The following is a 56,694-nucleotide window of genomic DNA, read 5'->3' as shown; positions in this document are numbered from 1 at the left end:
GGGGAGCTACGGCTCCAGTCGACGACTTCACTGCGGTAGGCCAGCTCCCAGGTACCTTCCCGGCACTCGTAGCGGTCGATATAGCGGCCGGCGAAGATCATATCGTCGAACCCCGCTTCGGAAGGCACCTTGTGATAGGCCTGGAAGTACACCTCGCCATAGCCTTCATTGCCCTCGACGTCGATCAGGGTATTGCCGATCAGGTGTTGATTGGCGACGTGGTTGGCCAGCGCCTGCAGGGCAAAATCGATTAGCTCAGTGGGGCTGGCATTCATGAAGCCGTCTTCCCAGAACTGCGCGAGCAGCAGATCGCGATCGAGCCGGTCCAGGCCGCGCATGTAGCGGCTGCTAGGTTCGCCGATCGCCTGCTTTGCGAGTAGCGTTTCCAGGCGCTTATCCATGGTTGTTGTCTCGCTGGAACAGGGCGTAGGAGGGGTCGTCCAGATCGGCACGGCCTTTGGCTAGCGCCGCGAAGGCTTCGTTGTTGCGCTCGTCGTGCACATCGCGAGTTACGCTCCAGTCCATCACCACCTGACGATGCCGGATGCGCCATTGCCTGTCTTTACGTTCAAGTGTGTCCAGATAGCGGCCGCGGAAACACATTTCCTGCTCTGCCCCCCTAAGCAGGTGCGCGGCTTCCACATAGCTCTCGCACTGGGCGAGTCCACCGTCGACCACAATGGTGACGTTGCTCACGCAGTGTCGCGTAAGCTCGTAGCTCTGGGTGAGGGCGGGCCCAATCAACTCGGTGAAATCACTCGCCGCGCCGACGAAGCTGCCGTAGTCGACGGTGGCGTCTGGCCAGTAACAGTCCCTGATCAGCGCACTGTTATTGCGGTCCAGACCGCGGCAGTGACCATGCAGTACGGCAATAATGGCCTGTTGATCTTCGAAGTCAGCGGTCATAGCGGCCTCGTTACGATGGGGTGTTTGCAAGGTTGCGGGGCTCGGCTCATAATTATAAAAACAGTCAATCCTGATTGTATTTGCATGAGTGAAGCGCGTCCAGTCATGATGGGGAAGCGAATGTCGGTACAGAAACCGGGCAGTGCCAGAGCCAGTGGTCCCACCGTGGCAGAGACCATCGCTGCAGATCGTGTTGCCCCGCCGGCGCCGTTGCTCGAAAGTGACTACGCTTTTCTCGGTGATGTCGATATCGATTGTGAACGCTACACGTCTGAGGCCTTTGCACGACGCGAAGACGAACAACTGTGGCGACGCTGTTGGCACTGGGTCTGCCGCGAAGAGCATCTACCGGACGTCGGCGATAACTACGTACACAACATTGGCCCTTGTTCGGTGATTGTGGTGCGCGACAGCGCCGACTCGATCAAGGCGTTCGTCAACAGCTGCACGCATAGGGGTACTCGCCTGATCGATGGCGAGGGCAGTGGCTACAGCATGCAATCCTCGGCGTGGGGTCAGCTTACGTCCAATGTTCAGCGCCAGTACACTATCGACTTTGACTCACCAGCAGCAGCGCATACCGGCGCAACATTAATGCCGGGAGCTAGTGGCCCAGAAGGGGAATGAGTAACTTATGACGCCGGGAATCAACGTCGCCAAGCGCGCCAGGATTGCGCACACGGTGCACGAGTATCAACACGATGCATCACATGAATCCTATGGCCTTGAGGCGGCAGAGAAAATGGGTGTTGCGCCAGAGAGGGTGTTCAAAACCCTGGTGGCCAGTCTCGACGGTCGCGAACTGGTGGTGGCCGTTATCCCGGTGGCATCGAAGCTAAGCCTGAAACACCTGGCCAAGGCCGCGCAGGGCAAGAAGGCAGCGATGGCCAACCCGGAGGATGTCGAACGGGCAACCGGTTATGTGCTGGGTGGCGTCAGCCCGTTGGGACAGAAGAAACGTCTGCGGACATTTATTGATAAAGCCGCCCAGCAATATGCGACGATCTATGTCAGCGCAGGGCGTCGCGGCCTGGAAATTGAACTCGCCCCCGATGATCTGGCAACGTTGGTGCAAGGTGGCTTCATAACACTGTGTCATTGAGCTGACTCTGGGGTGCTCAGGTGAGGCTGGCAATCTGCCGGTGCATATTTTGCACCCCGGGTTCGTTGCGCCCGATGATGACCTTGCGGGGTAGGCCGCTGTTCAGGCCGCGGTGGATCTTGTCGACCAGGGTGTAATCCTCAGTTACTGCAACATCGTTGATCAACTGAAAGTACTGTTCACGCTCGACGAGCTCCGCATCGCTGGTCGGTGCCTGGGGCAGGTACATGCTGTGATACACCACGGATTGATCGTGGCTTACCGGATAGACGCGCCAGGTCTGAAAGTGATCTTCGACCATAAAGATCACGGTGTTCGGAAAGATGTAGTTCACGAACGAGGTGTACTTGCGCGGCTCCCACTGTGCTTCCGGGATTGCATTCAGCTCGCTGATATTCAGCGTGGCCGAACCCATGGCGTGATTGCGCCCGTACTGATGGAAGGTGCCGAGATTGGAGTAGGCCATTTGGCCGATCGTCTCTGGGTGCAGGCTCTCGAAGTGGTAGAACTCCTGGAACGTGTCCATATTGAGTTTCCAGTTGAACGCCGTATCCACCTTCTTGGTACCCAGGTGGTGGTGATCGCTCAGGCCCGCCTCTGCCAGTCGGGACTCGATACCGCCCAACACCTCGTCAATGTCGAACCGCAGTTCAGGGTTGGGCATAACGAACATAAAACCGTGCTTCTCCTCTACCTGTAATTCGCGTAGCCCCAGGGTCTCGCGGTCAACGCCCGCGAAGGCGTCTTGTGAGGGTATGCCGAGCAGCCGGCCGTCAAGGTCATAGCTCCAGCCATGGTAGGGGCAGGTGAGCATGCGGCCCCTGCGCGCCTGGCCACAGGCAGATTCATGCAGTGGTGCACCGCGGTGAGAACAGGCATTCACGAAAGCCTTGAGTACACCCTCTTGGTTGCGCACCACTAGAATGGGAATGCCCGTGTCATCAAAGGCGAAGTAATCGCCCCCGCGAGGCAGCAGGCAACTGGGTCCCACAAACTGTGGGTAGTTGCGAAACAGGGCAGTTCGTTCAGTCTCGAATCGCGCGGCATCGGTATACTCGGCGACATCGATGGTCATGATATTGTCAGCCATGGCCGTCGTTTGCTGCGCCACCAGATTCAGGAGTAGGTGGGTCTCGATGACGAGGTCTGCGTGGTTCACAGCGCGGTGCCCCTAGAGGCCCAGCACCAGCTTGGAGACAATATTGCGCTGCACTTCCTGGGAGCCGCCAAAAATCGATGCGGCGCGATTGTTCAGGTAGCGGGGTAGAACGGCGCTCTCCGGGTCGGGGCGATAGGGGCTGGCGCCCGGCATCGAGTCCATGACCAGCCCGCGGTATCCCAGAATGTCTACAGAGACCTCATTGATGGCTTGTTCGAGGCGCGTGGTGTTGAGCTTGAGTATTGATGACTCAGGTCCCGGGGCGCCACCGGCGCTGACGGCAGATAGAATCCGCAGTTCAGTAATCTCCAGCGCCTTGAGATCAATTTCAATCTGACCGATACGACGCTTGATCACCTCATTGCTGTCGAAGTCAGCAACCTCTGCGGCGGTGCTTTCGTAAAGGTCCCAGAGCCGTTCGAGTTCGTGCACGACCAAGGGCCCAGAGAAACCACCGCCGCGTTCAAACTCCAGCAGGTACTTGGCATAGGTCCAGCCTTTGTTTTCCCCGCCAATGCGATTGCTCTGGGGCACCCTGACATTGTCGAAGAAAACCTGGTTAACCTCGTGATCGCCGGCCATGGTGATGATTGGCTCAACAGACACCCCGGGTGTGGCCATGTCGATTAACAGAAAGCTGATGCCCTGTTGCGGCCTCCCTTCGTTGCTGGTGCGCACCAGGCAGAAGATGTGGTCGGCTAAATGTGCATGCGTGGTCCAGATCTTTGAGCCATTGACGATGTAGTCGTCACCATCGGCCTCTGCCTTGAGCTTCAAGCCCGCGAGGTCGGAACCGGCTCCGGGTTCGGAATAACCTTGGCACCAGTAGTGTTCGCCCGACAGTATTTTGGGCAGGTACTCCTGTTTCTGCGCTTCACTGCCAAAGGCCATGATGACCGGCGCCAGCATCAGCAGGCCGAGAGGAATCAGCATGGGGGCGCCGGCCAGATAGCACTCGCGGCTGAATATGTACTTCTGGGTAGGGGTCCAACCGGTGCCGCCATGTTCGGTGGGCCACTGGGGCACTGCCCAGCCTTTTTCCACCAGAATGGCCTGCCACTGCAGTGCCAGATCTTTTTCGACGAAGACGCTGGCATTGTTGGCGGTCGTTTCAACAATATCCGCGGTGAGGTTCTCGGCCAGAAACTGGCGGACCTCTTGCTGGAACTGTAGATCGTCGGCGGAAAAGGCGAGATCCATGATGGGCTCCTCATATTATGCTTAGGCAAATTAGCAAACCGATATCTAAAAAACAATCAGAATTGACTGTTTATTTTATATTGGCTAATGTGAGCCTCAGACTGCCGCCAAACGATAAGCAATAACACAAGTCCGGCGGCCCATTAGGAGAGCTTAAATGGCCAAGTGCCCAGCAGATTTTGATTTCTTTTCCCCTGAAGTCATCGAGTCACCCTTTGAGTTTTACAAGGTGGTGCGCGAACAGGCGCCTGTGTACCAATTGCCTGAAACCAATATCTTTTTCCTGTCTCGCTGGGAAGATATTCGGACAGTGAATCGCGATACCGCGACGTTCTCCAACGACTTTCAGGACGTCCTGCAAGGGCCGGATCCCTCGGATGAAGTGAAGGCGATTTACGCCTCCGGGTATGCCCAGCCGCCCACACTGCTGACGCTGGACCCTCCCGAGCACAAGATGTATCGCTCGTTGATCAACAAGGTGTTCTCAGCCAAGCGCGTGGAAACCATGCGTCCCTATATGGAAAAAGTCGTGGACGAGTTGCTCGACGACATGCTGGAAAAAGGCGAGTGTGATTTCGTGCATGACTTTGCGACGCCGCTGCCGGTGTATGTGATTGCCGACCAGCTCGGGGTGCCCCGCGAGGATCTGCGCCGCATCAAGACCTGGTCAGATGCCTTTGCATCGCGCCTGGGCGGTATGGCAGACGAACAGCAGCAGCTTGAAGATGCGAGGCTGATTGTCGAGTGGCAGCACTACATGGCCGACATCATCAATCAGCGTCGCGCCACACCCCAGGACGATATGATTTCCGATCTGGCCAATAACATGATCAAACATCCCGATGGCGAACGCCTGATGACGATGGAGGAACTGCTTAGCATGATCGAGCAGTTGCTGGTGGCGGGCAATGAGACTACCACTTCATCGCTCGCGGGTGGCTTGCTGTCATTGATTCAGCTGCAGGACCAGATGCAGCTGCTGCTGGACGATCCCGGGCTGATCGACAATGCAGTGGAAGAGATGTTGCGCATGGAATCACCCTCAGCGGGGCTGTGGCGGCTGGTGACCACGGATACCGCGATTCGCGGGGTGTCGATTCCCAAGGGCTCGCTGCTGATGCTTCGCTATGCGGCTGCTAACCGTGATGAAGTGGTGTTCGAGCAGCCTGACCAGATGGACGTTTGCCGGAAAAACGCGGATGAACACATTGCCTTTGGTTACGGAATTCACTTCTGCCCCGGCGCATTCCTCGGCCGCAAGGAGATGCAGGTAGCCTTCCAGAAAATTCTCGAGCGGATGGACAATATCCAGCTTGCCCCGGGCAAGAACGACCTGATGCATTCTCCGAATATGGTGCTGCGGGGGCTCAAGGAATTACACATTACCTACGACAAGCGCGAGGTCACAGCATGAAGGCCGCGGTATTTGAAGGTGTCGGTAAGCCACTGTCGATTCAGGACGTGCCCCGGCCGGCAGCCGAACCCAATGAGCTGGTGGTTAAGGTCGATTACTGTGGCGTTTGCGGCACCGATCTGCACGCCACGCGAGAGGGCCTGACTACCGCCGCTGAAGGTCAGATTCTCGGGCACGAGTATGTCGGTAAGATCGTCGAGGTGGGCCCAGAGGCGCTCGGTGACTGGCAGGTGGGTGACCGTGTGTGTTCACTGCCGTTCATCGCCTGCGGCACTTGTGACGCCTGTCATGCCGGTCGGCCCTATGAATGCCAGAACAAGAAAGTATCCGGTGTGGATGCACAGGGCGCCTATGCGGAGTATGTCGCGGCCGGCGGGCAGGAAACCATCAAACTGCCCGATGATCTCGATTCACAGGCAGCGGCACTGATTGAGCCGCTGGCGGTGGGACTGCACGCAGTGCGTATGGCCGATGTGCAGCCCGGAAGTCGGGTGCTGGTTATCGGTGCGGGGCCAATTGGCCTCACCGTGGCGCTGTGGGCTCGGTTCTACGGCGCGGCGAGTGTTGTCGTCAGCGAAAGGGCGGACAGCCGCGCGGCACTGGCGCAGAAAATGGGTGCCACGGCGGTCATGCGGCCCGCGGCGGATACCGACGCGGAGACGTTGGCAGCACAGTACGCTGAACTGACGGGCGGCGCGCCCGAGGTGATTTTCGAGTGTGTCGGAGCACCGGGCTTATTACAGCAGTGCATCGAGATGGCGGGACATGGCGGGCAGATTGTGCCGGTGGGCGTGTGCGAACAGCCCGACGCTATTATGCCCATGCTCGGGTTGTTCAAGGAGCTGCGGATTCAGTTCGCTATCGCCTACACCATGGATGATTTCCAGACGGCCATGTCTGCCTTGGCCGAACAGCGTATCGATGTACAGCCGATGATTACCGATATCGTGACGTTGGATGAATTGCCGGCGGCATTTGAGGCCCTGCGGACACCGCAGGATCAGTGCAAGGTATTGATCAAGATAGACTGATCCATGCCCTGCAGCAGCTGCACAAGCTGCTGCAGGGGAGAGTGTTATCAGCGGTAGTAGTCCACGCCCACCAGTTCGGCCATAGCGTCATAAAATGCCTCGCCCTGCAGGCAGTTAATCCGCACCCATTCATCATCGGAGACCTTGGCTCTGGCGGCGACCATTTCGTTCGCATCCTTGCCGACGGTGTAGCGGAATTTCGGTGCGTCGGCCTCGATCGCCTCGGCAATAGCAGCGGCGACATCGGTGGGCATTGAAGGGTTTTGCAGGGCGTATTCAAACCAGGTGCCGAGGCGTCCCAGTGAATTCAGGTAGGGCTGCTCAATGGTTTCGTCCAGCGGTGCTACTTTACCCAGCATGGGAGTGATGACGCACCCGGGTTCCACCAGGGCGACCCGAACGTTAAACTCGGCCATTTCCATGGCGAGTGATTCACTGAGCCCCACCATCGCCCACTTGGACGCAGAGTAGTGGGCGTGACAGCCCACGGTATTGCGCGCTGCCAGCGAACCGACGTTGATGATTCGGCCCTGGCCCTGCTTGCGCATAATCGGCGTCACTGCGCGCAGTGCGTTCACGGTGCCGAAGTAGTTGGTTTCAAAAATCCAGCGCACATCCTCAATCGGCGTCATTTCCACCGCCTGACCTGCACCGACGCCTGCGTTGTTGACCAGGGCATCAATGCGGCCGGTTTCCTGCATGATCTGCGCGACGGCCGCCTCAATGCTCTCAGGCTGGGTGATGTCCATTTTCAGCACGGTTACCGGAAGCGATTCGGCGGCTATGGCTGCATGCAGTTCATCGACGCCGTCGGGATTGCGCACCGCTGCGTATACAGTATTGCCTTTGCGCGCCATGTGCAGTGCAGCTTCCCGGCCAATGCCGGTGCTGGCGCCGGTTACGAGAATAGTCGACATATAGGTACTCAGTCCTTGTTCTGGTGGTGGCCCTGGCGGGCCTTGTAATCGATACGATATTCGCAAGTCACGCAGCGGCGCATACCTTCGCGCATACTGTCGTTCTGGGCTTTCAGTGTGGCCACTTCAGCTTCGAGCTCACGAATGCGCTGCGCTTGTTTGACCAGCTCTGCTTTGGATTGAAAGAAGTCGCCGAGTGCCACGGCTAGTCGGTCGACCAGCTCATGCGCACGGTGCAGGAGGTTTCGGGCAGGTGCGGGTCGAACTCCATTTTCAGGCCCCCGTTCTCGCCTTTGAAAATCGCTTCAAAGGGCCCTTTGCAAATGGCCAGACAACCTTCTTCGGGCAGGGCATTGGGGTTGGGCAGGTCGGCCTGCCGGCCGCAGGTGTGCCAGGCGCAATCGGGTATGTGCATGACAGTTATACCGTTGCTGGGATCGAACTCGGTGATCGTGGCGCGGCCTGTTAACCAGTGTGCCGGGTTGAAAGTCTCGAACATGAACGTGCTGAACCATCCTGGTTCGGTCGAGCCATTGGCCTTCTTTTTGGTTTTTTTGTTTTTGTTCTTTTCCGGCATGGTATTCATCATTGCCAGAAAATCACCCGTGGTTTCCTGTCCGGTAGCCACCGCGCTGCCAATTACGATTTCATCAAACTGCTTGGTGCTATAGTACTTGCGCAACTCCAGCAGGGCCCACTCCACCTCGCGCACAAAGTTGCCGTAGCGTTTGCGCCATTTCTCCCGGGGTGAATCGAGCAGTCGAACCGTCTCACGTTTGCTCTTGAGTGCGGCCCAGTCGGCATCGACCTGTGTCGCATCGCCGGACAGCCGCAGTATAGGGAGGAACGTGTGTGTCACCAGCAGGGAGGCCTTCTTCACCAGCATGGTGTTGGACATCCACATGTCAATCCAGGCCTGTGGCCCCCAGTTGTACCAGAGGCCGGGTCGCTGGGCCGGCGAGATCCGGCCGCTGCGCTGATCCGAGGTGATGATGTTGTTATCGGCCATAGTCTGAGTCTAGTTCATCATGCGCAGGGTGACACCGTAGGTGGAACCTGGCGCCACAACGCCGGCGTAGCCGCCCACGGTGGGGGCATCGATACCCCATGAATAGTATTCTTCATCCAGCAGGTTGCGGCCCCACAGAATCGCTTCCCAGGTGCGGGCCTGATTGCTGAGTGTGAGACGCAAGTTGATGAGGTTGACTGAGTCGTTTTCCAGGTTGGGGTCGAGATCCTGGTCCAGGAAATAGCTGTCTGTGTAGCTGTGTTCCAGGCGTGCGGTGCCGACCAGATCACTGCCCATTTCATGGTCGTACTGAATATAGGAGCTGATAGTCCACTCGGGGGCATTGTCGATGGGCTGCCCCGCCAGGTCCTGCAGGCAGACCGATGCGGTGCCCGGTGTGCCCCCCTGGGCGCCTTCGATGATGTAGTACTGTTCGAAGGACTGCTGCACGGTGCACTGGCCGTTATCAAAGGATTTGTACTCGGCCTTGTTGTAACCCAGTGCACTGCCGAAGATGACATTGGTGGTAGGCAGGTAGGTGAACTCCAGTTCCGCGCCATAGCTTTCCATGTCGCCGGCATTGGTGACCTTCAGCGAGGCGCCGTCGAAGGATTGGGCCTGGAAGTCTTCGTAGTCCACGAAGAACAAGGCGCCGTTGAACTGTACGCGACGGTTGCCCCAGGAGGTCTTCCAGCCCAGCTCGTAGGAGGTGGAAATTTCCTCGTCGAATTCGCCGGTCTCGCCCAGAGCCTGGCGGCGCTGGTCGTAACCGCCGGACTTAAAGCCGCGACTGACCATGGCATAGCCCATGACGTCCGGGTTGAAGAAGTAGCGAAAGTTCAGCGAGGGTGACAGCGCGGTGTCGCTGCGGTCATCGTCGTAGGCAATATCTGGGCCCGCGATCGGTGGTGTGTCGAAGGGCACCGACGGTGTGGTGATCTGGGTACCGACACGCTCTTTTTTCTCATAGGTATAACGCAGGCCGAGGGTGGTGCTGAAGGCCTCGGTGATATTCCACACCGCCTGGCCGAACGCGGCGTAGCTGGTGGTGATGTATTCGTTGGTGTCGATATTGGTAGAGCCACCCGGCGAGAAGTCGGCCATGGTAATGTCGCCAAACAGCACAATCTTTTCTAACAGGTCTTCGCGCTGCTCAAAGTCACCCTGCGAATCGAGCGTGGAGCGATAGGCGTACAGGCCCGCTTGGTAGTCGATGGTTTCGCCACCCTCGGAGGTAATGCGCAGCTCCGACGAGTATTGGTCCAGATCGATGTCTGTGGTGGTGCGACTGGCATCGTAGGCAGTAAAGTCGCCGTCGAACATGCTCAGTGATTCATAGAAACGCCAGGCATTGATGAAGGTGATGGTGCTGCCGCTTTCAAGATCGCGGTTCCACTCCAGCGCTGCGCCACCAACGTCTACCTCATTACCCAGGTCTGCGTTAAACCAGTAGTCGTCGCCAAAGGGATCGGCCTCGGGTGGAGAAAAGCCCTCGGCCGTCTCGAAGTCGTTAAAACGCAGAATGGGCTGTCCCAGTGCATTGTTGCCGAGCATTTCCTGCCATTGCGCAGAGGGCGTGCTTGTAATCGGTGAGTTGAGCGTGGACAGGCCTTCGTAGGTGATTGTCGCCAGAGCGCAGCAATCGGTATCTTCCTTGGAATAATCCAGTGACAGAATAAACTGGCCGAAGCCGTCGGTGGTGGTGTCGCCTTCGAAATCAAACAGCAGCCGGGCGCGGCCGCCGTACTTGTTGGCGTCGTTAATGCCCTTACCCGTATAGGTATTGCGATACATGTGGTCGCCATCAATCCCGTAGGCGGACAGGCGCATGGCGTGGCCGGAATCACCCAGCGGTACGTTTACCATGCCGCGCAGTTCCATGCGCTCTTCGCTGTCGTAGCCGGCTTCCGCCAGGTATTCAAACTCATTGGTGGGTTGCTTGGTGATAATGCTGATAGCGCCGGCGGCAGTGTTTTTGCCGTACAACGTGCCCTGCGGGCCGCGCAGTACTTCAATGCGCTCAACATCAATCAGGTCGGAGATGCTCATGCCGGCCCGACCCTGGTAGACGCCGTCGATGAACATACCCACGCTGGGGTCGATGCCGGAGTTGGTGCCGACCGAGCCGATCCCTCGAATGCGGTAGGAAGTGCCGTTGGAGTCGGTGCTGGGTGTGATTTTGAGGTTAGGAGTGTACTGCTCGAGGTCGGTGAGTTGGTTAACACCCGTGCTTTGTAAAAAATCCGAGCCAAAAGCCGACACCGACATGCCAACTTCCTGTAATCGCTCTACCCGGCGGCTGGCGGTCACCAGGATTTCTTCCAGTACCAGCGAGTTGGGGGCGGATTCCTGGGCCAGTGCCGCGGGGCCAGAAACGGGGAGTAGTAGGGAGGCACCGAAAACCGGCAAGTACTTCCTCATAATAAACACCACTTGTCTTATCGTTATTTTCTTGTGATAAGACAGTATCAAATGTGATTTAAAAAACAAACCGAATTGACTGATTTTATTTGTAGCGTTATGTTGGGTCGGTCACATAAATATAAGAGAGTACGTCATGGCTGAACCTATGCCTTCTGATAGCACCTTCCTCAATTTCCCCTGGGCGCCGATCCAGATGGAATGTGAGGCCAGCGACCTGATGATTGAAGGAGAAATGCCCGCTGATTTATCGGGTACGCTCTATCGGGTAGGTCCCAATCAGCGCTGGAAGCCCCGTGGCGACTACCATCTGTTTGCGGGTGACGGCATGGTGCATGCCTTCCACATCAATGGAGGTCGCGTCGACTACATTAACCGCTGGGTGCGCACCGCCAAGTTCAATATGGAGGATGTTGAGGGGCGTGCGCTGATTAACGCTCTCAACCCCTTTGACTGCGACCCGGATTACTCAGATTTCCCACTCACCGATAAGGAAGGTCTGGCCAATACCGCCGCCGTCTGGCATGGCGGGCGCATGCTGATTATGGAGGAGGGCCACCAGCCCTACGAGATCGATCCAATTACTCTTGATTCGATTGGCAGCTGGACGTATCGCGGCAAGTTGCATACTGCGATGACCGCTCACCCCAAGGTCGATCCGGCCACCGGAGAAATGGTGTTCTTTGCCTATATGGCCACCGGGCCCTTCTCGGAAGATGTTATGGTGCACAAGGTCAGCGCTGACGGCCTGCTCACTCAGAGTATTCATATTCCCACGCCCTACTCGGCGATGGTGCACGACTTCGTGATCACCGAGAACTATATCGTGGTGCCCATATTCCCGATTACGGGCAGCCTCGATCGCGCCATGACCGGTGGGCCTCCCTTCGCCTGGGAGCCCGACAAGGGCGTGCATGTGGCGGTGTTGCCGCGCAATGCAGAGACTGCCGAGGATATTCGCTGGCTGAAGATGGACACCTGCTTCGTATTCCACTTTATGAATGCCTTTGATCGTGACGGTGTGATCAGTATTGACGCTGCCCAGTTCCCCCTGGTGCCATTGTTCCCCACGCCCGATGGTGAGCCCACTGGTAGTACCAAGAGCAAGCTCTGCCGCTGGACGATCGATATGAACAATCCGGAGGCGGAGGTGATTTCCGCGCCACTGGATGGGTTCGAACTGGAGTTTCCCCAGGTTGATCCGCGCTATGCCGGCCAGGACTACCGGCATGGCTGGTATACCACCACCGATGGCAATGTGAAGAGCGACATGGAGGTGAATGAAAACCTCTACAACACCATTGGGCACTGGGATCACAGTACCAATACCACGGTTCAATACTCCTGTGGCAACGGCATGGTGTCAGAAGCACTGTTTGTCCCTCGTTCAGAGGACGCGGCCGAAGGCGAGGGGTATCTGCTCGCGGTGGTGACAGACTTCGATACTCGCCTGAGCGGCCTGTGGGTGTTCGACGCCCTGGATATTGCCGCGGGCCCGCTGGCCAAGGCGCATCTTTCGCATCGGGTCCCCCCGGTTTCCACGGCACCTGGCGACCCGCCGGCTAGCGCTGGATTGTGTTAGAGTGCGCGCCTTCTAGTTCATCGAAGAGGCGCACTCATGCTCTATATTCGTCTTCTGGCAGCCGCAATGAGTCTGGCTGCCCCTCTCAGCTTCGCCGCTGTCACCCAGGCCGAGGCTTCCTGGGATCGCTCCGCGTGGGAGCAGCAGGTAGCTGCCGAGCGTGACATCAATGAACTGGGGCGCCTGTACCTTGAACTGACCCTGGAGCAGTCACCTCACAACAGCGTGTTTCGCGGCCTGCATGGCACGGCTGCGGAGCCTACTCGCTATGACGACCGGATGGCGGATGCCAGCCCGGTCGCCCGCGCGTCCTTCGATAGTGCCCGTGAAACGCTGTTGGCCAAGCTCGAGGGCATTGGTGCGTCAGCCCTGTCCCGCAGCGATCAGATCGATTTGCATATTCTGAAAAAACGCGTGGAGTTGCACCTGTTCAACTCGCGCGAGTTGGGCAGCGGTGCCAGCCCCTTCACCTGGAGTAGTGCACTGTCCACTGGGCTCTCCTCACTGTTAATGCGTGACTTTGCACCGCTGGATCAGCGCCTAAGTAGCCTGGGTAAACGCTGTGCTGCGACGGGCGATTATCTTGGTGGGGTGAAGGCCTCTCTCGCGCCGGATGATGTTCTGCCGACAGAACAGCACAAGAAAACCGCCCTGGCACAGCTGGGTGGTCTGGATCGCGACGGCGGTCTGTTTGATAAGACGATTCCCGACTTGTTGGCATCCTCCTCACTGAGTGATGATCAGCAGCGCCAGATTCTTGAAGATTGCAGCGATGCCCGCGAGCAGATCAAGGCGTTCACGGCCTGGTATCAGGCTACCGTGATGCCGCGCGAGGCGAGCGAGTGGCGCACCGGTAAAGCCATTTATGACCGTCAGTTCGATTTGCAGAATGACTACTACCTGACACCGGACGAACTGCTTGCCCGTGCTGAGCAGGCGCTCGAGGATAACAACCGTGAACTGGAGGCGCTGGCCCGCCGTATTCACGATGCCTATCTGGTTGAAGAAATTGAAGCAGGGACCTATGCGCCGGCAGCTGAGCAATCCGATCAGGCGGTGGTGCGCAATGTGTTCGCCAAGCTGTCGGAAGATCGGCCCACCCCGGACTCGCTGGTGGAAGACAGTTATGCCCTGGCCGACGGCATTATCGCGTTTGTTAAAGACAATGACCTGATGGACCTGCCGCCCGCCACCAAATTGCGCATCGAGCCTGTGCCGCCGCAACTGAGTGGCAACTCGGTGGCTTTTATCCAGACTGCTCCCGCCTTCGAGCCGCACCTGGAATCGGTGTGGTTCTGGGACATTGAGCTGCTGCGCAGTGCCCCGGATTACCTGAAAGAGTACAACCGGACCATGCTGGCCATCGTCTACATTCACGAAGGCGTGCCAGGCCATTTCGTTCAGTTGGAGTATTCCAACCGCGCCGAACGCCTGATTCCCAAGGTGTTTTTCAACGGGCCGATGGTAGAGGGCTGGGCGAGTTACATCACGACGCAACTTGTCGCCGAAGGGTATACGGTGTATCCGAATCATCCCCTGGGGCATGAGTTGCAGCAGATGACCGATATCAAGATGGTACTGCGCGCGCTGACTAACGCCATTATTGATCTCAAGTTGAATCGTACGGATTGGCCGGAAGAGGAGGCCCTGGCGCTGATGATTGAGCGCGGCTATCAGCAGCCCGGTGAAGCCCAGGGTAAGTTGGGTCGCGCCAAAATGGGCGCCGTACAGTTATCCAGTTATTACGCCGGCTTCCTGGCCATCGAGGATATTCTCGCCGAGTACCGCGCCAAGAAAGGTGATGCTTTTTCCTACAAGGAATTTAATGAGCGTCTGGTCGGTGCCGGTTCACCACCGTTTTTCGCGATTCGCGAATTTATGCTCGAGGACGAGTGATCACGTAAGCGCTACCCGGGCTTCGCCTTCGAGGAGTACGCCGCGTTCGGCGTGCTCCAGCCAGATGTCACAGTCGGCGTAGCGCTCGCCCTGATCTTCAACCACGGCGGTTACCGTGCCTCTGGCGACAACATGTTCGCCGTCGAGAACTACCTGCGGAAAACGCATGACCAGGCGCCTGATGGAATCTGGTCCCGCCCAGGCGTGCAGCATGTTGACCATATAGCTGAGGCCCAGTGGGCCCTGATTGATTGTGCGTCGGCCGAGCCCCAGAGGGAGTGCGGCTACCGCGTCCCGGTCCCAGTGCAGCGGGTTCGGGTCGCGCAATATCGCCGCCATGGTACGCATACGTTCAGCGGGCACTTCAGGCATAACCCACTCGGGAATGGCCTGACCTTCAACACAGTTCACAACGTATTCCTCGTGTAGTGCCAGGTCACGGTAGAGCGGGCGACGGCCCGGTCCTGTGCAGAGACGTCAAACGCAAACTGAATGCGATCGTATTCGCGCTCGCTGTCGTCATGCCTCTCAGCACTGGCAATATAGCCCTCCTCCCCGTATTCACGCTCTTCCTGCAGTGGCTGGAAAAATTCCCATTCGTAGCTTTCTATCATGATCGAGAGATCTGACTCTGCCTGACCGAGGGCGAACATTTCGGCAATGCTGGTGCCGCTGCCAACAATCGGCAGATGAAATAGCGCGGCGGGATGAGCCAGCCCGCCCGGCAGCAGATCGGCACCCGTGCAGCCGGTGAGCAGAACGTTTTCCCAGTGCTCAATAGTGTAGTGGCCGCCTGGGAACTGGTGGCCGGTCAGGGCGCGGATCTCTGCCTCAGGCGGTACCTTGTGCACAGTCAGAGTACCTCGGCGAAGAAGTCGAGCATGGCGCGCCAGGAGCGCTTATCGGCGTGCTCGTTATACAGCACGCCGCCTGCGGGATTATTGGCCGCCTTGCGGGTGAAGCCGTGCAGGGTGTGGCCGTAGTTGATTAATTGCCAGTCCGCGCCGCGCGCCGTCATTTCCTGCTGGAATGCGTCTATGGCTTCCAGTGGGACCATCGGGTCGTCGGCCCCATTGAGTACCAACACCGGGGCGGTAATAGGGGTGTCTTCCAGGCCATTCGGGGGGAGGATGCCGTGGAACGACACGGCGGCCTTGATGGCAGGCCCGCCCGACCTTGCCAGGTCCAGTGCGCACATGCCGCCGAAGCAATATCCCATGCAGCCTATGCGCGCGGTGTCTGCATTCGGGATCATTGTCACGCTGTCCAGGGCCGCTACCAGCCGCGCCAGCAGCATGACCCTGTCCTGCATGTAGGGCGCCAGCACCGCCTGCACGGTGTCAAAATCGGTGTGGAATGTGCCGTTGCCGTGGACGTCCAGCGCCAGGGCGATGTAGCCAGCGTCAGCCAGGCGCTGGCACTTGCCACGAACCTCATCTCCGAGGCCGTCCCAGGCGTGTATGACCAGTATCACTGGGAAGGGACCCTGGCCTTCCGGGCTGAAATATTCCCCGTGGCAGCGCAGGTCGCCAACCTCATAATCCAGTCTTGTTCCTTGTTGGGTCACAGCGATTTCCTCATGTTATCCGGCGCCGTTATTGTGCCACTTGTTCAGGTGCAGGCAATCGCCGAGCGCCTTGCGCGGGGCAGGTGAAAAGTGGGTGCCCTGGGTGTAAGCAATCGGAATCATGGCCACCTGGCTGTATTCATCGGGAATCCCCAGCAGCGCGGCGATCTCCCGTTCGTAGTTGAGATGCAGTGTTGTCCAACAGGTACCCAGACCGCGCTCTCGGGCGGCCAGCATAAAACTCCAGGTGGCGGGTATGATAGAACCAAACATACCCGCGATGACGCTGGCAGGCAGGCCTGGCGTATCTGCGCGGCCCTGCATACACGGTATGAGTAGCGCCGGTATGCGGTGCAGGTTGGCTGCCAGGTACTGCGCGGAATTGAGTACCCGCGCCTGAGTTGGTGCCATCGAGGGGTCGTCCAGATGCTGCTTTAGCGGTTGGGCTTCGCTGGCCTCATAGGCGGCGAACGCCTCGCGGTAGTAGGCTGCAATCGTATCGATCAGTGATTGCTCCGTGACCAGCATAAAATGCCAGCCCTGCGAGTTTGAGCCGGACGGAGCCTGTAGGGCGATATCCAGGCACTCGCGCAGTAGTGCCGGTTCCACTGATCGGTCAAAATCGAGGCGCTTGCGCACGGCTCGCGTTGTCATAAGGACTTCGTCGGCACTCAGGTTCAGCTTGCTCATCATCTTCTCCGCGGCACTGTCCGGCTTAGGCTAGCGCATGCCTCACAAATAAAACAGTAGGGATTGATTGTTTTGATGTGATGGCCTTGCTAGCATGGCCAAAAACATCAGAGTGTATTGTTGTGGATTTTTCCCTCACCGAAGAGCAGTTACTGCTGCGCGAGAGCGTACAAAAGTACATCCAGCGCGCGGGTGGCGTAGAGCGTCACCGAACGTTGATGGCGGGCGCCGAGGGCTTTGATCCAGCGGCCTGGGCGACGTTCGCGGAACTGGGCTGGCTGGCGCTGCCGTTTGCGGCAGCCGACGGCGGCCTGGATGGCTCAGCCACTGATCTGATGGTGTTATGCGAGGCGCTGGGGCAGGGTGTGGTACGCGAGCCTCTCTTGCATACCGTCATCACCTGCGGCGCGCTCTTGGCATCTCTGGCACCGCAAGCGCTACGACAAACCTATTTGCCCGGGTTGATGGCGGGAGAGCGCCAGTGGGCCTTCGCCTTTGCTGAGCGAGGCAGCGGTTATAGCTGGGACAGCATTGAGGCCTCTGCGAGCGGCGATGCCGACAGCCTGTTTCTGAGCGGCACGAAAATTTCCGTGCTCAATGGCCACATCGCCGACTACCTGTTAGTCACGGCGCTGGTGGGGCATGAGCCGGCGTTGCTGTTACTGGATGCAAACAGCCCGGGCATTTCCCGCAACGATTTCACGGCGGTTGATGGCAGTCGCGGCGCACACCTGACGTTTGACGCGGTGGCGGCGACGCTGGTTTGCCACTTATCGTCCACGGCACTGGAGCAGGCATTGGCCCCGGCGATCATCGCTATGGCCGCCGAAGGCGTGGGCGCTATGCAGGTGTTGCTGGACGCTACCGTGGAGTACACCAAGACACGCGAGCAGTTTGGTCAGCCTATTGGTCGATTCCAGGCCCTCCAGCACCGCATGGCCGATATGTACCTCAAGCTGGAAGAGACCCGGTCTCTGCTGTACAACGCCGCTATTCTCACCGACGAGTGCAGTGAGGAGGCGCCGGCAGCGCGCGCGGGGCTCAAGGTGAAACTTGCGGAAGCGAGCCGGTTCGTTTCACACGAGGCGGTGCAATTACATGGCGGGATTGGCATGACCGATGAACTGATCGTGGGTCACTTGTTCAAGCGCTTGCTGCTGTTGTCAAAACTTTACGGTGACGGCGACTACCATTTGGAACGCTACCTGCAGTTGCGGGTAGCGTAAGCTGCCCGCTTAGCTGTTTTTGGCCGAGTGGCGGCCGATGGCGCCTGATTCGCCCTCCTGGAAAATTTCTTCCAGGCGATCTGCCAGGTAATCCAGCATGCGTTTAACACGCTTGTCGCGATTGCTGACAATCTGCCCGACAGCCATGCCTTCCATCAGGAATTTGGTCAGGTCCATGGCAATCAGGAAACGTTCGCCGTGGTCATTCCACTCGCTGAATAATTCAGAGTTGCTCTCGGCAACGTGTTGATCGAACCGACGCGTGGATTCTTCCAGAATTTCTTTCAGTTCTGCGTCGGTACGGCCGGCCACACACAGTTCGTGATAGGCAGTGAACAGGTCGCCCGTCAGGTATTGCCAGTAGGCGTCAATACCGGCGCGACGGCGTTTCTGGCCCTTGGCTGTGGCGGGAATTTTGCGCACGCGACTGCTGTAGTCTTCCAGCAACTGCTGGTGCAGGTATTCGACCGCGGCCTGGATGAGTTCTGTCTTGGAGGGGAAGTGATGCAGCATGGCACCGCGCGACACGCCGGCCGCGCTGGCGACTTTGGCGGTAGTGACATTGGTGTACCCCAGGCTGATGAAGCAATTGATGGCCGCATCGAGAATGCGGTCCCTGGTCATCGCACTTTTTTGTGCCTGCCAGCTAATATCCTGGCCTGTTGCGGCGTCGCCCTTAGCCTTTTCCATGTCCTCTCCGTTTACGTGCAAAACGTCTCGCCTGTTTGTTCCCTGCGAGCGGGCGACTATTGTAGCGCATCGCGCCCACTTTAGGGCGCGCGTTTCGTAATCGATACCGGGATACTGCTCAGCCGCGGCATGGCCGAGTAACGTTCAATCTCGCGCAGGTTGTCGATGAGTCGATTGGTGTTACTGCCCATGTTGCGAAACTGTGTATCCACGTTGTGCTCAGGGTCGGGGTTGCCGCCCCAACTGTGTGACATGGAGACTACGCCGGGCTTGATATCGTCACTGCGATGCACAATGCCAGGGATGTCGCCGTGGCGCGAGGCAACGCTGATCTCGTCGCCGTCCTCCAGGCCCAGTGCCTCCAGATCGTCCGAGTGCATAAAGGTCGGGTTATAGCTGTTCTTGGCGCGCAGCAGGCTGAGTTCCGGGCCGGTGGAATTGTGGGTGTACTTCATGCGCCGGCTGACGAGCAGCAGCGGGTAATCGCTGTTGTTCGCATCCATATCGGCATACGCCGTTGCCAGTTCATCGCCCAGTCCTTCTGGGAACAGTTCCAGGTGACCCTTTGTCGCCGGGTCCGCCGGCTCGGCGATCACGTCTGCCAGGTCATACACATGACCGCCCTCGCGCGCAGCGATCTCGTCGATGGGTACCCGCGATCCGCGTGTCATGCTGCGTAACAGGTCGAGCTTGGGTGGCAGGGTCTCCATATCGACCGGTTCGCCATTCAGTTCCAGTGTCACGCCCATGCGTTTGGCCAGTTCCCAGAACACCTGCCACTCTTCGACCTCATCGCCACGGGCGGGAACCACTGCCTGGGTATATTGGCTGTAGGGTTTGTCATGCCAGATATCGGTGAGAAGGGTGACATCCTCGCGTTCCAGGCACACCTTGGGCGCGAGAATGTAGTCGGCCAGTTGTGCGGTGGCGGACTCCTTTATGTCCACGCACACCAGCAGGTCCAGATCGGCGAGGGCGCGGTGCATTTTTTCCTGGTCGGGGCAGGCCAGCGCCGGGTTGCCGCCGACACAGATGAGTGCGCGGATTTTGTCGTCGCCAGGCTCGAGGATTTCATCCGCCATCAGGCCCGTCGGCATTTCATTGAGAGGGCCGTAAGGGGATAGCACGGTGGTTTCATAGACGTCATCGACGACGCGACTGCGCTCACCTTCCTGCAGCCACTGTGGCTGAGGCGGCATGGCCTGGGCGAACACCGGTGCCTCGGGAGTCAGTACGCCCGTGTTGGGCATGCGTTCGCCAGCGCGAGTGTGGCGGCCGCAAATGGCATTCAGGCAAAGCGACAAATGCTGCATCAGGTTGGGGTGAGGACCCATCTCCGGGCCGGTACCTGTGGCAGCAGAACCGCGTGGGCCGCGTCCAAAGATGCGTGCCGCCTCGTAAATTTGCGCTTCAGGTACGCCTGCCGCAGCCGCGACTTTTTCTGGTGTGAATGGCTGGGTGGCCTCGTCCAGGGTATCGAAGCTACGCGTGTGTTCCTCGCAGAATGCCTGTTCATAAAGGCCCTCACGAATAACGATCTGAATCATGCAGGCCAGCAGCGCGGCATCCTGACCGGGCTTGATCTGCAGGTGCAGGTCAGCCCGCTTGGCGACCTCGGATTCGCGGGGGTCGATCACAATCAGTTTCAGGCCTCGCTTGCGGCCTTCGCGCAGGGCGTTGGCGGGGCTGAACGAAGGCACGCCGCCGGGCACAGAGAAGTGTGAAATGAGGGTGTTATTGCCTATCACCAGGGAGACATCTGAATCGCTCCACATGTGATTGCCCGCCGTCCACACACCCATGCGGGCGGGGCAATGGCCACTTTGGCGGGCTGGTCGATGGTAACGCTGGTGTAGTAGGAGGGCGATTCGATGGCCCCGTGAAATGCACGTGCTACCGAGTGGGCCGCGGAGTTCTGAAATGAGTAGGTGCCGTTGTAACTCGCGATAGCGCGGGGGCCGTACTTGGCCAGAATCTCGCTCAGCTGTGTCGCGATTTCGTCCAGAGCGTCTGTGCTGGCGATAGGGGAAAGTGAGCCGTCGCTGGCGCGCTTCTGGGAGTGTTCAAAGCGCTCGGGTTGATAGATCTGCTCGAGCATCTGGCGGCCCTTTACGCAGGTATAGCCACCGTAAATCTCATTGTCTGTGTCCGGTGCGAGGGCAATCAGGCGATCGTCCTTTACCGTGGCCACCATGGGGCAGTAGGCGTGGCAGAAACGGCAGTAGGTTTTAACGTCTTTCTGGGTCATCGTCGTGCTCGAATCAGGCAGTGAAGAAGTCGCCGCGCGGACGGCCTTCAGGGTCGTACACGGGCTCCTCGAGCTCGCTGCGGAACTTCAATACCTCTGTATTTACCACGTTGTACTCCCCGAGAATGCCCAACATCTGCAGATAATAGGGACCTGCAAGATGGGCATTGAGAGCCTCTGAGCTCTCCCAGTTCTCGTACACATGGACCCGCGTTTCAGAGGTGGGGTCGGCGGCCCACACATAGTGCCTGCAGCCGGGCTGACTGCGGGTTTCTGCCATCAGTGCCGCGGAAGCGGCGAGGGCCTTGTCGCGGTCGCCATCGAGGATATCTACAGTGCCAGCTACCAGTACAGTCATGCCGTTCTCCGGAGTGTTATTGCGTTATCGTGCGGATGCATAAGACGCTAGCAGAAGCTATTCGATAAAACAATCAGGTCTGACTGCTTTTGCTCAGGCTTCACGGTAGCGGAGTGTACTCCCCGTTCAGGTCGCCGCTGCCCTGGTACAGGAACTGGTAGCTGCGGCGCTGGTAATACCATCGCCCATCCTGGCGGACGTAATCGTCGTCATAGCGGCTCAGAGCCTGCATGGACTGGCCTTCGAGGTTGCGGGTGAATTCCTGCAGATACCAGTGGCCGGTCGCGCGGTCGCCATCGATAACAAACTGGTGCGAGGAGGGCATGAGTATGGCGAATTCAAAGCCCGCCATGACCTGTTGCCAAAGCTCGACCATTGCCTGGCGGCCCTCAACGTCCATGCCCATCAGGCACCAGACGCCATCCTCAGCCCAGGTGGCCGCCCATGCATCGCTGTCACGGCGGTTGGCGGCGTCGACATAAGCGCCCATCAGGCCCTGCAGCGCCAGCTGATCCTCAATGTTATTCATGCTGTTCTCCCGGTTGTGAGTGTGACTGTAGACCGCTTTTTCAAAAAAAGAAACAAACGAGACTGTTTTTATCTTTTGGGTGCTGCTAGTATTTCGAGCAATCCGTTGATTGCCAACATAGTCATAAGAAGGGGTAGCGTTATGGATTTGAGTGCCTTTCCCTATTTGCAGGGTAATTATGCACCTGTCAGCGAGGAACGAGACCTCGCCGAGGCAGAGCTGCGCGTTGAGGGTGAGATTCCCAAGAAACTGCGCGGCGCCTTTATGCGCGACGGCGCCAATGTCGCCTTTCAGCCCAATCACTATGTCTACCCGCTTGACGGCGATGGCATGGTGCATGCGGTGTACTTCAAAGACGGTCACGTCGAGTACAAGAACCGCTGGGTGGAAACCAGCCACCTGAAAACCGAGCGTCAGTTCGGGCGCACCATTTACGGTAGTGTCGGTAAGCTGCTGGAGGTGCCCCCGGAAGTGATTGAGGCGGGCGGTGAGCCCAGTCCGGTCAGAAACACAGCCAACACCAATGTGCTTTACCACGGTGGCAAACTGCTGGCGATGTGGGAGGGCGGTTTTCCGCACCTGCTGAATAACGACTTGTCGACGGTGGGCCTGTTCGATTACGACGGCGCCCTGCAGCCCGGTGATGCGCTGACGGCGCACCCGAAAATTTGTCCCGACAGTGGCGATCTGGTCTCCTGTACTCAGCGCTGGGACAGCCCGAACTACACGGTTCAGGTCTTTGACAAGCATGCGCGCCACAAGCAGAGCATCCAGGTGGAGTTCCCACGCAAGGGCATCATCCACGACCTGCAAATCACCCAGAACTTCATTGTGATCTTCTATGCGCCCGCGTTCCACAGTGTGGAGAAAGCCATGCGCGGCGAGGATCCGTTTGAATGGCAGCCCGAACTGGGCACCAAAATTATCGTCATTCCTCGCGACGGTGTCAGCCCACAGATGACCTTTGAAACTGAGGCGTTCTTTAGCTGGCACTTCTGCAATGGTTTTGAACGCGACGGCAAGATTGTTATCGACTATGTGTGGATTAACTCCATTCCCTTTACCCAGGCACAGGGCACCGGTGTGGAGAAGCAGCCGCGACGCATGTACCGCATGACGCTAGATCCCAAGAGCCGCGCTGTGACCAATGAACAGTTCTCCAATGTCTTCTGCGAATTCTCGCGCATTGATGAGCGCCTTATGGGCAAGGACTATCGTCTCGGTTTTGCCACATGTACGAACAGGGACTGGGGTGATGCCCACGGTTATAACTGTACTGGCAGTTTCGATTTCGAGACCGGTGAAGTGGCACTGTGGGAGTACGGTCCCGAGGCCAATGCCGGTGAACCCGTGCATGTGCCCAACCCGGACAGCGATCGCGAAGAGGATGGCTGGCTGATGTGTTATGTGCACAACCCCGGCGAAGGTCCGTTCCTGAGCATTATCCAGGCGGGCGATGTGGCTGCTGGTCCGGTTGCCAAGGTGCATATACCGGGCCGCGTGCCCAATGGATTTCACGCCAACTGGATGCAAGACCTCACTTTATGATGAATCGAGTTGCCATTGCCGAGGGCCTGTTCACCTGGCCATCGGAAAACCCCGCGCTGCTTGGCAGCCGCTGTAAAAACTGTGGTATTGCGCAGTTCCCTGCGGGCGATTCCTGCATGGCATGCGGTAGTCAGGAGGTCGTCCGTGAAGAGTTGCCGCGCCGCGGCACATTGTGGACCTGGACTATTCAGCAGTTCATGCCCAAACCCCCTTACAACAGCGGCGAAACTATGGAGACCTTTACGCCTTATGGTGTCGGTTACGTGGAATTGCCTGGCGGTGTGCGGGTGGAAGGTCGCCTGACGGAGAACGACCCGGCCAAGCTGGAAATCGGTATGGAGATGGAAGTGGTGTTCGACACATTCCGCAAAGACGAAAACGGCGATGAGGTTGTGAGTTTCTTCTTCAAGCCGGTGCAGGACAACTGATATGGACATGGATGTAGCAATTGTTGGTATCGGGATTCACCCGTTCGGACGCATGCCCGCCTTGAGTGGCATGCAGCAGGGGGCTGTGGCCGCCCGCGCCGCGCTCAAGGATGCAGGGATTGAATGGAAGGATATCCAGTTCGCGTTTGGTGGCAGCGCCAGCTCGGGCAACGCAGACGCGCTCAGCAATGAACTGGGTCTGACGGGTATCCCGTTTATGAATGTGGCAAACGGCTGTGCCACCGGTGGTAGCTCACTGATTTCGGCTTACAACACGATTAAATCGGGCCTGTTCGATCTCGGGCTGGTGACCGGTTTTGATAAACACGATCGGGGCGCTTTTGACGCAGACCCGGCAGCGCTGGGACTGGGGCAGTGGTACGGCGAGGTGGGCATGATGCTGACCACGCAGTTCTTCGCCATGAAAATACAAAAATACATGCACCAGTTCGGCATTGGCAAAGACACCCTGGCCAAGGTAGCGGAGAAGGCTTTCATTAATGGTTCACTCAACCCCAATGCCTGGCGGCGCCAGCCGGTGCCGGTTGAGGAGATCGCCAACTCAATGATGGTGAACGACCCTCTCACCAAGTACATGTTCTGTGCGCCCGCTGAGGGCGGCGTTGCCCTTGTGCTGTCTCGCGCAGACAAGGCCCACCTGTACACCGACACCCCCATCTATCTGAAGTCGGCGGTGCTCAAGTCGCGCCGCTACGGCTCTTTCGAAGTGTTTGCGCCCAGCCAGGCGCTGGTAGAAGCAGAGGGGCCAACCTACGACGCCGCCAAGGCCGCCTTCGAAATGGCCGGTGTCGGGCCAAAGGACATTGATGTCATGCAATTGCAGGACACGGAATCCGGCGCTGAAATCATGCATATGGCAGAGAATGGCTTTTGTGAACACGGCGAACAGGAGCACCTGATTCAGTCGGGCGCAACGCATATCGGTGGTTCCATGCCGGTGAACACTGACGGCGGATGTCTGGCCAACGGTGAGCCGATTGGTGCCTCAGGGCTGCGCCAGGTCTATGAAACGGTATTGCAGTTGCGCCATCAGGCTGGTGACCACCAGGTGCCCGGTGAACCCAGGCTCGGATACACCCACGTATACGGCGCGCCCGGCATCAGCGCCGTCACCATTCTGCAGCGTTGAGAGGTTAGTGATATGAGCAGAACGATTGAGCTGGCAGACGGGCGCAAGGTTATTCGCTCCGATGGTGAAACCTATCAGGAGATGCTGGATAAAGAGACCAATCCGGTGCCTGATGCGTTGCGCGAGAGTACCGACACCTTTCTTGGTTCAGAGAATATTCCCACAGACCGCTACCTGAGTCGCGAATTTCACGACAAGGAAGTGGAGCACATGTGGAATCGCACCTGGCAGGCCGTGTGCCGGGAAACTGAAATCGGTCGCCCGGGTGATTTCTTTACCTACGATATCGCGCGCTATTCGATTGTTGTCACCCGCACCGAAAGTGGCGCCATCAAGGGATATCACAATGCCTGCCTGCACCGGGGCAGAGCCCTGCGGAGTGTGGAGTCCGGCACTGCGCGTGAATTTAAATGCCCCTTCCACGGTTTCCGTTGGAGCCTGGAAGGCGATTTCCTCGGGGCGCCCTGCCAATGGGATTTCCCGCACATCAAGGAAGAGGAATTCTCTCTGCCTGAAGTGCTTGTGGATACCTGGGGTGGTTGGGTGTTTATCAACATGGATTTGCAGGCGGAATCCCTGCAGAGCTACATGGGTATTTTACCGCAACACTTTGAGCGTTGGACACCGGAGAATACGTTCAAGGCGCTGCACATCGAGAAAGTCATTGAGTGCAACTGGAAACTCGCCTGGGAAGCGTTTATTGAGTCCTACCACACGGTGGCCACGCACCCGCAAATCATGACGTATCTGGGCGATTCCAACTCCCAGTACGATATCTGGGGCGACAATGTCAGCCGTACGATTTCGCCTATGGGGGTTGTCAGTCCTCACCTTGAAGACATTCCTCCGAACCAGACGGTGAACGAATGGTTGCACCATGCAATGGCGCTACCAGAGGACGAGACGCTTGAAGTCCCCGAAGGGATGAGCGCGCGCGAATACCTTGCTGACTTTTATTTCAAAATGTTTGGCGAACAGTATGGCGTCGATGTGGGGGCTTTCAGTACCCAGAGCGAGATTATGGATTCGATTCTTTACTCGCTGTTCCCAAACTTTGCGCCCTGGGCGGGTTTTCAGCCCAATCTCACGTACCGCATGAAGCCCTATGGTGATCGCCACGATATGTGCACGATGGAAATCATTTTCCTGATGCGCTACCCGGAAGATCAGCCGCGTCCGGATGACGTGCCTGTGCAGCGCCTGGACAAAGATCAGCTGTTCTCTGAGGCCGAAGGTATGGAAGGTGGTCTGGGCAAGGTATTTGACCAGGACTTCTCTAACCTGAAGATGGTCCAGAAGGGGCTGCACAACCTGCGCACCGGTGAAGTGGTGCTCGCCAACTATCAGGAAGTGCGTATTCGCCATTTTCACCAAACGCTGAGCAAGTACATTGACGACTGAGTTGGACGCGCGCGCTCAGGCGTTACTCGCGCCGTTTTCACTGCAAGGCAAGGTTGCGCTGGTCACGGGCGCGTCCAGCGGATTTGGGCGCGAGTTTGCATACGCGCTATCGGCGGCGGGCGCGAGCGTGGTACTCGCGGCACGTCGTATCGATCGGCTCGAGGAGGCTCGCGACGCCATTCTCGACGCGGGTGGCAAGGCGATGGCTGTGGCTATGGATGTCACGGACCGGGTTTCCATTGACGCGGCGCTGGATGCCGCTGAAGCAGAATTTGGCACGATCACTGTGGTGATCAACAATGCCGGTATCAGCATGCCCCAGCCGCTACTGCATATGGAAGATGAGGCCTGGGATAAGCTGATCAACACCAATCTCAGTAGCGTTGCCTATGTCACCAAAGCCTGCGCAGCGCGTATGGTCGCGGCTGATGTTGCAGGAAGTATTGTCAATATCGCCTCGATTCTCTCGATTCGCGTGCAGAGTTTTCTCACCAGTTATGCGGCGGCCAAAGCCGGGGTGGTGCAATTCACTCGCGCCGCGGCACTGGAGCTTGCGCAACACAATATTCGCGTCAATGCGCTGTGCCCTGGCTACTTTGCCACGGAGATTACCAGTGACTGGCTGGCCAGTGCAGAGGGCGCGCAGCTTAAGTCGCGCATTCCTCAGCAGCGCGCGGGCGAAATTGAAGAGCTGTTCGGGCCGCTGCTATTGCTGGCCTCTGATGCAGGCTCGCACATGACCGGGACGTCGCTAGTCGTCGATGGTGGTCACGTGCATTCAGAACTATAAAAACAGGGAAACACAATGGGTAGTCTGACAGGAAAAACCGCCGTCATTGTCGGCGCTTCCGGCGAAGAAAACATTGGCGTAGCGATTGCACGCAAGCTGGCCAGCGAGGGCGCCAACGTGGTTGTCTCTGCGCGCCGCCGCGAGCCCTTGGAGGCGCTGGCCAATGAGATCGGCGGACTCGCAGTGGCGTGTGATGTCACGGACGAGGCGCAGATCGAAGCCTTGTTTTTCAGCGCGATCAACACCTATGGCAGTGTCGACATCGCGGTATTTTCTGCCGGGGTGTATTCCTCAGTACTGATTGCCGAACTCACTGCTGAAGACGCGCGACCGACACTGGAAGTGAGTTTTATCGGCGCACTGCTGTTCTTCAAGCATGCTGCCGCGGTTATGTCTGAAGGCGGCTCTGTCATGGTGGTGTCATCGCTGACCGCGCGACTTCCCGGCCCGACTCTGTCTGTGTATTCGGGTGCCCGCGCGGGTATCGACTACGCCATCAAGGTGGCTGCTCAGGAGTACCAGGGGCAGAAAATTCGTTTCAACTCCATTGCGGCCGGCTTGATCGAAACTGACATGACCGGGCCATTGTTCGAAGTGGAGCCGATTATTGCAGCCCACGTTGCCGAGACGCCGGCAGGGCGTATGGGCACCCTCAATGACATGGCCGAGGCGGCATTGTTCTTCGCGGACGGCGCACGTTCCGGATTTATCAATGGTCAGATCCTCGATCTGGCGGGCGGTCAGCAGACCGGTCATTTACCACGTTTTTAACGGGAGGCCATTGTGCAGGGCTACGAAGACGTCACACTTTACAAATTGTCAGAGGAGCGCGAGCAGGAGCTTTTGCGCAAGCAGGTGGAGTGCAACTTCATCTGGACGAACAAGGAAGGTCACGGCATGGGCGTGATCATGAACTATGTGGCCAGGGACGGATCGATCTGGCTGACGGCAACCAAACAGCGCCCCCGTATTAAGGCGTTACAGCGCGATCCGCGTGCGTCGGTAGTGATCACGAGCATGGGCACCGATATGGGGCCCGGCAAGCAGATCACCTATAAGGGCAGGGTGGTGCTCCATGAAGACCAGGCCACCAAGGATTGGTTCTATCCGGCCATGGCCGACATTATTTCGCCGTATCCGGCCCCCACGCCCGAGGCGGCCATGCAGCATCTTGATACACCGCTGCGGGTGATTATCGAACTGATTCCGGAAATGGCGCTGAAGTTCGATGGCGATGCGATTTCCAAAGCCTCCTACGACGGCACAGTACCTGGGGGCGATTCCTGATTTTGAGAGCTGATCTCTCCAAGCAATAACCAGGGAAGGTTTCGGTGTTTTTCTGCGGTACCAATAGCGTTTGCAAGCGCAACAATAAGAGGTGACGAACCGATGAAACAACGATGTATGCTTAAAACTGTGCTGGCCTGTGCTGTGGCCGCCTCGGGTGTAACCGCACCCCAGGCCATTGCCCAGTCGGAACGCGTTGCACTGGAGGAGGTGATCGTCACCGCCCGGAAACGGGAGGAGTCTATGCAGGACGTTGCCGTGACAGGACCTCGCTTACCGAAGAGTTGAATCGCTCGACGGTCAGGTCCATCCGGGATGTCGAAAACTATGCCCCGAACGTCAACATTGACCGTATTGCCGGCAATAATGGCGCGTCCATTTCTATTCGCGGTATCAGCTTCCAGGAGACTGACAAGAGTGTCGATCCGCCCGCTGGCGTCATTCTTGATGGCGTGTACATGGGTGTTGTGGCTGGCGGCCTGCTGCACAACTTTGATATGGAGCGTATTGAAGTTCTGCGGGGTCCGCAGGGAACACTGTTCGGTAAAAACACAACGGCAGGTGCACTCAACATTGTGCGCAGCGCTCCCACCGGCGAGTGGGGTGGCAAGGTTCAGCTAACCGTTGGCAGCTGGGATTTACGCGAGTTGCGCGGCTTGTTGAACACGCCGCTGGGCGAGAACGGTGGCCTGAAACTGTATGCCAGCGCCAGCCAGCATGATGGCTATATGGAGGCGACAGTCTACGACGGTGACCTCGGTGCCCAGGACTACACGCAATACGGCGCCAAGATTTTCTATGAGTTCACTGAGAATTTCGATGTTTCGTTCACCGCCGAGCGGATTGATGATGAGTCCGATGTGGGTGCCTGGTCGAACTTTAACAGCTTTGCTGATCTTGCCTGCCTGATTTCAGTGGGCGGTGTGCCGCCTGCCGGTATTCCCCGGAAGCCAGTGGCGCGCCCTTTGGGAGTGGCTGTGAGGAACTGGACGTAGACAGCGCTGAGGATAACTCACCGCAGAATGCACCGAACACCTCGGATGTGACCAACGAGTTCTACAACCTGACTGCCAACTGGACGATCGGCGATTGGATTCTGACCTCGATTACTGGCTACATCGAGCGGACCGAAGATTTCCGAGTAGAGTATGACGCGGCACAGGTGGAGTTTCTGACCGTGCTCGCTGAGCAGGAGTATGAGCAATTCAGTCAGGAGCTGCGCATTAATGGCGATCTGCCCCAGAATATTAATCTCACCGCGGGTCTCTACTACTGGAACTCGGAATACGATCAGTTCCAGGAATCCTTCGACATGTGGTACTACCTGGGCATTGGCTTTGGTCCCGAGGGTGGTCTTTGGCCTGGCGCGGTGTCCAGCCAACTGGACGGCACTGGTGAGAACGAAGCCTACTCTGCGTTTGCCTCCATGGACTGGCAGTTGACCGAGCGACTGATGCTGAACCTGGGTGGCCGCATTACCCAGGAAGAGCGCAAGCTTGCGACCGGTACCCCGAACTTCATGCTCAACCTGCCCGATGGCAGAGCGATGGAAATTATGCCCGGCGGACAGGTGCAGAACTTCAAGGATGACTGGACAGAGTTTTCTCCTCGTATTGCGCTGTTGTATGACATCAGCGACGACATGATGGTGTTTGGCTCTTTCGCCAGTGGTTTCAAGAGCGGCGGTTTCTTCGCTCGTACCCAGAACGTGGATGACATTAATTCCTACGACCCCGAGTATGTGGATACCTACGAGATCGGCCTGAAAAGCGAGTGGTTTGACAACCGCCTGCGTTTCAACGCGACCGCCTTCTACAGTGACTACACGGACAAACAGGAAGAGGTGATTACCAATCTGGGTGACGGCAACGTGACCACGATCGTAAACAACGCAGCAGACGTGGAAATCTCGGGCCTGGAGCTTGAACTGACCGCGCAGATTTCCCGCAGCCTCAGCGGCTTCCTGAACACCGGGTTTATCGATGCGGAATTCTCCGATTTCACCGTGTCTGATTCCGAGGGCAATCCGGTAGACAACTCTGGCCTCGAGTTGCGCAATGCGCCGGAATCTACATTGAATGTGGGGCTGGATTACTACCTGCCCATGGGCGCCATTGAGTTAGGTCTGCACTACAACTACCGCTGGCGCGATGAGTATCACACTATTCTCAATAACGATGAGCGTGGTCTCGTCGATGCCGGTGGTTTCCACAGTGCCAGTGTCGATCTGAACTGGGGTGAGCATTTCACCATCAGTGTGTACGGCCGCAACATTGGCGACGAGCGCTATGCCCGGGTGATCCCCATTGGCATCAGCACGTTTGGCCAGTACAGCCCGCCTGACCACTACGGTGTCGAATTGAACATGTCGTTCTAATAGCGTTGGAGTGAGTTGAGGCCCCTGCCGTTCGCGGTAGGGGCTTTCTTTTTGGTCGACTTAAGCAGTCCGTAATTGAATTCCATAGATTGCTTGGCAGTGGCCAGACCATTGCGCGGAGTTTACCCGGGGGTTTTAACCTGCTCTAATGTTTGTAGTGTTCAGGCCGCATACGTGGCCGGGGCTGATTCGTGACGGGGCAAAGCTATGCAGGGAATAGGCAGAAGAACCTTTATGCAACTGGGGGTGGCGACGGCTGCCACTGGTCTGGTGGCGTGCGATAGCAGCGGTTATAGCAAGGTGCCTGACAGGCGTTTTCCCGTGGGCAGTTTCAGCGCGGATGCCACGGCCGAGTCCGTGGCCAGCGGCCTGAATCTCACAGGCAAGACAGCGCTGGTTACCGGGTGTAACTCTGGCCTGGGTCTGGAAACCATGCGGGTGCTCGCTGCTCGTGGCGCTCATGTGATTGGCACCGGTCGCACACTTGAGAAGGCGGAGTTGGCCTGCGCGAGTGTGGCGGGGGAAACAACGCCGGCGGTGCTTGAACTGTCGGACTTTCAGTCTGCGGTCGACTGTGCACAGTTCCTGGCGTCATTGGATCGGCCGCTGGATATGGTGGTGGCCAACGCAGGCTTTAGCGGCGATACCGAGTTTGTGCTCGACGGCGGTATTGAACAGACTTTCCGCGTGAATTATCTCGGCCACTTTATTCTGCTTAATCGTATCCTGCCCCTGGTCCATGCGGCAGACGCGGGGCGCGTCATTCATCTGTCCAGCGCCGCAGCCTATCTTCGGGCGCCCGCGGGCGGTATTGATTTCGACAGCCTTTCCACAGACAAAGGCCTTAGCCGTCTGCAGAAATATGGTCAGTCGAAACTCGCCAACGCGCTGTTTTCGCTACAGCTCGCGAAACAGTTTGAGGGTACTTCTGCGACGTCCAATTCCCTGCACCCGGGTATGGTGGGTACCAGCATTGCGAGAAGTTATCCTGCCTGGTTTCGGCGCGCTTACGATTCCCTGGCCCCGGTGGTGGGCAAGTCTGTCGAGGAGGGCGCGGCCACCCAGGTGTATCTTGCGGCGCACCCGGAAGTTGCGGGTGTGAATGGCGCCTATTTCGAAGACTGCACTGCCACGCTCGTGGAGGGAGATAGCTACCTCCACGACGAGGCCTTGGCGGATACCCTATGGCATGCCTCATTGGACATGACTCGCGATTACCTCTAGGCGCGGCCAGCACATATGTATCTTGACGACCCCGATCCCCTGAGTGTGTTGCTGACACGCCTCGAATTGAGCGCAAAGGTGTATGTGAACGGCATGTTTTGCGGTACCCGGGCTGTCGATACAGGGGGCTCACGACGCATTCCGTTTCACCTGATCGGTAGTGGCGAAGCCTGGCTGCACTTCGAGAGCGAAGTGCCGCAAAAGCTGCAGGTACAGGATTTGGTCGTGTTTCCGCGCGATGCGCATCAAATCATTTCCGGCCAGGATGACGTCATTGGCATCGGTCTCGACACCGGCCATGGTTACTGACGAAAGGGCCATCGATACAATACCGGCGAGTATTTGGAATACAGACATGGTGTTCTCCATAGGTTGTTGTACACGACGGACGCTATAGTAGTCAGCGTCCGTCGCCCGGCCTATGTCTGAAATCCGGATGGATATGTCTGTTCGTCCGGAGGTGCCTGCACAGCAGACGACACTCAGGATCTGGCCAGGGGCTCAGTCTGCGCTCAAGGCCTCGGTAGTGGCATTTTGCATGACCCCGCCATCGAAGCTGATGGTCTTCTCCGGTACCACTTCGATGATAATGCGCATCGGGGTGTCCAGAAATTCAACAAAGGCCTCAGGTGTGGGTGCCGGGCTATTCGCGTGGCGGGCAAAGTCGGGGTAGAACCAGTCTTTGGTTTCCTGGTCCTTGTGCAGAATGGCGGTGCCCTTGAAGGTGATCGATTGACTGATCTCGGCGTCCACGCCGGCGCTGGAAATCACCACGCTGCAGCGGGGGTCACGGGCCAGGGCTTTCATCCGGGCCCGCTGTTCGGTGGCGGTGCACCAGATACGGCCGTTGCGCCAGATATAGCTCATGGTCACGCCCAGCGGATGCCCCTGTTTATTGGCCCAGATAAAGGTCAACTCGTTCTGTTCCAGCAGCAGCTTTTCCATTTTCTGGTTGCTGAGACCATACTTGGTCACATCGTCGTAGTTTTCCACCTTGTCGTTCACGTTTTCTCCCAATTCCGCCGGTTGCGGGGTGTTGTTATTCTGAATATGATAAACAGTACAAACTGACTGTTTTTGTGATGTTATCACTCGATAGAGTGAAAGCAAGCAAAGGCTTCTCGAATTCATAAGGACAAAAACTATGGGGCGCGTAGCAGGAAAAGTGGCACTGGTAACCGGTGCAGCATCGGGCCTGGGTCTGGCTATTGCCAGCCGATTGGCAGAAGAAGGGGCATCGGTGGTACTCACTGATGTGGCGCGCGAGGCTGGGATGGCCGCTGCTGCGCAACTGCCCAATGCCCGATTTGAGTATCTGGATGTCACCAGTGAATCGGCGTGGGAGTCGCTGCTGCAGTCCATGGATAGCCTGGATGTTCTGGTTAACTGCGCCGGTATCGTTGAGCTGGCCAGCATCGAGCACACCACCGAGGCGCTGTGGCGCAAGATCAACGCCGTGGGCGCGGATGGCACCTTCTTTGGCTGCAAGCATGCCCTGGCGCTGATGAAAGCCAACGGCGGCGGCTCGATCGTCAATATGTGCTCAACAGCCAGTATTCAAGGCGGGCCGAATATCTTTGCCTATGCCGCTTCCAAGAGCGCGATTCGTGGTATGACCAAATCCGTGGCCTGCCTTTCGACCCAGGAAGGCTACGGTGTGCGGTGTAACTCAGTGCACCCTGGCAATATGCAAACACCCATGCTTAGCCGCATGTACGATGTGGTGAAAGCACATGACCCGGAGGCCGCCGCCCAGATGGACCGGCTGTGGGTGGGTGACCCTGTTGATGTCGCCAATATGGTGTTGTTCCTGGCATCGGATGAGTCGCGCTCAGTGAATGGCGCAGCTATGGTGGTGGATAACACCACTACGATCACAGAGGGGGCCGTGCTCAAGCACGAGTAAACCGCAATGACAGTAACTGACGTAAGCCTGGAAGAACGGGCGGCGATTATCGATGTGTATAACGCCTACGCCGAAGGCGTGGACACCAAAAACTGGGCTATGGTGCGCAACTGCTTTGCAGACGAGGTTATGATCGATTACCAGACCGGCGCCCACGACCGCGACCCCAATGTTCCGTGGCCCGCAGATGAGTGGGTCGGCGGCATCAAGGCGGTGATCAATGGCTTTGATATCACTCGCCATATCATTGCCAATCATCGCTTTGAGCGCGATGGCGATGCGGTGATTTGCCGGGCCTACCTTACCGCGGATCACATCATCTGGAAGCATGGCGAACCGGAAGAGCCGAATGCTGCCCCGGATGAGTTGAGCCGGGTGGTGGGCGAATACACGAATCGCTGTCAGAACATTGACGGCGCGTGGAAAGTGGTCGCATCGCGGCTGACGGTGACTTACTCTACCGGCCCGGATGAACTTTTTGTCACAGCAATGCAGCGTGCCGCTGCTATAGTTGAATAACCCGAATAACAGGAGCTCTGGAATGCGCGAATACGACAAGTTTTATATTAATGGCGAGTGGGTCGACCCGGTAGAGCCGAAGTCGATGGATGTTATCAACCCAGCCACCGAAAAAGTGTGCGCACGGATTTCCATTGGCTCCGCCGCTGATGTGGACAAGGCTGCCAAGGCTGCTAATGCCGCGTTCGCCAGCTTCAGCCGCACCAGTCGCGAGGAGCGGGTGGAGCTGTTGGGTGCGATCTGCGAGGTTTACCAGAAGCGCTACAACGATATCGCCGACGCCATTACGGAAGAAATGGGCGCTCCCACTGCCCTGTCGGTACACGCCCAGGCGGCCACCGGTATTGGCCACCTCTCTACGGCGATGGAAATCCTCAAAACCTTTGAGTTCGAGGAAGCGGCGGGCCACAGCCGGGTCTTTAAGGAGCCGATCGGCGTGTGCGGCATGATTACCCCCTGGAACTGGCCGATAAACCAGATTACCTGCAAGGTGGGGCCCGCACTGGCCGTGGGTTGCACTGTGGTGCTGAAACCCTCCGAGGTGGCGCCTCTGTGTGGCTACATCTTTGCTGAGGTGATGCACGAGGCGGGCGTTCCTGCCGGTGTATTCAATATGATTAACGGCGACGGTGCCGGCGTGGGCACTGCCATCTCCTCGCACCCGCTGATTGAAATGGTGTCCTTCACCGGTTCTACCCGGGCGGGCTCACTGGTGGCACAAAACGCCGCTCCCAGCGTTAAACGTGTGACCCAGGAACTCGGCGGCAAGTCGCCCAATATCCTGCTCGACGACGTCAACCTCGAAGAGGCGGTCACTCGCGGCGTTATGCACATGTTCCAGAACACCGGACAATCCTGTAATGCGCCGTCGCGCATGCTGGTACCCGGGCGAAGATGGAAGAGGCCGCGGCTATTGCCGCCAATGCCGCCGCCACGGTTGTGGTTGGCGACCCCCGCGCCGAAGGCACCAGCATGGGGCCGGTGGTCAGCGAAGTGCAGTGGAACAAAATCCAGGGCCTGATTCAGGCGGGTATCGACGAAGGTGCGGTGCTGGCCTGTGGCGGCGTGGGTCGCCCCGAGGGTATCGACAAGGGTTACTTCGTACAGCCCACCGTGTTCAGCAATGTGAACAACGACATGACCATTGCCCGCGAGGAAATCTTTGGCCCGGTGCTTTGCATCATGCCCTATGATTCACTCGACGAAGCCATTGCCATTGCCAACGACACACCCTATGGCCTGGCCGGGTATGTGCAGGGTGAGGACATGGATCAGGTGATGAGTGTTGCGGGCAAGATTCGCGCCGGCAATATCAACATCAATGGCCAGTCTGGCGACCTGATGACCCCCTTCGGCGGTTACAAGCAGTCGGGTAATGGCCGCGAGTGGGGTGCCCATGGCTTCACCGATTACCTCGAGATCAAGGCTATCGCCGGCGCCGCATAAGGTGTCTGGCGGCCGCGGTCTGCGGCTGTGAAATTCTCTGCGTTTATTGCCGCCAGCGTCGATGCATATATCGCGACGCCGGACGGCGGCGCGGAATGGCTGGACCGGGCCGCCGCCCGAGGGCCTGCGGATGCATCTATGGGCGACGGTGGTTTCACTGATTATCTGGCCTCCGTCGACTGTATGGTCATGGGCGCGGCTGCATGGAAAAATTGGTGAGCTTTAATCTCACCGCTGAGCAGTGGCCCTACGGTGATCGGCCCATTTACGTGTTGAGCACGACACTGCAGCGTGCGCCGGAGTCACTGGTCGGCAACGTACAGGTTTTCCCCGCCGGGCTCGATGCACTGGTGGGGCACCTGCGCAGCAGTGGCTATCAACACGGCTATGTCGACGGTGGCACGACCATTACCTCGTTCATCAATGCGGGTTTGCTCGATGAAATCTGCGTAACCCAGGCACCGGTACTGCTCGGCGAGGGCCTGCCGTTATTTGGGCATCTTGGCCAGCAGGTGGATTTGTCCGCAGCCCGGGCTGAGGCCTTTGGCAACGATTTCTTGCAGTGGAAATATTCCCTTAACTATTCGCAATCGACGGGCTGAGGCTCGCTCGCGGCGGACGGTTTTACTACGCTAAGACTTCTTCTTATTCAGCATTGCTCGCGCCGGTTATGGCGCGGGTGCCCATAGCGGTTGCGGTTGCTCGTCGGTGAAAGTCATGCGATCGCTGGCCGGTTGCCAGAGGCGTTGTACGGTGTTGATCTGCACGCGGCCGCGCTCGTGGGTGTTGTGAGATAAGAGCAGTCGGTTCTGCAGGCTGAGCGTGTTTGCTTTGGGCGCAGCTACGGTGAAGAACAGCCAGCTGGCGCGGTAGCTCTCCAGATCCAGGCTTTGCAGTTGCACTGGCAGTGATGGGCCGTCGGCATAAACCCTGAATTCCTCGTTAAGCCAGGCCTCAAGCCACTGCCTGACCTCCGGGGTGTCGACCAGCACCACCTGGCGCTGCTGCCGGGACGAGAGCAGTTCCTCGACATCTTCTGGGATGACCCTCAGCGCCACTTCAAGTGCATCGCCATCGGCACTCCAGCCGATTTCCGCAAAGCTGGTATGTGAGGGATGGGCCCAGGCCTGGGTGGCCAGCAGCAGGGCTGCCACCAGGCGGAGCAGGCGAGGGATCACTTGTCTTTCTTTTCCCAGTTGGTTTTCTCGTCGCGACGCATATGGTTCGGCTTTGGCGAGTCCATGTGTAGGCGGAAGCGCGAAGTCTTCACCTTGCGCGGCCAGCTGTTGTTATACACATCGGCGTCGGCGGTGCTGCGGTACGGGTCGATTTCGATACCGGTGATTTCACGTTCGCTGACAAACAGCTTGGTAACCTGCTCGGCGTTGCGTCGCCAGATTTCCGCCGGAATCTGCATTTCCTCGGTAGCACCGTCGGCATAGCTGATGCGCAGTGGTAGCGGCGTGACCAGGCCGCCGAGATTATCAAAGGTCACGGTGTAGAAGTGCTTGTCCATCGCCAGCAGGGCTTTTTCCTTGTCACTCAGTGCCTTCAGGGTTTTCTCGTACTGGGCGTAATCCCAGGGCGTCACCGTGTAGTCGTCGTAATCGTTGTAGAAGTCATTCAGCGCCGGATACTTGTCCACCAGCCGCTCGAGGTCCTCGTTGCGCTGGTCGTTGAGGGTGGGCTCGAGCTTGTCGTCCTTGGCTTTCTGCCAGGCTTTTTCCACTTCAGGGTCGCGGCTGTCGACTGTGAACTGGGTGATGTTAGAGATCGCAACATCCACGTAGTCGGTGCCGTAGAACCAGCCGCGCCAGAACCAGTCCAGATCAACTGCCGAGGCATCTTCCATACTGCGGAAGAAATCGGCGGGGGTGGGGCGCTTGAACTTCCAGCGATTGGCAAATTCGGCAAACGCGTAGTCAAACAGCTCACGGCCCATAATGCTCTCGCGGAGAATGTTCAGGGCTGTGGCGGGTTTACCATAGGCATTGTTGCCGAACTGCAAAATGGATTCCGAGTTGGTCATGATGGGCACCACGTTGCCGCTGGTCATGTACTCGGTCATGTTCTCCGGCGGGCCGCGACGAGAGGGATAGTTTTCCTCCCACTCCTGTTCGGCAATGTACTGCAGGAAGGTGTTCATGCCTTCGTCCATCCAGGTCCACTGGCGCTCATCGGAGTTGACGATCATCGGGAAGTAGTTGTGCCCGACCTCGTGAATGATGACGGAGATCAGCCCGTACTTGCTGCGCGACCAGGACTCACGGTGATCTTTCTGGCTGACATCCCAATAAGTGCCATCATCGTATGGCCGGGGCGCGTTGAAGGTAATCATGGGATATTCCATGCCGCCCACCGGGCCATTTACCGAGATCGATACCGGGTACGGGTACTCGAAGGTGTAGCGGGAATAAACCTCCATGGTGTGTACAATCGAGGCGGTGGAGTACTGGCTCCACAGTGGCTCCGCTTCGTTGGGGTAGAACGACATGGCCAGCACGTTCTTGTCACCGGAGGGGGTGGACTGGGCATCCCAGATGAATTTGCGGGAAGAGGCAAAGGCGAAATCGCGTACATTCTCAGCCTTGAATACCCAGGTGCTCTCAACCGAGGTGCTGCCCTGTTCGCGCTGGGCGGCTTCTTCCGGCGTTACGATAAACATCAGCTCGTCGACACTCTGTGCCTCTTCATAGCGCTTGAGCTGTTTGCGGCTGAGCACGTCCTCCGCGTTTTGCAGGACGCCGGTAGCGGCCACGATGTGGTCGGCGGGAACGGTGATCGCGACTTCGTAGTCGCCCAGTTCCAGGGTGAACTCACCATTGCCGAGGAACTGCTTGTTGTTCCAGCCCTCGTAGTCGGTATAGGCCGCCACTCGAGGGAACCACTGGGCGATCTCGTAGATGTAGTTGCCGTTCTTCTCGAAAAACTCGTAGCCGCCACGGGCAAACTTGGTGGCATCGACAATGGCGTGATCCCAGGCAACGTTGAAGACGAACTGCTCTCCGGCTTTGAGCGGCTGGGGCAGATCAATACGCACCATGGTCTTGTTTTCAGTGAACGGCAGGGCGTTGCCCTCGGCGTCGGTGATCTTGAAGTTATTCACCCCACCCTGAAATTCCATGCGATATAAAAGACCGGCCATGCTCGAGTAGGGGTACTTCTCGAAGTTGGGCGCGGTTTTGGTCAGCATGTCGTCGGAGTCGGGGCGGAAGCGATTCTGGTCAACCTGCAGCCAGATGTATTTCAGGCTATGCGGGCTCTGGTTGTAGTAGGTAATGGTTTCGCGCCCGGTCAGGTGCTGACGGGTATCGTCGATGGTGACGTCGATCTTGTAGTCAGCGCGCTGCTGCCAGTAATCGGGTCCCGGGGCGCCGCTGGCAAGGCGGACCTCGGTAGGTGTGTCCAGCAGGTGGCCTAACTGGGCAAATTTCTTGGCGCCTGAGCCGACTTCAGCAAGTACGGTCAGGGGCAGGGAGCAGGCGATTACAGCGAGAATTGAACGGAGCTTCATCGTGCGGGTTCCAGAGTTAGGATGGGAATCGGTGGAGTATAACGAAAAAGGGCCCCAAACCCTCAGTTTTGGAGCCCTTGAAGAAGCAGTGTAGCTCACATCTTTTCTTTGTCAGTGCCCCGTGGCCACTGGGTGGAGAACAGGTCGGGGTTGAGCTGCAGGTTGCGCGCCACAAAGCTGTAGGTGAGGGTGATTTCCTCACCGCGGCTGGACGCGGCAATCACCTGCTGGGCAGGCATCCACGAGGCCTGGTCAATCCACAGTTGCGCCTTACCCATTACCGCGCGGGCCTTGTCTTTTTCGGGCGTGAGTTCCAGGCCCAGGGTGCGGTTGCTGTCGATATCGCGCTCGCCCAGTGAGGTCAGCAGGTAGTCGTCTTCCAGGTCGCGGCCGCTATTGGTAAAGCCAAGGCGCATGTACGGTTCCATGCGGGTCTTGTGCTTGGACAGCTTGTAGGACTCCACCCGCTTCTGGATCGGGTAATGGATGTACAGGTAGCTCTTGGTGACCAGCATGGTGCGCGGCTCGTCGCCATCGACATCCAGGCGAATATTGCCCTTTTTGTCCATGAAAATCGTGCCCTTCTCGCGGCTGATCTCTGTGCCGCTGAGGTCAGCGCGGACCATTTCTACCCGCGCCATGGCGGTCTGGAAGTCATCGGCCTGGCGGTCGACCTGGCGCAGAGCGTCCTTCAGGTCCCAGCTGATCTTGGGGCCTTCAGCAAAGGCCGGCGCGACCAGTGTGGCCAGCAGGGTGCAGGTTAGCAGGAATCTCATGGCGTTCTCCTTGGTGTATGTCTGTTTTGGGACGACGAGTCGCCCCTGCAATTTCAGTTCCGCAGCAGGAACTGCTGGAAAAATAACACAGTCGCCTGTTGGTAAATGTCGCGGTTCTCTTTCTTGCGGTAACCGTGGCCCTCATTGAGGGCGTTCATGTACCAAACGGGCTGGCCCTGATCGCGCAGTGCGGCCACGATCTGTACGGCCTCACTGACCGGTACGCGCGGGTCGTTCTCGCCCTGCACTACAAACATCGGCACCTGGATTTTCTCGACGCTGTTGAGCGGGCTGATGGCCTGCAGATGGGCGCGCATATCAGGGTCGCGCTCGTCGCCGTATTCGGCGCGGCGGTGATCGCGGCGGTAGTCCTTGGTGTTTTCCAGGAAGGTCACAAAGTTGCTGATGCCGACGATGTCCACGGCCGCTTTCAGACGGTCGCTGTAGTGCACGGCACTGGCGAGCACCATGTAGCCGCCATAGCTGCCGCCAAATACCGCCACGCGCTCAGTGTCGAGATCTTCCTGGGTGGCAATCCAGTCGAGCAGGGCGCCAATGTCGCGCACCGAATCCTCGCGCTTGAAGCCGTTATCCATGCCCATGTAGGCCTTGCCATAGCCGTTGGAGCCGCGCACGTTGGGCACCAGTACGGCGGCACCCAGGGTCTCCAGCCACAGCTGGTAGGTGCTGCTGAAGTAGGGTCGCGCCTGGGCTTCAGGGCCGCCGTGAATCGAGATGATGACCGGGAAAGGGCCTTCGCCCTTGGGCTTATACAGCCACGCCGGAATGGCATCGGGGCCGCCCTTGCCGCTGTCGAAGGTGGGGTAGCTGATGAGCTCCGGTTCGATGAAGCCCGCGGTATCCAGGCCGCCCACTTCGCTGAAGGTCCAGCGGGTGAGGTCGCCGTAGCTGGTGGCCTTGCGGCCCAGCTCCAGGACAAAGGTGTCAGAGGGCGTGTTAGGTGTATTCAGGGTCAGTGCCAGCTGCTTGTTGTCCGGGCTGAAGCCCATGCTGATCAGCACACCTACCGGCAGGTTCTTCACCGCCTTGTAGCGCTTCTTCGCGCTGTCCAGCAAGTACAGCTGTGAGAAGCCGTTTTCGTTCACCGCGAAGGCGATGCGGCCGCGGTCTTCGCTGAGCCTGACGCCGTCTACATGCCAGGGGATATCTGCGGTGATAAACATCGGCTCGTCGCCCACTTCCAGTGACTGCCACGCGAGCTGGCGGAAGTCGCCGGCCATATCGGTGGTGTACCAGAAGCCCTGGCCGGTCTCGTCAAACCCAACGCCAGCATTGCTGCTGGGGTTTTTCGGATCACCGGCGAGCATCTGGTGTTCGCCGCTGGCCAGGTCGAGCAGGTGAATACGTGAGTCCGCGTTACCTACCAGGTTGGCAAATAACAGGAAGCGGCCATCGGCACTGAAATCAATGGGGTACCAGTAAGTGCCGTCGGGCGAGGCGAACACCATCTTTGCCTCGTCTGGCTTGTCGACGTCCATAATCCAGATGTCGTTGGAGGCACCGTTGCGCCTGGTGCTGCGATAGGCGATGCGCTCACCCGCCTGATCCCAGACGGCGCTGCCATTGAGGGCCTCACCGTCGGTTAGCAGTTTGGCTTCTTCGCCGCTGCCGGGCTCCAGCAGGTAAATCTGGGTATTTTCGTTGCCGCCGGTGTCCATGGTGAAACTCAGTGCAGAGTCACCGGGACGGCTCTGCACGCTGCGCACGGGTTCATCGAAGAAGGTCAGCTGGGTGCGGGCGCCACCGGGGGCGCTGACTTTGTGCACCTGGGCCACATCACCGAAGCGGGTACTGACGTACAGGCCGTCAGCGGTGGGTGTCCACGCCAGGAAGCTGGCGGAGCGTACGTTCTGGTAGCGGCGCAGGTCTCGGGCGATCTGCTCCGGAATCGGCGGCACGTCCTCCATGACCAGTTGGCCATTATTGGCGGTGGTGCGCTCGACTTCGGCATAGGCGGGGCCAGTCATTAGCGCAGAGAAGCAGGCGATAGCTGCAATAATTTTTTTCACGGGAATCTCCGGCAGGGCGAAGAAGCAAGCATACCGCAAAGCGCCGCTGCTGCAGAGGCTACTTGCGGGTTGAGCTGCGATATCCCCGCGGGGAAGCGCCAATGGTTTTACGAAACAGGCGCGAAAAATACATCTGGTCATCGTAGCCGACCTGTTGGGCAATTTCGGCGATACCCAGGTCGGTGGTGTCGAGCAGGTTGCAGGCGTGTTCCATCTTCATATTCAGCAGGTGCTTGATGGGCGAATAACCGGTGAGTGCCTTGTAGCGATTGCTGAAGTGGTATTTGGACATGTTGGCCACTGCGGCCAGTTCATCCAGGGTTACAGCGCGGTCGATATGCTCGAGCATAAATGCCTGCACCATTTCGAGCTCGAAACCCGCCTGCAGGCGCCCCGAATGGGCGCTGATTTCCATGCTGATCTGGGTCATGAGATGGCGCAGGTGGTTGGAGGCGTTGATAAAGGCCCGGGTGGAGTAGCCCGTGCGCCGGACCTCCAGCAGATTGGTAAAGGCGCCGATGAGCAGCGGCGATACGCCGGCGTCTGCCACGGGCCGGCCCTCGCGGTAACCAAGATACTGCATGAATACTCGGGTGCTGGCGCCCTGGAAGTGAATCCAGTAAAGGGTCCACGGGTCAGCCTGGCTGGCCTGGTAGGCGTGGGTGAGGCCCTGGGGCAGCAGCATCAGGTGGCCCGCCCCGATATCACCGCGCCAACTATCGGTTTCCAGGTGGCCCTGGCCAGAAGAGCAATATAGAAGCAGGTTGTCGTCGTGCCTGTCGCGGGCCATGCGATGGCCGCTGGCCTCGGGGTAATAGCCCATGGCCGTGGGGTAACACTCTTTGGTTAGTGGATGTCGAGCCAGCTTCTGTATCATGAATGTCGGCGTGATAAAGCGTACGCCGCGACTCGGCAGGGGCCATTTTGATGGAGTGCTCATGCCGCAATATAGTCCATAAAATTCGCAATTTAGTCAATGTGGCCGAAAAATGCCCAGTGCTAGAATCCATCGCTACTTGAAAGTAAGACCTAATTCAGAGGAATCGTCATGTCAGAAGAAATGAGCCCCGCACAGGAAGTGGCCGAAATGATGGCCCGCGCACGCGCGGCCCAGGCCCAGATTGCCAATTACACCCAGGAGCAGGTGGATGAACTCATCACTGCCATGGTGTACTCGGTGGCGCGTGAAGACCGCTCCGAGGAAATCGCCCGCTTCACTGTCGAAGAGACCCAGCTGGGCAACTACGACGGCAAGTACCTGAAAATCCACCGCAAGACCCGCGCAACACTGCTCGACATTATCAACGACAAGTCTGTGGGCGTGATCGAAGAGTTGCCTGAGCGCAACATCGTCAAAATCGCCAAGCCGGTCGGTGTTATCGGTGCGCTGTCACCCTCGACCAACCCTGAGGCGACGCCGGTTATCAAAGCGATTTCGGCCGTGAAAGGCCGCAACGCCATTATTGTGGCGCCTCACCCGCGCGCCAAACTCACCAACAAGAAAATCTGTGACTACATGCGCGACGCGCTCGAGCGCTGTGGTGCGCCCGCCGACCTGGTGCAGAGCATTGACGTGCCCTCACTGGATAAAACCAACGAATTGATGGCCCAGTGCGACCGCGTACTCGCCACCGGCGGTGAGGCCATGGTGCACGCTGCGTACTCGTCTGGCACGCCTGCGCTGGGTGTAGGTGTCGGTAACGCCGTGATCACCGTCGACGATTCTGCCGATCTCGATGAGGCGGCTGAAAAAATCCGCACCTCCAAGACCCTCGACCTGGCGGCATCCTGTTCCTCCGATAACTCGGTACTGGTATTCGAATCTATTTACGACGAATTCCTCGCCAAGCTTCAGCACGAAGGCGGCTATGTTATCGAGGGCGATGACAAGGCCAAGCTGCAGGGTGTGATCTGGGAAGACGGCCACCTGAATGCCAAGATCGTTGCCCAGTCGGCGCTGAATATTACTGGCCAGGCGGGTATCGACCTGCCCGAAGGCAAGAGCTTCCTGATCGTGCCCGAGACAGGCGCAGGCCCCGATCATCCGTTCTCCGGCGAGAAGCTGACCGTGACCATGGCGCTTTACAAGGTGAAGGACATCGACGAAGCCATCGAGCTGACCAACAAGATCCAGGCCTACCAGGGCCAGGGCCACAGCTGCGGTATTTACTCCTACAACGACGACAACATCATGAAGCTGGCCGGTGCCACCCGCACCTCACGTGTCATGGTGAATCAGCCCCAGGCAGCGTCCAACAGCGGTAACCTATGGAACGGCATGCGCCAAACCTTCTCGCTGGGTTGCGGTTCGTGGGGTGGGAACTCCATTAATCACAACATCACCTGGCGTGATCTCATCAATGAAACCTGGGTATCCAAGCCGCTGGCGAAGACCAAGGAAATTCCGTCTGACGAAGAACTGTTCGGCGCTGTTATCGCCAAGTTCAATTAAGTCAGGTGGCAGACACCACCGCGGCAAGCAGGCGGCGGTGGTGCCTACCCCGCACACACCAATAACAACAGAGGAGAAGCGCCTTTGGATTTTTCCCTGAACGAAGACCAGGTTGCCTTTGCCGACAGCGCGCGCGCTTTCGCTGAAGGTGCACTGGCGCCCCATGCAGCCCGCTGGGACGAAGAGTCCATTTTCCCCAAGGACGCGCTGGCGCAGGCCGGCGAACTGGGCTTTATGGGGATGTATACGCCGGAGTCCGCCGGCGGTCTGGGCATGAGCCGTCTCGATGCCAGCCTGATCGTCGAAGAGCTGGCCAAGGGGTGCACGGCCACGGCTGCATTCCTCACCATTCACAACATGGCCACGAGCATGATCGGCAAGTACTGCAATGCTTCAGTGATCGATGCCTGGTGCCCCGAGCTGGTCATGGGCACCAAGTTGGCCTCCTACTGTCTCACCGAACCGGGCGCGGGCTCCGACGCTGCCTCGTTGCGCACCAGCGCAGAACGAGACGGCGATGACTACATCGTCAACGGCGCCAAGGTGTTCATCTCTGGCGCGGGTGACACCGATGTACTGGTGGTGATGCTGCGAACCGGAGGCCCTGGCCCCAAAGGTATTTCCGCACTACTGATTCCTGCGGACGCTGAAGGTATTTCCTACGGCAAGAAAGAAGACAAGATGGGCTGGAATGCCCAGCCCACGCGCATGGTGACCTTCGACAACGTGCGGGTGCCCGTGGCCAACCGCCTCGGCAAAGAAGGGCAGGGCTTTTCCATTGCCATGGAAGGGCTGGACGGGGGGCGTATTAACATCGCCACCTGTTCTATCGGCACTGCCCAGCAGGCGCTGGAGGAAGCGGTGGCCTATGTGCAGGAGCGCAAGCAGTTCGATACCGCCATTGCCGAGTTCCAGGCAACACAATTCAAGCTCGCAGACATGCTCACCGAACTGGTGGCCGCCCGTCAGATGGTGCGCCTGGCGGCGAGCAAGCTGGACAACAAGGACAGTCAGGCCTCGACCTACTGTGCTATGGCCAAGCGCTTTGCCACCGACGTGGGTTTTAACGTCTGCAACGACGCGCTGCAGTTACACGGCGGCTACGGCTACATCAAGGAATACCCCATGGAGCGGCACGTGCGCGACACTCGCGTGCACCAGATCCTGGAGGGTACCAACGAGATTATGCGAGTTATTGTTTCCCGCCGCCTGCTGATGGACGGCGCACTGGAGGTTATTAAATGAGCCTGAGCAACACCGAAAAACTGAAGGTCGAAATTGTCGGCCACGTCGCCAAAATTACCGTCGACAATCCGGCGGCCAATACCTGGGATACCGAGAGTCTGCCGGGGCTTGCTGCGCTGGTTGAAGCCTTGAACGCGGAAAAAAATATCTATGCCCTGGTGATTACCGGTGCCGGCCAGAAGTTTTTCTCCGCGGGCGCGGACCTGAAAATTTTCGCCGACGGCGATCCGGAAGCAGCCGGCAAGATGGCCGCCTACTTTGGCCAGGCCTTTGAAACCCTCGCTGATTTTCGCGGTGTGTCTATTGCCGCGATCAATGGTTTTGCCATGGGCGGTGGCCTGGAGTTGGCCATGGCCTGCGATATTCGTATCGCTGAAGAGCAGGCGCAGCTGGCATTGCCCGAAGCCAAAGTTGGCCTGCTGCCCTGCGCCGGCGGTACTCAGCGCCTGACCCAATTGGTAGGTGAGGGTTGGGCAAAGCGCATGATTCTGTGTGGTGAGCGCATTAAGGCCGACAAGGCAGAGCGCATTGGCCTGGTCGAAGAGGTGGTGGCCACGGGTACAGCGCTGGAGCGCGCCATGGCGCTGGCCGAACAAGTCGGCGAGCAGAGTCCCATTTCGGTGACCGCCTGCAAAAAGCTGATTCACAGCGCCCGCGATATTTGTATTGCCCAGGGGCTGGAAGATGAGCGCAGCGAATTTGTGGCGCTGTTCTCCACCGAGGACCAACGCGAAGGGGTCAATGCCTTCCTTGAAAAGCGCAAGCCTGAGTGGAAAAACGCCTGATGACTGCGCCTGTTCTGTTTGAAGAGTTAACTGCGGCCAGCGGCAAGGTCGGCCGCATTACCCTGAGTGTGGAAGCTACACTGAACTCCCTGACCCTGGAGATGGTGGATTTACTGCAGGAGCGGTTGGACGCCTGGGCTCAGGATGAGGCCATTGCCGCCGTCTTTATCGAGGGTGCTGGCGAGAAAGCGTTTTGCGCCGGCGGTGATGTACAGGCCCTGCACCAATCCGCGGTCGGTCAGCCCGGAGGTCCCTGCGAGTACGCCGAGGCGTTTTTTGCCCGTGAATACCGCATGAACTACACCCTGCATACCTATGCCAAACCGATTGTGTGCTGGGGTCATGGTATTGTCATGGGCGGCGGCCTCGGTGTCATGGCCGGTTGTTCGCACCGAGTGGTCACCGAGCGTACGCGCATCGCCATGCCGGAAGTCACCATTGCGCTGTTCCCTGATGTGGGCGGCAGCTGGTTCCTGAATCATGCCCCCGGACAGACCGGTGAATTTCTGGCGCTGACCGGCGCATCAATCAATGCCGCAGATGCGATTTACATCGGCATTGCCGACCGCTTTATTGCCAGTGACCGCAAGCAGGTGGTGATCGATGATTTGCTGGCCCAGGTCTGGACCGATGACGTAGAGCGCAACCATGCGCTGGTGCGACATGTGCTGCGGCCCTTTGCCGAGCAGAGTATCTCCGCTTCGCCGGCGGGGCAGGTTGAACCACATGCGGCCACCATTGCCCAGTTACTCGACGGAGAGGATATTCACGACATTATTGATCGGATTACCGGGCAGGATACCGACGATCCCTGGTTGGCCAAGGCCCGCGACAGCCTTGCCCACGGCTCTAAACTGGCCGCGCAGTGGATTCATCGCCAGCTGTGGGAAACCCGCCACATGGGCCTGGCCGATGTGTTCCGCGCAGAGGTGCAGTTGGCGACCAATATTGTGCGTCACCCGGAATTTGCCGAGGGCGTGCGCGCACTGCTGATCGACAAAGATCGCAATCCCGCCTGGCAATACGCCGCCAGTCGCGATGTGCCCGCCGAGGTGCTCGATGCTTTCTTTACTGCGCCCTGGGATGAAAACCCGCTGGCAGACCTGTAAATCGGCTCGCAACTCCACAGCATATAGGAACTGAAACATGGCAAATGTAGCATTCATTGGCCTGGGTAATATGGGCGGCCCGATGGCCAAAAACCTGATCAAGGCTGGTCACCAGGTGACGGTATTCGATTTAATGCCCGCCGCCTGTGCCGATCTGGAAGCGGCTGGCGCCGCGGTAGCGGCATCCGCCACCGAGGCGGCCAGCGGTAAAGACTACGTCATTTCCATGCTGCCGGCGGGCAAACATGTTGCTGCTACCTACCTCGGCGACGATGGCCTGCTGGCGCAGCTCGATGCCAGCACTACCTGCCTGGACTGTTCTACTATCGACGCGGCCACGGCACGCGAAGTAGGTGAAGCGGCCGCGGCTGCGGGTATTGGCTTTATGGATACGCCGGTGTCCGGTGGTGTGGCCGCGGCCGCAGCAGGTACCCTGGCCTTTATGTGTGGTGGTTCCGCCGACACTTTCCCCCGTGCGCAGGCCATTCTTTCCGCCATGGGCAAGAACATTTTCCACGCCGGCCCTGCCGGTGCCGGCCAGGTGGCCAAGGGCTGCAACAATATGCTGCTGGCGATTCACATGATCGGCAGCGCTGAAGCGCTGGAGATGGGCGCGCGCAATGGTCTGGACCCGGCGGTGCTGTCGGAGATCATGCTGGCCAGCTCCGGTCGCAACTGGTCACTGGAAGTCTACAACCCGTATCCCGGGGTTATGGAGACAGCCCCTGCCAGCAACGATTACCAGCCCGGCTTTATGACTGACCTGATGGTGAAGGACCTTGGCCTGGCGCTGGAAATAGCCGAGCAGAGTGGCGTTGATAACCAGATGGGCAAGCTTGCACGTGCCTTATATGGCAAGCATCAGGAAGAGGGCAATGGCCAGCGCGACTTCTCTTCCATCCTGGAGCAGCTCAAGGGCTGATGCGCTCGCCGCAACAGCGCATAGCCGGCCTGCTGGCCCGGGCCGCGCTGCATTCAACCGAGGTTGAGCATACCACCATCGCCTGGCAGCACTGGGGCGGTGAAGGTACGCCGCTACTGCTGGTGCACGGTGGCTTTGGCTCCTGGACCCACTGGGCGGCTAATATCGAGGCGCTGCGCCAGTCGCGCAATGTATGGACTCTGGACCTGCCCGGCCTGGGCAGCTCGGGCGATATGCCCAAGCCCTGGACGACCGAGCACTTTGCTGAATTGGTACTGGCAGGCTGGCGCCAACTGCTGGGGGATACTGAGTTTGAGTTGGCGGCGTTCAGTTTCGGTGCAATGATTGCTGGCCATGTCGCTGCACTTGCCGGACCGCAATGTCAGCGATGTTGTCTCATTGGTGCGTCCGGCTTCGGGCCCTTGCATAAACAGGTCTCACTCTTACCTCCCCCCGGTCCGGAGGTGCCCGCTATAGAGGCTGATCCTATACACCGGGAAAATCTGGCGCGGCTGATGCTGTACCGAAAAGAGGCGGTCGATGATCTTGCGGTGTGTATCCACAGCGACAATCTGGCCAGGCACCGCTTTCGCAGCCGGGCCATGGCGGGCAGTAACGATCTCGCGGACGTTCTCCCTGCGATTAATGCGCATCTGGTAGGTATCTGGGGTGTTCACGATGCCACCGCCGGCGGCATTGAGCAGATTCAGGCCCGCCGCGCCCTGATGCTTGCGTCCCAGCCCGAGGCGGAATTTCATATCCTCGAAGACATCGGCCACTGGGCTATGTACGAGAGCCCAGAGACCGTTAATCGCTTAATCCTGGGGCAGTTGTCGTAGCACAGACTTGGCCGCGCTGATCTTGCCCTCGTCGAAATATTCCTCGTGATTGATCTCGATTTTGTCGAGATCGTAGAGGTAGTTCACCATGATGCTGCCGGATTGCTCCAGGCCCTTGGGCGTTAAATCAGCACCCCAGTGCAGGCGGTGGAGGCGGGCGCCATTGCCGAGGTGGAAGCGGGCGACCGGGTCCTTGGCCAACTCGCCGGATTTTTCCCGCACCAGATAGTGCGCGCACAGGCGCGTGAGTGCTGCCTGTACCTCGGCCTCCATAACCGTGCGGTTTACCGGTGCGCGTACCTTGTCGATAAGCGCCTCGTCGACCAGTTCACTGAGATCGGCCTTGTTGAGCCAACGCCGGAATCCGGGTACGGGCGACAGGGTAACGAATGTCTTAAGGCCTTCAATTTCCTTCTTCAGTACTTCAACCACGTTTTTGATCAGGAAATTGCCGAATGAAACGCCCGCCAGGCCAGGATGGCAGTTGCTGATGGAGTAGAACACTACGGTGTTGAATTTGCCTGGCTCCATGATCTCCCGCTCACGGTCGATTAGCGGAGCGATGGCATCGGGCAGATCGTCGACCAGGGCAACTTCCACAAACACCAGCGGGTCATTGCCCATGGCCGGGTGGAAAAAGGCGAAGCAGCGACGGTCTTCGCGGAGCCGGCCGCGCAGGTCTTCCCAGCCGTTGATCTCGTGCACGGCTTCATAGTCGATGAGTTTTTCCAGCACCACCGCGGGGGACGCCCAGTCGATATTGCGCAGCTCCAGAAAGCCCTTGTTAAACCACTGGATGAACAGGTGCTTGAGGTCCGAATCAACCGGTTTGAGTTCCGGGTGCTGGCGCAGCAGCTGCAGCAGCTCGCCGCGCAAAGCGACCAGGGTGCGAGTACCACCGGGCGCCATGTTAATGCGTCTGAACAATTTTTGCCGCGGCGCCTCGGTGGCGCGGGTAATTGCCTGTAGCTTGTCGTAGTCGGGGTCGTCGCGGTAGCGCTCGGTGGCTTCCAGCAGTGCCTCGCGATCGATATCGAAGTCGCTGGCGAGGCGCTGGAAAAACTCCAGCCGCGCCTCTGCGCTGAGCTCGAGGTAGGCCTCGGTAATTTCCTGGGCCAGGGCAAGGCCGGAGGCTTCGCCGCGGTGCTCAATCAGTTCCTTGCACAAATCGACCAGCGCCTGGGTAGAACCCTCGGCCGCGGTCAGGTTGGGCCGCCGTCGCGCGAGGATTTCCCGGCCGGCGGTAATCACGGAGCTGAGCGCGCGTCCGAGTACGGTAACGCTGCCTTCGCTGGTGTTGGGTTGATCCTTTTCGATGGGGCTGGTCGAAGCCATCGGCTGATACCTCAAAATTGCTGCTTGCCTAGTGATAAGAATGCCACAGAGCCCGTGGCCTTTAATACTTACCCTATAGGGTTAGAGATGCGTGCGGCGTGACGATATTCCCTATTATAGTTTGTCTCCCAGCCGACCCGTCAGGAAGAACCCGGTCGTGCGATTGTGGTTTATTTCTACTGAATCAATCGGTTAATGGATTTCCGTGCAATGAGTGACGCTACGCCTAATTTCACCCTGGTAACCTCCTGTGCCGACCAGATCGGCCTGGTGGCTGCGGTGTCGAGTTTCATTGCCGAGCGCGGGGGGTGCCTGGTGGAGAGTGCCAACCATACCGACGTTCACCAGGGCTGGTTTTTTATGCGCAATGTCGTCAACGCCGACGCCATGAGCTGCAGTATCGAAGCGTTCCGCGAAGACTTCGATAGCCTCGCACAGCGCTATGGCATGCAATGGTACTTGCGCCCCGGAGGTGAGAAACAGCGCGTTGTGATTATGGCCAGCCACGCCTCGCATTGCCTGGCGGACATTCTCTACCGCTGGCAGGCTGACGAATTGCAATGCGACATTCCCTGTGTGATTTCCAATCATGAAAATCTGCGCAGCATGGTGGAGTGGCACGGTATTCCGTTCCATCATGTGCCGGTGGATCCGGACGACAAGCCTGCGGCCTTCGCGGCGGTTGAAGATATTCTCGAGCGCCACGGTGCGGATTGCGTAGTGTTGGCCCGGTATATGCAGATTATCCCGCCGTCGCTGTGTGAGACATACGTCGGCCGTCTGATCAATATTCACCACAGCTTCCTGCCGTCGTTTATCGGAGCCAATCCCTACCAGAAGGCCTTTGATCGCGGTGTAAAGTTGATCGGTGCCACCTGTCACTATGTCACCGAGGATCTCGATCAAGGGCCCATTATCGAGCAGGATGTGGTGCGCGTGACGCACTCTTCCAACAAGGACGAATTAGTACGGTTGGGTCGCGATGTGGAGAGTTCGGTGCTGTCGCGGGGTCTGCGCTATCATCTGGAAGACAGGGTTCTTGTCCGCGGCAACAAGACGGTAGTGTTTAACGCCTGATCGCGTATTCAGATTGATAAGGGCCACGGCGACGGGCCCGGGAGAGCAGCCATGAACCAGATATCAAACCTTTCCGATGTGCACGCCAGTGTTTGCCCGCTGGATTGCGCTGATACCTGCAGCCTTTCTATCGAGTTAGAGGATGGCAAGGTCAGTCGGGTGCGTGGCAGCCGCAGCAATCCTTTCACCCGCGGCAAAATTTGCACCAAAGTCGCCCAGGGTCTTGCTGAGCAGGTGCATGGGCCGAAGCGCCTGACGCAGCCACTGCTACTGGACGGGCCAAAGGGTGGTGGCAATTACCGCCCGATCAGTTGGGAGCAGGCCCTGGATCTCATTTATCAGCGTTTTTCCGAGATCATGGATCGCTGGGGTGCTCAGGCGATCGCGCCGCTCACCTATGGTGGCCCGATGGGGCTGCTGGCGAATGGCTCTATGGATGCGCGCTTTTTCCACCGTCTGGGTAGTAGCGAAGTAGATTCGTCACCGTTGTGTGCGGGCGTATCCGGTGAGGCCTGGGAGCGAGTGTACGGCGATGTGGGCGGCATTGCCTACACCGAACTGGCACAGTCAAAGTTGATCGTGGTGTGGGGCAATAACGTGACCGCCTGCAACCTGCATCTCACCACGATTATTCGCGACGCGCGCAAGCGGGGTGCCAAACTGGTGGTTGTCGATCCCAAGCGCACCCGGATTGCCCGGGAAGCCGATCTGCATCTGGCCGTCATGCCAGGCACGGATGTCGTGCTCGCCTATGCGGTGGCAGCGCGGCTGGCAGCCAATGGTGGCCTGGATGCGGATTTTATCGCCGAGCATGTTCATGGCGCAGATGCTTTCCTTCAAGAGGCTGCGGCATACCCACTGGCGCGAGCTGCCGAACTATGCGGCGTCGCCGAGGCTGATATCGAGCAGTTTGCCTGCTGGTGGCGCGACCTGGCCCCGGCTGCCATTTCCCTTGGTGTTGCGCCGGAGCGCAATCGCAACGGCGGATCGAGCGTCAGGGCGGTGCTGGCGCTGCCAGCACTCACGGGCAATATCGGCCCGATAGGCGCGGGTGTGTGTGATGTCTCCGGTTTCTTCCCGGTAGACAGTGATGCCCTGTCACGCCCCGACTTACGCGCCGAGCCGGTGCGTGAATTCAATGTGCTGGACTTACCTCGTCATATCATGGACCCCGGTGCGGAGTTGCCGATTAAGGGCGTGTTCATTTACAACCACAACCCTGTCGCGGTGCACCCGCGTCAGCGTGAGATGCGAGCTGCGCTGTTGAGCGATGATGTGTTCGTAGTGGGATCCGATGTCAGCATGACGGACTCCATGGCCTGCGCAGACCTGATTCTGCCGGCCACGACCCATCTTGAGTACGGCGACCTGTACAAGGCTTATGGCCATCAGTATCTACAGCGCTCGGCGCCCGTGATTGAGCCTGTCGGTGAGGCTGTGAGCAACACCGAACTGTTTCGTCGTCTCGCCACCCGATTCGGGTTTACGGAGCCCTGCTTCGCCGATACGGATGCTGCCCTGATGGATCAAGCCATTGAGGCGGGCGTGCCCGCCCTGCAGGATAGATCTCCCAGCGAACTGCCCCCGAATGAGGCCATCAATATGGATGACGGTCGCCCCACCAGCCTGCTGCGAGGCACGGCTCCGGCGACGCCCAGTGGCAAGATCGAGCTGTTCTCCGACGCGCTGCAGGCAGAGGAAGGCCACGGCGTGCCGCAGTATCAGGCACTCATGGGACAGCGGCCTTTTCTGGTGGTCTCTCCCGCCTCGGAACATCGTATCAATTCCACCTTCGGTGGTGTTGCTGGTCACGATCGTGATGTCGTTTGTGAAATGGCGCCGGCGGATGCACTGTCGCTTGGGCTTGAGGCGGGGTGTGAGGTGATACTGAGCAACGAGCAGGGCGAGGTTCAACTGCCGCTTGTGGTGAGCGACAACATTCGCACCGGTACGGTTTTTGTACCCAAAGGTGCCTGGATTGGCGACAGCCCCACGGGGCAAACCATCAATGCACTGATTCCCGGACACAAGGCTGATTTGGCTGGTGGGGCCTGCTACTACGATTGTTCGGTGGATATCCGCGCCGTCGGCTGAGCATAGTCCCGGCGTATAGGCGCGGTTGTTCCCGGAAAAAGCGCCAGATAACCTGCTGGCAGATTAAGATTTCTCATAGTTACGGAACACCATTTGACACACTACGACTCTGTTGTAATCGGTGCCGGTCACAACGGCCTGACCTGCGCGGCTTATCTGGCCGCCAAGGGCCAGCGTGTACTGGTGGTGGAGGCTGGCGCTAACGTCGGTGGTCTCGCCGCCCTGCGCGAGTTTCATCCCGGCTTCAAGGTGAACGTTGCCCACTCGCTGAACCATTTTTCCGAGCGCGTCTGCGCTGACCTCAAGCTCGAATCTCACGGTTATCGACCGGCATCAGAGGCAATGCAAACCGTGGGTCTCGGGTTAAACGGGCATCATGTTCGAATCAGCGACGTCGAGGTGACTGGCGCGACTGGCGAAGACGCCGCTCGCTATCCAGAGTATCGCCATCAGTTGAAAACCTTCGCCAAGGCGCTGGCGCCTTTCTGGGGCAAGACCATGCCGGGCATTGGCGACAACTCCCCGGGTGAGCTATTCACGTTCGCCCAGTTGGGATTGAAGCTGCGCATGTTGGGCAAAGACGACATGCTGGAATTCCTGCGTGTGGCAACTCTGCCTATGCGCGACCTGATGGACGACAACTTCGAGAACGAGCTGTTGCAGGCCGCATTGGCCTGGGACGGTGTGATTGGTGGCAAGCTGGCCCCGCGTTCGCCGAATCAGTCGGTGTTTACACTCCTGTACCGTATGTGCGGTGCTCACGACGGTATGCACAGTGTGCCGGCCTCGGGCATTGATGGCTTGATGCAGGCCCTGCGTTCGGCAGCAGAGGCTGCCGGCGCCGAGGTGCGATGCAACGCGCCGGTAAAACGCATTCTGGTTGATGGCACCAGTGGTGAACTGCTGGCCTCGGGTGTCGAGCTGGCAAGTGGTGAGGTGATTACCGCGAGCCGGATTGTCTCCTCCGCAGATCCACAGCGCACGTTCATGGAGCTGGTGGGCGCCCGCAACCTGGAAATTGAATTTAGCAACCGTATCAGCCGCCTGCGCTGTGAAGGATACGTGGCGAAGCTTCACCTGGCGCTCAATGGTATGCCTGCCTTTGCGGGCCTGGAGCAGCCCGATGGCCGGATGATTATTGCCAGCCAGATGGACGATATCGAATTCGCCTTTGATGATGCCAAATACGGCGGCTATTCCGAAGACCCGGTCATGGAAGTGGTTGTACCTTCCTTGCACCAAGAAGGTCTGGCGCCCGCGGGACAACATGTGTTGTCGGCGCATGTCATGTACGTGCCCGCCAACCTCAAGGGCGGCTGGACCGAAGAGGCCCGTCTCAAGTTGACTGCGTCTCTGTTGGAGAAGCTGGAGCGTTATGCGCCGGGTATTCAGTCCCAGGTGGTGCACGCTGAACTGCTGACGCCGGCGGATATCGAGGCCCAGTACCACGTGACGGGTGGCCACTGGCACCACACGGAATTTGCGGTTGATCAGATGCTCATGATGCGACCCACCTACGAGGCAGCGCAATACAGTACACCGTTGGCGGGGCTGTATTTGTGCGGTGCGGGTACTCACCCGGGCGGAGGCCTGACCGGTACTCCCGGATTTAACGCAGCCCGGGAGATCCTCAAATGAAAAAGTACGACGCGATTATTATCGGCGCCGGGCACAATGGTCTGACAAATGCCGCATACCTGGCCAAGGCAGGCCTGGATGTCTTGGTGGTCGAAAAGAACGACTACATCGGCGGTGCCGCGGTAACACGTGAAATGCACGAGGGCTGGCACTACTCCAGCTGCTCCTATGTCTGCAGCATGATGCGTCAGGCTCTGCACCGCGACCTCGATCTGTCGCGCCACGGTCTATTGCTGGTGCCTTATCTTGGTACGGTGGCCTTTTCGGATAGTGGCCAGACCCTGATTGACTACCCGGATGAGGAAGCCAATTACCTCGAGCTAAAACGGCATTCGCCCCACGATGCGGATTCCATGGCGCGCTTCCAGGCGGATCTGGGCCGATATGCCCAGTTGATTCGCAAGACCCTGTTGCGCACCCCCCCTGACCCCAGCTCCTTCAAACCTCGTGACATCGGCGAGCTGTTGTTCCTCGCCAAGGAGTTCTGGGCGCTGGGCGAAAAAGAGCTGTACGAGTATGTGCGCTTTTTCACCATGAGCGCCGCTGAGTTCCTCGACGACTACTTCGAGAATGACCTGATCAAGGCGGCCATGGCGAGCCCCGGCATTATTGGTACAGCCCTCGGTGTTTATTCGCCGGGCTCGGCATACATTTTGCTGCACCATGTCATGGGAGATGTAGATGGTAGCGTGGGTGCCTGGGGGCTGGCCCGCGGTGGTATGGGTGCAATCTCCAATGCGCTGGCCAGTGCGCTGAAAGAAGCCGGTGGTGAGATTCGCACCAATGCCGGTGTGCAGCAGATTCTGGTGAAGAACGGAGCCACCGTCGGCGTGGCGCTGGAGAACGGCGATGAGCTC

The 56,694-nt window shown here is 58.5% G+C and carries 57 protein-coding genes and 1 pseudogene (2 of these 58 cut by a window edge); 34 read left to right on the top strand and 24 right to left on the bottom strand.

The window, feature by feature from the left end:
- Together BST95_RS16750 and BST95_RS19975 are read right to left on the bottom strand one after the other, a co-directional pair.
- Positions 1 to 401 carry the 5' portion of a nuclear transport factor 2 family protein gene (locus BST95_RS16750; RefSeq protein WP_084200631.1) on the bottom strand. 97 nt of this gene lie to the left of the window's left edge, so 401 of the gene's 498 nt are visible here — the first part of the coding sequence; its start codon is at positions 399 to 401; the stop codon falls past the left edge of the window.
- On the bottom strand, positions 394 to 906 hold the full coding sequence (locus BST95_RS19975; RefSeq protein WP_169843983.1) for a nuclear transport factor 2 family protein: 513 nt from the start codon (positions 904 to 906) through the stop codon (positions 394 to 396). Before BST95_RS19975 ends, BST95_RS16750 begins: the two co-directional genes overlap by 8 nt.
- A gap of 120 nt (positions 907 to 1,026) precedes the next feature.
- Between BST95_RS19975 and BST95_RS16740 the strand changes: the two genes are divergently transcribed.
- Both BST95_RS16740 and ybaK read left to right on the top strand, forming a co-directional pair.
- Positions 1,027 to 1,533, top strand: coding sequence for a Rieske 2Fe-2S domain-containing protein (locus BST95_RS16740; protein WP_169843982.1), 507 nt, complete (start codon positions 1,027 to 1,029; stop codon positions 1,531 to 1,533).
- A gap of 7 nt (positions 1,534 to 1,540) precedes the next feature.
- Positions 1,541 to 2,008: a Cys-tRNA(Pro) deacylase gene (gene ybaK, locus BST95_RS16735; protein ID WP_084200629.1), complete on the top strand. Its 468-nt coding sequence runs from the start codon at positions 1,541 to 1,543 to the stop codon at positions 2,006 to 2,008.
- A gap of 16 nt (positions 2,009 to 2,024) precedes the next feature.
- Here the strand turns inward: ybaK and BST95_RS16730 are convergent, their stop codons facing one another.
- Positions 2,025 to 3,167 (bottom strand): aromatic ring-hydroxylating oxygenase subunit alpha, encoded by a 1,143-nt coding sequence (locus tag BST95_RS16730; protein WP_084200628.1) that lies wholly within the window; start codon positions 3,165 to 3,167, stop codon positions 2,025 to 2,027.
- 12 nt (positions 3,168 to 3,179) lie between these two features.
- On the bottom strand, positions 3,180 to 4,367 hold the full coding sequence (locus tag BST95_RS16725) for an acyl-CoA dehydrogenase family protein (RefSeq protein ID WP_084200627.1): 1,188 nt from the start codon (positions 4,365 to 4,367) through the stop codon (positions 3,180 to 3,182).
- A gap of 157 nt (positions 4,368 to 4,524) precedes the next feature.
- Between BST95_RS16725 and BST95_RS16720 the strand changes: the two genes are divergently transcribed.
- Together BST95_RS16720 and BST95_RS16715 are read left to right on the top strand one after the other, a co-directional pair.
- On the top strand, positions 4,525 to 5,781 hold the full coding sequence (locus BST95_RS16720) for a cytochrome P450 (RefSeq protein WP_084200626.1): 1,257 nt from the start codon (positions 4,525 to 4,527) through the stop codon (positions 5,779 to 5,781).
- On the top strand, positions 5,778 to 6,812 hold the full coding sequence (locus tag BST95_RS16715; protein ID WP_084200625.1) for an alcohol dehydrogenase catalytic domain-containing protein: 1,035 nt from the start codon (positions 5,778 to 5,780) through the stop codon (positions 6,810 to 6,812). The genes BST95_RS16720 and BST95_RS16715 overlap by 4 nt, the downstream gene beginning before the upstream one ends.
- Positions 6,813 to 6,859: 47 nt before the next feature.
- Here BST95_RS16715 and BST95_RS16710 read toward each other — a convergent pair whose 3' ends face one another.
- From BST95_RS16710 to BST95_RS16695, 4 genes are read right to left on the bottom strand one after another with little or no spacing between them, the layout of a single operon-like run.
- On the bottom strand, positions 6,860 to 7,729 hold the full coding sequence (locus BST95_RS16710) for an SDR family oxidoreductase (RefSeq protein ID WP_084200624.1): 870 nt from the start codon (positions 7,727 to 7,729) through the stop codon (positions 6,860 to 6,862).
- 8 nt (positions 7,730 to 7,737) lie between these two features.
- Entirely contained in the window at positions 7,738 to 7,932 is a 195-nt protein-coding gene (locus tag BST95_RS16705) for a hypothetical protein (protein ID WP_084200623.1), read from the bottom strand.
- 2 nt (positions 7,933 to 7,934) lie between these two features.
- Entirely contained in the window at positions 7,935 to 8,738 is an 804-nt protein-coding gene (locus BST95_RS16700; RefSeq protein ID WP_084200622.1) for a hypothetical protein, read from the bottom strand.
- 9 nt (positions 8,739 to 8,747) lie between these two features.
- Complete coding sequence (locus tag BST95_RS16695) at positions 8,748 to 11,159, bottom strand: TonB-dependent receptor (RefSeq protein WP_146004142.1); 2,412 nt, start codon at positions 11,157 to 11,159, stop codon at positions 8,748 to 8,750.
- A gap of 136 nt (positions 11,160 to 11,295) precedes the next feature.
- Between BST95_RS16695 and BST95_RS16690 the strand changes: the two genes are divergently transcribed.
- Together BST95_RS16690 and BST95_RS16685 are read left to right on the top strand one after the other, a co-directional pair.
- Positions 11,296 to 12,741: a carotenoid oxygenase family protein gene (locus tag BST95_RS16690; RefSeq protein WP_240500223.1), complete on the top strand. Its 1,446-nt coding sequence runs from the start codon at positions 11,296 to 11,298 to the stop codon at positions 12,739 to 12,741.
- A 36-nt stretch (positions 12,742 to 12,777) separates the two neighbouring features.
- Complete coding sequence (locus tag BST95_RS16685) at positions 12,778 to 14,637, top strand: DUF885 domain-containing protein (RefSeq protein WP_084200620.1); 1,860 nt, start codon at positions 12,778 to 12,780, stop codon at positions 14,635 to 14,637.
- Here BST95_RS16685 and BST95_RS16680 read toward each other — a convergent pair whose 3' ends face one another.
- The 4 genes from BST95_RS16680 to BST95_RS16665 are packed head-to-tail and all read right to left on the bottom strand — an operon-like array spanning position 14,638 to position 16,894.
- Positions 14,638 to 15,048 carry a MaoC family dehydratase gene (locus tag BST95_RS16680; protein ID WP_084200619.1) on the bottom strand — a complete coding sequence of 137 codons (411 nt, stop codon included), beginning with the start codon at positions 15,046 to 15,048 and terminating at the stop codon, positions 14,638 to 14,640.
- Positions 15,045 to 15,488, bottom strand: a complete 444-nt coding sequence (locus BST95_RS16675) for a hypothetical protein (protein WP_084200618.1) — start codon at positions 15,486 to 15,488, stop codon at positions 15,045 to 15,047. The genes BST95_RS16680 and BST95_RS16675 overlap by 4 nt, the downstream gene beginning before the upstream one ends.
- 2 nt (positions 15,489 to 15,490) lie before the next feature.
- Positions 15,491 to 16,204, bottom strand: coding sequence for a dienelactone hydrolase family protein (locus tag BST95_RS16670; RefSeq protein WP_169843981.1), 714 nt, complete (start codon positions 16,202 to 16,204; stop codon positions 15,491 to 15,493).
- A gap of 15 nt (positions 16,205 to 16,219) precedes the next feature.
- Complete coding sequence (locus tag BST95_RS16665) at positions 16,220 to 16,894, bottom strand: nitroreductase family protein (RefSeq protein ID WP_084200616.1); 675 nt, start codon at positions 16,892 to 16,894, stop codon at positions 16,220 to 16,222.
- Positions 16,895 to 17,016: 122 nt separating this feature from the next.
- On the opposite strand from BST95_RS16665, the gene BST95_RS16660 reads away from it, so the two are divergent.
- Entirely contained in the window at positions 17,017 to 18,120 is a 1,104-nt protein-coding gene (locus tag BST95_RS16660; protein WP_169843980.1) for an acyl-CoA dehydrogenase family protein, read from the top strand.
- A 9-nt stretch (positions 18,121 to 18,129) separates the two neighbouring features.
- On the opposite strand, the gene BST95_RS16655 is transcribed toward BST95_RS16660, so the two are convergent.
- The 5 genes from BST95_RS16655 to BST95_RS16635 all read right to left on the bottom strand — a co-directional run bounded on the left by BST95_RS16655 (position 18,130) and on the right by BST95_RS16635 (position 21,945).
- A complete protein-coding gene (locus BST95_RS16655) occupies positions 18,130 to 18,810 on the bottom strand; it encodes a TetR/AcrR family transcriptional regulator (RefSeq protein ID WP_084200614.1) in 681 nt (226 codons plus the stop codon).
- 80 nt (positions 18,811 to 18,890) lie between these two features.
- A complete protein-coding gene (locus BST95_RS16650; protein WP_169843979.1) occupies positions 18,891 to 20,585 on the bottom strand; it encodes a molybdopterin-containing oxidoreductase family protein in 1,695 nt (564 codons plus the stop codon).
- The gene (locus tag BST95_RS16645; RefSeq protein WP_084200612.1) at positions 20,555 to 21,058 is read right to left on the bottom strand and encodes a molybdopterin-binding domain-containing protein; all 504 of its coding nucleotides are present in this window, start codon (positions 21,056 to 21,058) and stop codon (positions 20,555 to 20,557) included. The genes BST95_RS16650 and BST95_RS16645 overlap by 31 nt, the downstream gene beginning before the upstream one ends.
- Before the next feature lie 13 nt (positions 21,059 to 21,071).
- Positions 21,072 to 21,416, bottom strand: coding sequence for a putative quinol monooxygenase (locus BST95_RS16640; protein WP_084200611.1), 345 nt, complete (start codon positions 21,414 to 21,416; stop codon positions 21,072 to 21,074).
- A gap of 100 nt (positions 21,417 to 21,516) precedes the next feature.
- Positions 21,517 to 21,945, bottom strand: a complete 429-nt coding sequence (locus tag BST95_RS16635; RefSeq protein WP_084200610.1) for a nuclear transport factor 2 family protein — start codon at positions 21,943 to 21,945, stop codon at positions 21,517 to 21,519.
- Between the two features lie 141 nt (positions 21,946 to 22,086).
- Between BST95_RS16635 and BST95_RS16630 the strand changes: the two genes are divergently transcribed.
- The 12 genes from BST95_RS16630 (at position 22,087) to BST95_RS16580 (ending at position 32,459) form a co-directional block, all read left to right on the top strand.
- Positions 22,087 to 23,493 carry a carotenoid oxygenase family protein gene (locus tag BST95_RS16630; RefSeq protein ID WP_084200609.1) on the top strand — a complete coding sequence of 469 codons (1,407 nt, stop codon included), beginning with the start codon at positions 22,087 to 22,089 and terminating at the stop codon, positions 23,491 to 23,493.
- Positions 23,490 to 23,921 (top strand): Zn-ribbon domain-containing OB-fold protein, encoded by a 432-nt coding sequence (locus BST95_RS16625; protein ID WP_066050021.1) that lies wholly within the window; start codon positions 23,490 to 23,492, stop codon positions 23,919 to 23,921. Before BST95_RS16630 ends, BST95_RS16625 begins: the two co-directional genes overlap by 4 nt.
- Position 23,922: 1 nt before the next feature.
- Positions 23,923 to 25,071: a thiolase family protein gene (locus tag BST95_RS16620; protein ID WP_229801608.1), complete on the top strand. Its 1,149-nt coding sequence runs from the start codon at positions 23,923 to 23,925 to the stop codon at positions 25,069 to 25,071.
- 12 nt (positions 25,072 to 25,083) lie between these two features.
- Positions 25,084 to 26,472, top strand: a complete 1,389-nt coding sequence (locus tag BST95_RS16615; RefSeq protein ID WP_084200608.1) for an aromatic ring-hydroxylating oxygenase subunit alpha — start codon at positions 25,084 to 25,086, stop codon at positions 26,470 to 26,472.
- Positions 26,462 to 27,262: an SDR family NAD(P)-dependent oxidoreductase gene (locus BST95_RS16610; RefSeq protein ID WP_229801607.1), complete on the top strand. Its 801-nt coding sequence runs from the start codon at positions 26,462 to 26,464 to the stop codon at positions 27,260 to 27,262. Before BST95_RS16615 ends, BST95_RS16610 begins: the two co-directional genes overlap by 11 nt.
- A gap of 15 nt (positions 27,263 to 27,277) precedes the next feature.
- Complete coding sequence (locus BST95_RS16605) at positions 27,278 to 28,033, top strand: SDR family NAD(P)-dependent oxidoreductase (RefSeq protein WP_084200606.1); 756 nt, start codon at positions 27,278 to 27,280, stop codon at positions 28,031 to 28,033.
- A gap of 12 nt (positions 28,034 to 28,045) precedes the next feature.
- Positions 28,046 to 28,549: a pyridoxamine 5'-phosphate oxidase family protein gene (locus tag BST95_RS16600; RefSeq protein ID WP_066050011.1), complete on the top strand. Its 504-nt coding sequence runs from the start codon at positions 28,046 to 28,048 to the stop codon at positions 28,547 to 28,549.
- A gap of 102 nt (positions 28,550 to 28,651) precedes the next feature.
- Positions 28,652 to 28,837 carry a hypothetical protein gene (locus tag BST95_RS19970; RefSeq protein ID WP_146004144.1) on the top strand — a complete coding sequence of 62 codons (186 nt, stop codon included), beginning with the start codon at positions 28,652 to 28,654 and terminating at the stop codon, positions 28,835 to 28,837.
- The gene (locus BST95_RS16595) at positions 28,834 to 29,544 is read left to right on the top strand and encodes a TonB-dependent receptor plug domain-containing protein (protein WP_169843978.1); all 711 of its coding nucleotides are present in this window, start codon (positions 28,834 to 28,836) and stop codon (positions 29,542 to 29,544) included. Before BST95_RS19970 ends, BST95_RS16595 begins: the two co-directional genes overlap by 4 nt.
- Complete coding sequence (locus BST95_RS16590) at positions 29,451 to 30,926, top strand: TonB-dependent receptor domain-containing protein (RefSeq protein WP_084200604.1); 1,476 nt, start codon at positions 29,451 to 29,453, stop codon at positions 30,924 to 30,926. The genes BST95_RS16595 and BST95_RS16590 overlap by 94 nt, the downstream gene beginning before the upstream one ends.
- A gap of 234 nt (positions 30,927 to 31,160) precedes the next feature.
- Positions 31,161 to 32,150, top strand: coding sequence for an SDR family NAD(P)-dependent oxidoreductase (locus BST95_RS16585; RefSeq protein WP_229801606.1), 990 nt, complete (start codon positions 31,161 to 31,163; stop codon positions 32,148 to 32,150).
- Positions 32,151 to 32,165: 15 nt separating this feature from the next.
- Positions 32,166 to 32,459, top strand: a complete 294-nt coding sequence (locus BST95_RS16580) for a cupin domain-containing protein (protein WP_084200602.1) — start codon at positions 32,166 to 32,168, stop codon at positions 32,457 to 32,459.
- Between the two features lie 192 nt (positions 32,460 to 32,651).
- Here the strand turns inward: BST95_RS16580 and BST95_RS16575 are convergent, their stop codons facing one another.
- Positions 32,652 to 33,155 (bottom strand): pyridoxamine 5'-phosphate oxidase family protein, encoded by a 504-nt coding sequence (locus BST95_RS16575; RefSeq protein WP_084200601.1) that lies wholly within the window; start codon positions 33,153 to 33,155, stop codon positions 32,652 to 32,654.
- Between the two features lie 139 nt (positions 33,156 to 33,294).
- On the opposite strand from BST95_RS16575, the gene BST95_RS16570 reads away from it, so the two are divergent.
- The 5 genes and pseudogenes from BST95_RS16570 (at position 33,295) to BST95_RS16555 (ending at position 36,623) form a co-directional block, all read left to right on the top strand.
- The gene (locus BST95_RS16570; RefSeq protein WP_084200600.1) at positions 33,295 to 34,056 is read left to right on the top strand and encodes an SDR family oxidoreductase; all 762 of its coding nucleotides are present in this window, start codon (positions 33,295 to 33,297) and stop codon (positions 34,054 to 34,056) included.
- A gap of 6 nt (positions 34,057 to 34,062) precedes the next feature.
- A complete protein-coding gene (locus BST95_RS16565; RefSeq protein WP_084200599.1) occupies positions 34,063 to 34,575 on the top strand; it encodes a nuclear transport factor 2 family protein in 513 nt (170 codons plus the stop codon).
- A gap of 22 nt (positions 34,576 to 34,597) precedes the next feature.
- Positions 34,598 to 36,021, top strand: a pseudogene (locus BST95_RS16560) (aldehyde dehydrogenase family protein).
- 27 nt (positions 36,022 to 36,048) lie between these two features.
- Positions 36,049 to 36,240: a dihydrofolate reductase family protein gene (locus BST95_RS20170; protein WP_205737298.1), complete on the top strand. Its 192-nt coding sequence runs from the start codon at positions 36,049 to 36,051 to the stop codon at positions 36,238 to 36,240.
- Entirely contained in the window at positions 36,225 to 36,623 is a 399-nt protein-coding gene (locus tag BST95_RS16555) for a dihydrofolate reductase family protein (RefSeq protein ID WP_205737297.1), read from the top strand. The genes BST95_RS20170 and BST95_RS16555 overlap by 16 nt, the downstream gene beginning before the upstream one ends.
- Positions 36,624 to 36,689: 66 nt before the next feature.
- On the opposite strand, the gene BST95_RS16550 is transcribed toward BST95_RS16555, so the two are convergent.
- The 5 genes from BST95_RS16550 to BST95_RS16530 form a co-directional block, all read right to left on the bottom strand.
- A complete protein-coding gene (locus BST95_RS16550) occupies positions 36,690 to 37,199 on the bottom strand; it encodes a DUF6702 family protein (protein WP_084200598.1) in 510 nt (169 codons plus the stop codon).
- Entirely contained in the window at positions 37,196 to 39,535 is a 2,340-nt protein-coding gene (locus BST95_RS16545) for a M1 family metallopeptidase (protein ID WP_084200597.1), read from the bottom strand. Before BST95_RS16545 ends, BST95_RS16550 begins: the two co-directional genes overlap by 4 nt.
- Before the next feature lie 95 nt (positions 39,536 to 39,630).
- On the bottom strand, positions 39,631 to 40,311 hold the full coding sequence (locus BST95_RS16540; RefSeq protein WP_084200596.1) for a LolA family protein: 681 nt from the start codon (positions 40,309 to 40,311) through the stop codon (positions 39,631 to 39,633).
- Positions 40,312 to 40,364: 53 nt separating this feature from the next.
- Entirely contained in the window at positions 40,365 to 42,341 is a 1,977-nt protein-coding gene (locus tag BST95_RS16535) for a S9 family peptidase (RefSeq protein ID WP_229801604.1), read from the bottom strand.
- 58 nt (positions 42,342 to 42,399) lie between these two features.
- Positions 42,400 to 43,281, bottom strand: coding sequence for an AraC family transcriptional regulator (locus BST95_RS16530; protein ID WP_084200595.1), 882 nt, complete (start codon positions 43,279 to 43,281; stop codon positions 42,400 to 42,402).
- A 108-nt stretch (positions 43,282 to 43,389) separates the two neighbouring features.
- Here BST95_RS16530 and BST95_RS16525 point away from each other — a divergent pair, with 108 nt between their 5' ends.
- From BST95_RS16525 to BST95_RS16500, 6 genes are all read left to right on the top strand, one after another.
- The gene (locus BST95_RS16525) at positions 43,390 to 44,793 is read left to right on the top strand and encodes an aldehyde dehydrogenase family protein (protein WP_066049963.1); all 1,404 of its coding nucleotides are present in this window, start codon (positions 43,390 to 43,392) and stop codon (positions 44,791 to 44,793) included.
- 84 nt (positions 44,794 to 44,877) lie between these two features.
- The gene (locus BST95_RS16520; RefSeq protein WP_084200594.1) at positions 44,878 to 46,038 is read left to right on the top strand and encodes an acyl-CoA dehydrogenase family protein; all 1,161 of its coding nucleotides are present in this window, start codon (positions 44,878 to 44,880) and stop codon (positions 46,036 to 46,038) included.
- The gene (locus tag BST95_RS16515) at positions 46,035 to 46,823 is read left to right on the top strand and encodes an enoyl-CoA hydratase (RefSeq protein ID WP_084200593.1); all 789 of its coding nucleotides are present in this window, start codon (positions 46,035 to 46,037) and stop codon (positions 46,821 to 46,823) included. Before BST95_RS16520 ends, BST95_RS16515 begins: the two co-directional genes overlap by 4 nt.
- On the top strand, positions 46,823 to 47,932 hold the full coding sequence (locus tag BST95_RS16510) for an enoyl-CoA hydratase/isomerase family protein (RefSeq protein WP_169843976.1): 1,110 nt from the start codon (positions 46,823 to 46,825) through the stop codon (positions 47,930 to 47,932). Before BST95_RS16515 ends, BST95_RS16510 begins: the two co-directional genes overlap by 1 nt.
- Before the next feature lie 37 nt (positions 47,933 to 47,969).
- The gene (gene mmsB, locus BST95_RS16505; protein WP_084200591.1) at positions 47,970 to 48,854 is read left to right on the top strand and encodes a 3-hydroxyisobutyrate dehydrogenase; all 885 of its coding nucleotides are present in this window, start codon (positions 47,970 to 47,972) and stop codon (positions 48,852 to 48,854) included.
- Positions 48,854 to 49,693, top strand: coding sequence for an alpha/beta fold hydrolase (locus BST95_RS16500; RefSeq protein ID WP_084200590.1), 840 nt, complete (start codon positions 48,854 to 48,856; stop codon positions 49,691 to 49,693). The genes mmsB and BST95_RS16500 overlap by 1 nt, the downstream gene beginning before the upstream one ends.
- On the opposite strand, the gene BST95_RS16495 is transcribed toward BST95_RS16500, so the two are convergent.
- On the bottom strand, positions 49,670 to 51,028 hold the full coding sequence (locus BST95_RS16495; protein ID WP_084200589.1) for a malonyl-CoA decarboxylase: 1,359 nt from the start codon (positions 51,026 to 51,028) through the stop codon (positions 49,670 to 49,672). The two genes, BST95_RS16500 and BST95_RS16495, sit on opposite strands and share 24 nt — an antisense overlap.
- Before the next feature lie 210 nt (positions 51,029 to 51,238).
- Between BST95_RS16495 and purU the strand changes: the two genes are divergently transcribed.
- The 4 genes from purU to BST95_RS16475 all read left to right on the top strand — a co-directional run.
- The gene (gene purU / locus BST95_RS16490; RefSeq protein WP_084201216.1) at positions 51,239 to 52,105 is read left to right on the top strand and encodes a formyltetrahydrofolate deformylase; all 867 of its coding nucleotides are present in this window, start codon (positions 51,239 to 51,241) and stop codon (positions 52,103 to 52,105) included.
- 51 nt (positions 52,106 to 52,156) lie between these two features.
- Positions 52,157 to 54,199, top strand: coding sequence for a molybdopterin-dependent oxidoreductase (locus tag BST95_RS16485; RefSeq protein ID WP_084200588.1), 2,043 nt, complete (start codon positions 52,157 to 52,159; stop codon positions 54,197 to 54,199).
- A gap of 93 nt (positions 54,200 to 54,292) precedes the next feature.
- Positions 54,293 to 55,837: a phytoene desaturase family protein gene (locus BST95_RS16480; RefSeq protein ID WP_084200587.1), complete on the top strand. Its 1,545-nt coding sequence runs from the start codon at positions 54,293 to 54,295 to the stop codon at positions 55,835 to 55,837.
- Positions 55,834 to 56,694: the 5' portion of a phytoene desaturase family protein gene (locus BST95_RS16475; protein ID WP_084200586.1), read on the top strand. It continues 759 nt past the right edge of the window; the window shows 861 of its 1,620 coding nt (coding positions 1-861); it begins with the start codon at positions 55,834 to 55,836; its stop codon lies beyond the right edge, outside the window. The genes BST95_RS16480 and BST95_RS16475 overlap by 4 nt, the downstream gene beginning before the upstream one ends.

Source organism: Halioglobus japonicus, from assembly GCF_001983995.1.
Taxonomy (GTDB): Bacteria; Pseudomonadota; Gammaproteobacteria; order Pseudomonadales; family Halieaceae; genus Halioglobus; species Halioglobus japonicus.
The sequence above is the reverse complement of the archived record's forward strand: the minus strand, read 5'-3'. Positions and strand labels throughout refer to the sequence as shown.

Excerpts from the sequence above, each read along its gene's own strand:
- BST95_RS16710 (WP_084200624.1), bottom strand. The coding sequence starts at position 7,729 with ATGTCGACTATTCTCGTAACCGGCGCCAGCACCGGCATTGGCCGGGAA.
- BST95_RS16700 (WP_084200622.1), bottom strand. The coding sequence starts at position 8,738 with ATGGCCGATAACAACATCATCACCTCGGATCAGCGCAGCGGCCGGATC.
- BST95_RS16615 (WP_084200608.1), top strand. The coding sequence starts at position 25,084 with ATGAGCAGAACGATTGAGCTGGCAGACGGGCGCAAGGTTATTCGCTCC.
- BST95_RS16540 (WP_084200596.1), bottom strand. The coding sequence starts at position 40,311 with ATGAGATTCCTGCTAACCTGCACCCTGCTGGCCACACTGGTCGCGCCG.
- BST95_RS16650 (WP_169843979.1), bottom strand. The coding sequence starts at position 20,585 with ATGTGGAGCGATTCAGATGTCTCCCTGGTGATAGGCAATAACACCCTC.
- ybaK (WP_084200629.1), top strand. The coding sequence starts at position 1,541 with ATGACGCCGGGAATCAACGTCGCCAAGCGCGCCAGGATTGCGCACACG.
- BST95_RS16515 (WP_084200593.1), top strand. The coding sequence starts at position 46,035 with ATGAGCCTGAGCAACACCGAAAAACTGAAGGTCGAAATTGTCGGCCAC.
- BST95_RS16645 (WP_084200612.1), bottom strand. The coding sequence starts at position 21,058 with ATGACCCAGAAAGACGTTAAAACCTACTGCCGTTTCTGCCACGCCTAC.
- BST95_RS16625 (WP_066050021.1), top strand. The coding sequence starts at position 23,490 with ATGATGAATCGAGTTGCCATTGCCGAGGGCCTGTTCACCTGGCCATCG.
- BST95_RS16635 (WP_084200610.1), bottom strand. The coding sequence starts at position 21,945 with ATGAATAACATTGAGGATCAGCTGGCGCTGCAGGGCCTGATGGGCGCT.
- BST95_RS16655 (WP_084200614.1), bottom strand. The coding sequence starts at position 18,810 with ATGGAAAAGGCTAAGGGCGACGCCGCAACAGGCCAGGATATTAGCTGG.
- BST95_RS16525 (WP_066049963.1), top strand. The coding sequence starts at position 43,390 with ATGTCAGAAGAAATGAGCCCCGCACAGGAAGTGGCCGAAATGATGGCC.
- BST95_RS19970 (WP_146004144.1), top strand. The coding sequence starts at position 28,652 with ATGAAACAACGATGTATGCTTAAAACTGTGCTGGCCTGTGCTGTGGCC.
- BST95_RS16725 (WP_084200627.1), bottom strand. The coding sequence starts at position 4,367 with ATGGATCTCGCCTTTTCCGCCGACGATCTACAGTTCCAGCAAGAGGTC.
- BST95_RS16495 (WP_084200589.1), bottom strand. The coding sequence starts at position 51,028 with ATGGCTTCGACCAGCCCCATCGAAAAGGATCAACCCAACACCAGCGAA.
- BST95_RS16605 (WP_084200606.1), top strand. The coding sequence starts at position 27,278 with ATGGGTAGTCTGACAGGAAAAACCGCCGTCATTGTCGGCGCTTCCGGC.
- BST95_RS16740 (WP_169843982.1), top strand. The coding sequence starts at position 1,027 with ATGTCGGTACAGAAACCGGGCAGTGCCAGAGCCAGTGGTCCCACCGTG.
- BST95_RS16620 (WP_229801608.1), top strand. The coding sequence starts at position 23,923 with ATGGACATGGATGTAGCAATTGTTGGTATCGGGATTCACCCGTTCGGA.
- BST95_RS16500 (WP_084200590.1), top strand. The coding sequence starts at position 48,854 with ATGCGCTCGCCGCAACAGCGCATAGCCGGCCTGCTGGCCCGGGCCGCG.
- mmsB (WP_084200591.1), top strand. The coding sequence starts at position 47,970 with ATGGCAAATGTAGCATTCATTGGCCTGGGTAATATGGGCGGCCCGATG.
- BST95_RS19975 (WP_169843983.1), bottom strand. The coding sequence starts at position 906 with ATGACCGCTGACTTCGAAGATCAACAGGCCATTATTGCCGTACTGCAT.
- BST95_RS16640 (WP_084200611.1), bottom strand. The coding sequence starts at position 21,416 with ATGACTGTACTGGTAGCTGGCACTGTAGATATCCTCGATGGCGACCGC.
- BST95_RS16585 (WP_229801606.1), top strand. The coding sequence starts at position 31,161 with ATGCAACTGGGGGTGGCGACGGCTGCCACTGGTCTGGTGGCGTGCGAT.
- BST95_RS16580 (WP_084200602.1), top strand. The coding sequence starts at position 32,166 with ATGTATCTTGACGACCCCGATCCCCTGAGTGTGTTGCTGACACGCCTC.
- BST95_RS16545 (WP_084200597.1), bottom strand. The coding sequence starts at position 39,535 with ATGAAGCTCCGTTCAATTCTCGCTGTAATCGCCTGCTCCCTGCCCCTG.
- BST95_RS16695 (WP_146004142.1), bottom strand. The coding sequence starts at position 11,159 with ATGAGGAAGTACTTGCCGGTTTTCGGTGCCTCCCTACTACTCCCCGTT.
- BST95_RS16530 (WP_084200595.1), bottom strand. The coding sequence starts at position 43,281 with ATGAGCACTCCATCAAAATGGCCCCTGCCGAGTCGCGGCGTACGCTTT.
- BST95_RS16690 (WP_240500223.1), top strand. The coding sequence starts at position 11,296 with ATGGCTGAACCTATGCCTTCTGATAGCACCTTCCTCAATTTCCCCTGG.
- BST95_RS16570 (WP_084200600.1), top strand. The coding sequence starts at position 33,295 with ATGGGGCGCGTAGCAGGAAAAGTGGCACTGGTAACCGGTGCAGCATCG.
- BST95_RS16630 (WP_084200609.1), top strand. The coding sequence starts at position 22,087 with ATGGATTTGAGTGCCTTTCCCTATTTGCAGGGTAATTATGCACCTGTC.
- BST95_RS16665 (WP_084200616.1), bottom strand. The coding sequence starts at position 16,894 with ATGAGCAAGCTGAACCTGAGTGCCGACGAAGTCCTTATGACAACGCGA.
- BST95_RS16485 (WP_084200588.1), top strand. The coding sequence starts at position 52,157 with ATGAACCAGATATCAAACCTTTCCGATGTGCACGCCAGTGTTTGCCCG.
- BST95_RS16685 (WP_084200620.1), top strand. The coding sequence starts at position 12,778 with ATGCTCTATATTCGTCTTCTGGCAGCCGCAATGAGTCTGGCTGCCCCT.
- BST95_RS16720 (WP_084200626.1), top strand. The coding sequence starts at position 4,525 with ATGGCCAAGTGCCCAGCAGATTTTGATTTCTTTTCCCCTGAAGTCATC.
- BST95_RS16555 (WP_205737297.1), top strand. The coding sequence starts at position 36,225 with ATGGAAAAATTGGTGAGCTTTAATCTCACCGCTGAGCAGTGGCCCTAC.
- BST95_RS16565 (WP_084200599.1), top strand. The coding sequence starts at position 34,063 with ATGACAGTAACTGACGTAAGCCTGGAAGAACGGGCGGCGATTATCGAT.
- purU (WP_084201216.1), top strand. The coding sequence starts at position 51,239 with ATGAGTGACGCTACGCCTAATTTCACCCTGGTAACCTCCTGTGCCGAC.
- BST95_RS16510 (WP_169843976.1), top strand. The coding sequence starts at position 46,823 with ATGACTGCGCCTGTTCTGTTTGAAGAGTTAACTGCGGCCAGCGGCAAG.
- BST95_RS16715 (WP_084200625.1), top strand. The coding sequence starts at position 5,778 with ATGAAGGCCGCGGTATTTGAAGGTGTCGGTAAGCCACTGTCGATTCAG.